Source organism: Providencia sp. PROV208, from assembly GCF_028479465.1.
Taxonomy (GTDB): domain Bacteria; phylum Pseudomonadota; class Gammaproteobacteria; order Enterobacterales; family Enterobacteriaceae; genus Providencia; species Providencia alcalifaciens.
The window spans coordinates 57,672-115,342 of the sequence record NZ_JAMPNS010000012.1; the positions used below are offsets into that span (position 1 = coordinate 57,672).

The 57,671-nt window shown below is 41.5% G+C and carries 50 protein-coding genes and 1 tRNA gene (2 of these 51 cut by a window edge); 33 read left to right on the top strand and 18 right to left on the bottom strand.

What is annotated here, in order from left to right; translation table 11 throughout:
- From PR766_RS10500 to glyQ, 10 genes are all read right to left on the bottom strand, one after another.
- Positions 1-30: the 5' portion of an insulinase family protein gene (locus tag PR766_RS10500; RefSeq protein WP_006663053.1), read on the bottom strand. 1,503 nt of this gene lie to the left of the window's left edge; the window shows 30 of its 1,533 coding nt (coding positions 1-30); it begins with the start codon at positions 28-30; its stop codon lies off the left edge, out of view.
- 354 nt (positions 31-384) lie between these two features.
- On the bottom strand, positions 385-1,083 hold the full coding sequence (locus PR766_RS10505; RefSeq protein WP_006663054.1) for a HAMP domain-containing protein: 699 nt from the start codon (positions 1,081-1,083) through the stop codon (positions 385-387).
- 195 nt (positions 1,084-1,278) lie between these two features.
- The gene (gene dppF, locus PR766_RS10510) at positions 1,279-2,289 is read right to left on the bottom strand and encodes a dipeptide ABC transporter ATP-binding subunit DppF (RefSeq protein WP_006663055.1); all 1,011 of its coding nucleotides are present in this window, start codon (positions 2,287-2,289) and stop codon (positions 1,279-1,281) included.
- Complete coding sequence (gene dppD, locus PR766_RS10515) at positions 2,286-3,266, bottom strand: dipeptide ABC transporter ATP-binding protein (RefSeq protein ID WP_006659583.1); 981 nt, start codon at positions 3,264-3,266, stop codon at positions 2,286-2,288. The genes dppF and dppD overlap by 4 nt, the downstream gene beginning before the upstream one ends.
- Positions 3,267-3,278: 12 nt before the next feature.
- Positions 3,279-4,181 (bottom strand): dipeptide ABC transporter permease DppC, encoded by a 903-nt coding sequence (gene dppC / locus PR766_RS10520; protein ID WP_006659584.1) that lies wholly within the window; start codon positions 4,179-4,181, stop codon positions 3,279-3,281.
- Positions 4,182-4,192: 11 nt separating this feature from the next.
- Positions 4,193-5,212 carry a dipeptide ABC transporter permease DppB gene (gene dppB / locus PR766_RS10525; protein ID WP_006659585.1) on the bottom strand — a complete coding sequence of 340 codons (1,020 nt, stop codon included), beginning with the start codon at positions 5,210-5,212 and terminating at the stop codon, positions 4,193-4,195.
- A gap of 177 nt (positions 5,213-5,389) precedes the next feature.
- On the bottom strand, positions 5,390-7,000 hold the full coding sequence (gene dppA, locus PR766_RS10530; protein ID WP_036959677.1) for a dipeptide ABC transporter periplasmic-binding protein DppA: 1,611 nt from the start codon (positions 6,998-7,000) through the stop codon (positions 5,390-5,392).
- 639 nt (positions 7,001-7,639) lie between these two features.
- A tRNA-Pro gene (locus tag PR766_RS10535) sits at positions 7,640-7,716 on the bottom strand.
- 230 nt (positions 7,717-7,946) lie between these two features.
- A complete protein-coding gene (gene glyS / locus PR766_RS10540) occupies positions 7,947-10,016 on the bottom strand; it encodes a glycine--tRNA ligase subunit beta (protein WP_006659588.1) in 2,070 nt (689 codons plus the stop codon).
- A gap of 9 nt (positions 10,017-10,025) precedes the next feature.
- Positions 10,026-10,934 carry a glycine--tRNA ligase subunit alpha gene (glyQ, locus tag PR766_RS10545; RefSeq protein WP_006659589.1) on the bottom strand — a complete coding sequence of 303 codons (909 nt, stop codon included), beginning with the start codon at positions 10,932-10,934 and terminating at the stop codon, positions 10,026-10,028.
- 200 nt (positions 10,935-11,134) lie between these two features.
- Here glyQ and PR766_RS10550 point away from each other — a divergent pair, with 200 nt between their 5' ends.
- Both PR766_RS10550 and PR766_RS10555 read left to right on the top strand, forming a co-directional pair.
- On the top strand, positions 11,135-11,698 hold the full coding sequence (locus PR766_RS10550) for a DNA-3-methyladenine glycosylase I (protein WP_006659590.1): 564 nt from the start codon (positions 11,135-11,137) through the stop codon (positions 11,696-11,698).
- Between the two features lie 205 nt (positions 11,699-11,903).
- The gene (locus PR766_RS10555) at positions 11,904-13,160 is read left to right on the top strand and encodes a valine--pyruvate transaminase (RefSeq protein WP_036959674.1); all 1,257 of its coding nucleotides are present in this window, start codon (positions 11,904-11,906) and stop codon (positions 13,158-13,160) included.
- Positions 13,161-13,379: 219 nt separating this feature from the next.
- Here PR766_RS10555 and PR766_RS10560 read toward each other — a convergent pair whose 3' ends face one another.
- On the bottom strand, positions 13,380-15,038 hold the full coding sequence (locus PR766_RS10560; RefSeq protein WP_006659592.1) for a putative transporter: 1,659 nt from the start codon (positions 15,036-15,038) through the stop codon (positions 13,380-13,382).
- A 326-nt stretch (positions 15,039-15,364) separates the two neighbouring features.
- On the opposite strand from PR766_RS10560, the gene PR766_RS10565 reads away from it, so the two are divergent.
- On the top strand, positions 15,365-15,709 hold the full coding sequence (locus tag PR766_RS10565; RefSeq protein WP_036959671.1) for a YceK/YidQ family lipoprotein: 345 nt from the start codon (positions 15,365-15,367) through the stop codon (positions 15,707-15,709).
- A gap of 271 nt (positions 15,710-15,980) precedes the next feature.
- On the opposite strand, the gene PR766_RS10570 is transcribed toward PR766_RS10565, so the two are convergent.
- Positions 15,981-17,309, bottom strand: coding sequence for a DUF3748 domain-containing protein (locus PR766_RS10570; RefSeq protein ID WP_006659594.1), 1,329 nt, complete (start codon positions 17,307-17,309; stop codon positions 15,981-15,983).
- A gap of 123 nt (positions 17,310-17,432) precedes the next feature.
- Between PR766_RS10570 and PR766_RS10575 the strand changes: the two genes are divergently transcribed.
- Complete coding sequence (locus PR766_RS10575; RefSeq protein WP_006659595.1) at positions 17,433-18,047, top strand: trimeric intracellular cation channel family protein; 615 nt, start codon at positions 17,433-17,435, stop codon at positions 18,045-18,047.
- A 35-nt stretch (positions 18,048-18,082) separates the two neighbouring features.
- Here PR766_RS10575 and ligB read toward each other — a convergent pair whose 3' ends face one another.
- A complete protein-coding gene (gene ligB / locus PR766_RS10580) occupies positions 18,083-19,777 on the bottom strand; it encodes an NAD-dependent DNA ligase LigB (protein WP_154630969.1) in 1,695 nt (564 codons plus the stop codon).
- A 317-nt stretch (positions 19,778-20,094) separates the two neighbouring features.
- Here ligB and gmk point away from each other — a divergent pair, with 317 nt between their 5' ends.
- Genes gmk through recG form a run of 5 tightly spaced genes read left to right on the top strand, consistent with a single transcriptional unit; the run spans position 20,095 to position 26,035 of the window.
- Positions 20,095-20,718 carry a guanylate kinase gene (gene gmk / locus PR766_RS10585; RefSeq protein ID WP_006659597.1) on the top strand — a complete coding sequence of 208 codons (624 nt, stop codon included), beginning with the start codon at positions 20,095-20,097 and terminating at the stop codon, positions 20,716-20,718.
- Between the two features lie 56 nt (positions 20,719-20,774).
- The gene (gene rpoZ, locus PR766_RS10590) at positions 20,775-21,050 is read left to right on the top strand and encodes a DNA-directed RNA polymerase subunit omega (RefSeq protein WP_006659598.1); all 276 of its coding nucleotides are present in this window, start codon (positions 20,775-20,777) and stop codon (positions 21,048-21,050) included.
- Between the two features lie 19 nt (positions 21,051-21,069).
- Positions 21,070-23,199: a bifunctional GTP diphosphokinase/guanosine-3',5'-bis pyrophosphate 3'-pyrophosphohydrolase gene (gene spoT / locus PR766_RS10595; protein WP_006663061.1), complete on the top strand. Its 2,130-nt coding sequence runs from the start codon at positions 21,070-21,072 to the stop codon at positions 23,197-23,199.
- 31 nt (positions 23,200-23,230) lie between these two features.
- Positions 23,231-23,944: a tRNA (guanosine(18)-2'-O)-methyltransferase TrmH gene (trmH, locus tag PR766_RS10600; RefSeq protein ID WP_006663062.1), complete on the top strand. Its 714-nt coding sequence runs from the start codon at positions 23,231-23,233 to the stop codon at positions 23,942-23,944.
- Positions 23,945-23,953: 9 nt separating this feature from the next.
- Entirely contained in the window at positions 23,954-26,035 is a 2,082-nt protein-coding gene (gene recG, locus PR766_RS10605) for an ATP-dependent DNA helicase RecG (protein ID WP_154635993.1), read from the top strand.
- A gap of 137 nt (positions 26,036-26,172) precedes the next feature.
- Here the strand turns inward: recG and gltS are convergent, their stop codons facing one another.
- Positions 26,173-27,387 carry a sodium/glutamate symporter gene (gltS, locus tag PR766_RS10610; protein ID WP_006659602.1) on the bottom strand — a complete coding sequence of 405 codons (1,215 nt, stop codon included), beginning with the start codon at positions 27,385-27,387 and terminating at the stop codon, positions 26,173-26,175.
- 233 nt (positions 27,388-27,620) lie between these two features.
- On the opposite strand from gltS, the gene PR766_RS10615 reads away from it, so the two are divergent.
- Both PR766_RS10615 and PR766_RS10620 read left to right on the top strand, forming a co-directional pair.
- Entirely contained in the window at positions 27,621-29,009 is a 1,389-nt protein-coding gene (locus PR766_RS10615; RefSeq protein WP_154635992.1) for a uracil-xanthine permease family protein, read from the top strand.
- A gap of 125 nt (positions 29,010-29,134) precedes the next feature.
- Entirely contained in the window at positions 29,135-30,910 is a 1,776-nt protein-coding gene (locus tag PR766_RS10620) for an AsmA family protein (RefSeq protein WP_230086759.1), read from the top strand.
- A 73-nt stretch (positions 30,911-30,983) separates the two neighbouring features.
- On the opposite strand, the gene fabY is transcribed toward PR766_RS10620, so the two are convergent.
- From fabY to typA, 4 genes are all read right to left on the bottom strand, one after another.
- Positions 30,984-31,907, bottom strand: a complete 924-nt coding sequence (gene fabY, locus PR766_RS10625; protein ID WP_006663066.1) for a fatty acid biosynthesis protein FabY — start codon at positions 31,905-31,907, stop codon at positions 30,984-30,986.
- A gap of 26 nt (positions 31,908-31,933) precedes the next feature.
- On the bottom strand, positions 31,934-32,371 hold the full coding sequence (dtd, locus tag PR766_RS10630; RefSeq protein ID WP_006659606.1) for a D-aminoacyl-tRNA deacylase: 438 nt from the start codon (positions 32,369-32,371) through the stop codon (positions 31,934-31,936).
- Between the two features lie 57 nt (positions 32,372-32,428).
- Positions 32,429-33,043 carry a glucose-1-phosphatase gene (gene yihX / locus PR766_RS10635; protein WP_006659607.1) on the bottom strand — a complete coding sequence of 205 codons (615 nt, stop codon included), beginning with the start codon at positions 33,041-33,043 and terminating at the stop codon, positions 32,429-32,431.
- 242 nt (positions 33,044-33,285) lie between these two features.
- Positions 33,286-35,109, bottom strand: a complete 1,824-nt coding sequence (typA, locus tag PR766_RS10640) for a ribosome-dependent GTPase TypA (protein ID WP_006663067.1) — start codon at positions 35,107-35,109, stop codon at positions 33,286-33,288.
- A gap of 425 nt (positions 35,110-35,534) precedes the next feature.
- Here typA and PR766_RS10645 point away from each other — a divergent pair, with 425 nt between their 5' ends.
- The 22 genes from PR766_RS10645 to PR766_RS10750 all read left to right on the top strand — a co-directional run.
- Positions 35,535-36,281, top strand: coding sequence for a PadR family transcriptional regulator (locus tag PR766_RS10645; protein WP_230086758.1), 747 nt, complete (start codon positions 35,535-35,537; stop codon positions 36,279-36,281).
- A gap of 354 nt (positions 36,282-36,635) precedes the next feature.
- Complete coding sequence (gene glnA, locus PR766_RS10650) at positions 36,636-38,045, top strand: glutamate--ammonia ligase (protein ID WP_006659612.1); 1,410 nt, start codon at positions 36,636-36,638, stop codon at positions 38,043-38,045.
- A gap of 164 nt (positions 38,046-38,209) precedes the next feature.
- Positions 38,210-39,259, top strand: coding sequence for a nitrogen regulation protein NR(II) (gene glnL, locus PR766_RS10655; RefSeq protein WP_006659613.1), 1,050 nt, complete (start codon positions 38,210-38,212; stop codon positions 39,257-39,259).
- Positions 39,260-39,268: 9 nt separating this feature from the next.
- Complete coding sequence (glnG, locus tag PR766_RS10660; RefSeq protein ID WP_006659614.1) at positions 39,269-40,717, top strand: nitrogen regulation protein NR(I); 1,449 nt, start codon at positions 39,269-39,271, stop codon at positions 40,715-40,717.
- A gap of 303 nt (positions 40,718-41,020) precedes the next feature.
- Entirely contained in the window at positions 41,021-41,545 is a 525-nt protein-coding gene (locus PR766_RS10665; protein ID WP_154633259.1) for a fimbrial protein, read from the top strand.
- 47 nt (positions 41,546-41,592) lie between these two features.
- Positions 41,593-42,261: a fimbrial biogenesis chaperone gene (locus PR766_RS10670; RefSeq protein ID WP_154635990.1), complete on the top strand. Its 669-nt coding sequence runs from the start codon at positions 41,593-41,595 to the stop codon at positions 42,259-42,261.
- A gap of 108 nt (positions 42,262-42,369) precedes the next feature.
- A complete protein-coding gene (locus PR766_RS10675) occupies positions 42,370-44,805 on the top strand; it encodes a fimbria/pilus outer membrane usher protein (RefSeq protein ID WP_230086764.1) in 2,436 nt (811 codons plus the stop codon).
- 11 nt (positions 44,806-44,816) lie between these two features.
- A complete protein-coding gene (locus PR766_RS10680) occupies positions 44,817-45,818 on the top strand; it encodes a fimbrial protein (RefSeq protein ID WP_036959653.1) in 1,002 nt (333 codons plus the stop codon).
- A gap of 5 nt (positions 45,819-45,823) precedes the next feature.
- Positions 45,824-46,333, top strand: coding sequence for a fimbrial protein (locus tag PR766_RS10685; RefSeq protein ID WP_006659620.1), 510 nt, complete (start codon positions 45,824-45,826; stop codon positions 46,331-46,333).
- 71 nt (positions 46,334-46,404) lie between these two features.
- On the top strand, positions 46,405-46,677 hold the full coding sequence (locus PR766_RS10690; protein WP_036959652.1) for a helix-turn-helix domain-containing protein: 273 nt from the start codon (positions 46,405-46,407) through the stop codon (positions 46,675-46,677).
- Positions 46,678-47,193: 516 nt separating this feature from the next.
- Complete coding sequence (locus PR766_RS10695) at positions 47,194-47,724, top strand: fimbrial protein (protein ID WP_006659623.1); 531 nt, start codon at positions 47,194-47,196, stop codon at positions 47,722-47,724.
- 57 nt (positions 47,725-47,781) lie between these two features.
- Positions 47,782-48,450, top strand: a complete 669-nt coding sequence (locus PR766_RS10700) for a fimbrial biogenesis chaperone (RefSeq protein WP_036959740.1) — start codon at positions 47,782-47,784, stop codon at positions 48,448-48,450.
- Between the two features lie 26 nt (positions 48,451-48,476).
- Positions 48,477-50,987 (top strand): fimbria/pilus outer membrane usher protein, encoded by a 2,511-nt coding sequence (locus PR766_RS10705; RefSeq protein WP_036959650.1) that lies wholly within the window; start codon positions 48,477-48,479, stop codon positions 50,985-50,987.
- A 14-nt stretch (positions 50,988-51,001) separates the two neighbouring features.
- Positions 51,002-51,970, top strand: coding sequence for a fimbrial protein (locus tag PR766_RS10710; protein WP_006663075.1), 969 nt, complete (start codon positions 51,002-51,004; stop codon positions 51,968-51,970).
- Between the two features lie 9 nt (positions 51,971-51,979).
- Positions 51,980-52,495, top strand: a complete 516-nt coding sequence (locus tag PR766_RS10715; protein ID WP_154601653.1) for a fimbrial protein — start codon at positions 51,980-51,982, stop codon at positions 52,493-52,495.
- Between the two features lie 11 nt (positions 52,496-52,506).
- On the top strand, positions 52,507-53,004 hold the full coding sequence (locus tag PR766_RS10720; protein WP_006663077.1) for a fimbrial protein: 498 nt from the start codon (positions 52,507-52,509) through the stop codon (positions 53,002-53,004).
- Positions 53,005-53,253: 249 nt separating this feature from the next.
- A complete protein-coding gene (locus tag PR766_RS10725) occupies positions 53,254-53,529 on the top strand; it encodes a helix-turn-helix domain-containing protein (protein ID WP_006659629.1) in 276 nt (91 codons plus the stop codon).
- 71 nt (positions 53,530-53,600) lie between these two features.
- Entirely contained in the window at positions 53,601-53,876 is a 276-nt protein-coding gene (locus tag PR766_RS10730) for a helix-turn-helix domain-containing protein (RefSeq protein ID WP_154635988.1), read from the top strand.
- A gap of 89 nt (positions 53,877-53,965) precedes the next feature.
- Positions 53,966-54,937 carry a fimbrial protein gene (locus PR766_RS10735; protein ID WP_154635987.1) on the top strand — a complete coding sequence of 324 codons (972 nt, stop codon included), beginning with the start codon at positions 53,966-53,968 and terminating at the stop codon, positions 54,935-54,937.
- A 548-nt stretch (positions 54,938-55,485) separates the two neighbouring features.
- On the top strand, positions 55,486-56,016 hold the full coding sequence (locus PR766_RS10740; RefSeq protein WP_006659632.1) for a fimbrial protein: 531 nt from the start codon (positions 55,486-55,488) through the stop codon (positions 56,014-56,016).
- A 59-nt stretch (positions 56,017-56,075) separates the two neighbouring features.
- Positions 56,076-56,747: a fimbrial biogenesis chaperone gene (locus PR766_RS10745; protein WP_036959641.1), complete on the top strand. Its 672-nt coding sequence runs from the start codon at positions 56,076-56,078 to the stop codon at positions 56,745-56,747.
- A 24-nt stretch (positions 56,748-56,771) separates the two neighbouring features.
- Positions 56,772-57,671: the beginning of a fimbria/pilus outer membrane usher protein gene (locus PR766_RS10750; RefSeq protein WP_154635986.1), read on the top strand. Its footprint extends 1,596 nt past the window's final position; 900 of the gene's 2,496 nt are visible here — the first part of the coding sequence; it begins with the start codon at positions 56,772-56,774; its stop codon lies beyond the right edge, outside the window.

The window sequence follows — 57,671 nt, forward strand, 5'->3', positions numbered from 1 at the left end:
GATGATATATCGCACTTTCAAACCCTGCATGTAGACCCCTATGTTCTTTATATCCTTGTATTTAACCGTAAACAGCAACAGATGAATTAACGAAAAACGCTAATTGACTCGGTTAAGCGATATAATTTGGCTTCATCAAAAATTTGATTATCACTATACCCGAAAAAAACATCGTTGCATGTTATTGAGATCATTGGACTGCACTCACTACACTAAGTCGCTACGTTGATCACTAAAATACATCTTGAATACCGCCATCTCGAATGCGGATGTTTTGTATTTTTGAACACTATAAACAGCGAGAGCCGCCTGAATCTTGTCGCTAACAATATGATAGGTATGTGTAATGATATTAGACCACAAACCTTATAACATGTTCATGGCTTAATCTGAATTTTGTCGTTTTATTTGACGATTATAACCTTTCGCCAATAACCCTATCTCATCATCTTGATGATATTGAGAAACCTCTAGGTGATCGACCTGTTGATTTGCTTGCAATTCGCCCGCAATTTTACGTAGTGGGCGTACAATCATGCGGCTCACACACCATGTCATCGCAATAGCAATAATCAGCGCTAACAGCAAATAAGTTGTTATTAATAGTGCAAATGTGTTGAGAGCAAAACGGTATACCCGATTAGAATCCACTTGTAACGTCAAATAACCTTGAGGTTTCGCTTGTGGAGCCATGGTGCCATAGGCATACAAAGGCACAGTCATTTCCACAGGAATACCGATAAGAGGCAAAGACCATTCAGGGATCGGCTTTGGCGTGGCGAAGCTGAGATTCATCACCGTCGCATTATCTACCGTCACAATCGCCTTCCCCATAATTCCTGAGGTTTTCAGGCTGACAAGAAGCCTTTTGACTTCATTTAAATCAGAACTGAGTAGCGAGTCCGTTAATGGTTTTTGGACTTGAACTACAGCATTACTTAATTGATTTAAATAGTCTTGTTTGCGCTGTTCTAACAGGTAAGTAAATTGAATGGACAAAAAAAGTGCAAGAAAAAGCAACGTAATCACAAAGAATACGATCATGCTCTTAAACGTGAGTGAACGTTGGACACGAGTGTTCATTTCCCACAACCTTCCTAATCAAGCTGCTTTTTAAAGAAAAAAATCGGACGAACAGTATACTTGATTTTCCGTATAAAAGAGCATCTTTAAAAAAGAAAGATCACATATTTAGGATAAGCTCCAAATTAACCGCTAAAGTGAGTATAAACAGGATGAGGAAACGGCAGAAAGTCTGTTTTCTGCCGTCTAAAGTCGTTAATTCACGACCACTGCTTGTTTTTCGTCTTCTTCGACAGCAAAACACGCCACTAATTGCTCTCGATAATTTTTCAACGCAGGCTGAGATTGGGTACATGGACCGAACGCTCGTCGACAACGCGCTGCAAATGCACACCCTGGAGGTGGATTAAGCGGGCTGGGTAGTTCCCCCGTTAATTTGATTCGCTCACGGCGTTGGTCTGGATTCAAACGTGGTGTCGCAGATAACAGCGCTTGAGTATAAGGATGTTGAGGATTATTAAAAATCTGCTCTTTCGTCCCTTTTTCTACACAACGCCCCAAATACATCACCATCACTTCGTCCGCAATGTGTTCTACGACTGACAGATCATGGGAGATGAAAACGTAGGAAAGCCCCAATTCTTGCTGCAAATCCATCATGAGGTTCAAAACTTGAGCACGCACAGAAACGTCCAATGCCGAAACGGGTTCATCCGCCACAACCACATCAGGATCTAACATCAAGCCACGAGCAATCGCGATACGCTGACGTTGCCCGCCCGAAAACATATGTGGATAGCGACTATAATGTTCGGTTTTTAGACCAACTTTAGCCATCATCGATAACACTTTTTCTTTACGCTGTTCTTTAGACAAGGAAGTGTTAATCAATAAGGGCTCTTCCAAAATTTGCCCCACTTTTTTACGTGGATTCAATGAGCCATAGGGGTTTTGAAAGACGATTTGAATTTTTTGACGACGTAACTTCTCCGCCGATTTATCTTTGATCAGCAAGTTTTGGTCGCGATAATACAGCTCACCCTCGGAAGGCTGCTCAATCATCGTGAGTAAGCGACCAAGTGTGGATTTACCACAGCCTGACTCCCCAACCACCGCCAATGTTTTTCCCTTTTCTAACTCAAAAGAGACGCCATCAAGTGCTTTCAGGGTTTTCTCCTTTGAGAAAACGCCCCCTTTCACTGAATAGTATTTTTTCAAATCTACCGCTTTTAATAACGGCATTCCTTTGGAATGTTGTTCACTCATAGCGTTGGTCTCCCCATATCATCCAGTGGCATATGACATTTCACCTGACGGTCGCCAATGGTCTGCAATGCAGGCTCTTCTTGGCGGCAACGATCCGTCGCGTACGGGCAACGAGGATTGAGCAGACACCCTTCAGGGCGATCATATTTACCAGGTACGACACCCGGCAATGACGCCAAGCGAGATTTATTACTGGCAAACTCAGGCAACGCACGCAATAGCGCTTGTGTGTAGGGGTGTCTTGGATGTTTAAAAATATCCTTCGCTTTTGCCGACTCCACCACTTGCCCTGCATACATCACGATAATGTGATGTGCTGCTTCTGAGACTAAAGCTAAGTCATGGGTGATCAACACTAACGCCATATTTTCTTGTTGTTGTAATTCCAATAATAGCTCGATGATCTGAGCTTGAATCGTCACGTCTAGGGCCGTGGTTGGTTCATCTGCAATCAACAACTTAGGACGACAAGCAATTGCCATCGCAATCATAATTCGTTGGCTCATCCCTCCAGATAATTGATGAGGATAAACGTCAAGACGAGAATGCGGATCGGGAATTCCCACCATATTTAAGAGGTCAACGGCGCGCTGTTTACGCGTGCTTCTACTGCCACCTTGATGGACTTTCAGCGCTTCCATAATCTGGTAGCCAACGGTAAAGCAAGGGTTCAGACTGGTCATCGGATCTTGGAAAATCATGGCCACATCTGCACCGACAATTTGACGACGTTCTTTTTCTGGTATGGACAGGAGATCACGCCCATCAAACTGCAGTGATTGCGCCATCACTTTTCCGGGGTAATCAATTAACCCCATAATCGCAAGAGAACTAACCGATTTACCGGAACCAGACTCACCCACAATTCCTACCACTTGTCCTTTCTCAACTTGATAGCTGATGCGGTCAACGGCGCGAAATGGGGTCTCTTCGTCACCAAAGTGAACAGAGAGTTGTTCTACATTTAACAATGCCATTAGATTACCTCATCACTGCTTGAGTTTTGGATCAAAGGCGTCACGCAAACCATCACCCATCAGGTTAAACGCTAATACCGTTAATAAAATTGCTAATCCAGGGAACGTAACAACCCACCATGCGCTTTGTGCAAACTGCAACACGTCAGACAACATCGTTCCCCATTCTGGTGTTGGTGGCTGAGCCCCCATTCCCAGAAAACCCAGTGCAGCCATATCTAGAATGGCATTTGAAAATCCTAACGACGCCTGCACAATCAGCGGTGCTAAACAGTTAGGTAAAATATTGACGAACATTTGACGGAATGCACCTGCTCCAGCAACTCTAGAAGCAGTCACATAGTCTCGGTTAACCTCTACTAACACCGCGGCTCGCGTCAAACGAATGTAGTGCGGTAATGCGACAAAGGTTAACGCTATCGAGGCATTGACAATGGAAGGACCAAAAATTGCGACTAGAACTAATGCTAATAATAAACTTGGCAGCGCTAACATGATGTCGACCACACGCATAATCAGCGCATCAACCACACCACCAAAATAACCCGCAATCACCCCAATCGTTACACCCATTATCAGGGATAACACAACGACTAAACAGCCGACTAACAAAGAAAGTCTTGCGCCATACATCAGTCGGGATAAGAGATCACGCCCCACATCATCCGTCCCAAGGATAAACTCCCATGAACCTCCGTCTTCCCAAACTGGCGGAGTCAACAACGCCTGACGGAACTGCTCATCTGGAGCATGAGGTGCTAATACGCCAGCAAAAATAGCGATTAATACCATCAAAATAATGTAGAACATGCCTACGACAGCGCCTTTATTGCGCTTAAAGTAATGCCAAAATTCTTGTAAGGGTGTCATCGGCTTCGGGGCGCTGACAGCTTTAGACTCAGTTGTTTGAGACATTCTTACGCTCCTTATTTTTTATGACGAATACGAGGGTTAACAATGCCATACAGCACATCAACCACTAAGTTAACGAAGATAATCAAGGTTGCGACGAGTAATACTCCCCCTTGAACGACGGGGTAATCTCGACGTTGTAATCCTTCAATTAACCAACGACCTAATCCTGGCCATGAGAATATCGTTTCGGTCAAAATAGCCCCTGCAAGCATTACCCCCACCTGCAAACCGATCACCGTCACTACCGGCAGCAGCGCATTACGCAGCGCGTGAATTAAAATCACACGTGCACGGCTGACACCTTTTGCGCGCGCAGTACGAATATAATCTTCCCCTAATACTTCCAACATGGCAGAACGTGTCATGCGCACAATCACGGCTAGCGGGATAGTTCCAAGGACAATAGAAGGTAAAATCAAATGTTCAACCGCATCTTTGAAGTCACCAGCTTCCCCCCAAATGAGGGTATCAATTAACATGAATCCAGTGAGTGGATTAGAGTCATCAAGGAAGACCGTGTCGCTAACCCTTCCGGCGACAGGCGTCAGATCCCACTGGACCGATACCAGCATGATCAACATGATCCCCCACCAGAAAATTGGCATTGAGTAGCCTGTTAATGAAACACCGATCGCTGTGTGATCGAAAATAGAACCACGCTTAACCGCAGCTAACACCCCAACAGGGATCCCCACAGAAACCGCGAAAATCATTGCACACGTCGCCAATTCGACCGTGGCTAGGAAGCGAGGTAAAAATTCCTCCCAAACGCCAATGCGGCTTTTTAAGGAGATCCCTAAATCACCGTGCAGTACACCGTTCAGATAATGGAGATATTGTTTCCAAAGTGGCTGATCGAGTCCTAATTCAGCCATTAAATAGGCGTGTCTTTCTGGAGATAATCCTCGTTCGCCCGCCATAATCATGACTGGGTCACCTGGGATCATATGAACGAAAGCAAATGTAAGTAGCGTGATACCGATAAAGGTGGGGATCACGAGCCCGAATCGTCGGAGGATAAATTGCAGCATATCCTGAGTCTCTTTAATAATGCCGTCGACGGCTCTTAGTCCGCTTGGCTGGTCAGAAAAAACAACGTTTTCATCTGCTCACAAATAACTAAATTTATCTGTTTCTTCTGAATGTCAGAGGAGAAAACGCCCTCCGCTGCAAAGAGGCAACGAAGGGCATTTACAGATTAAAAACAATTACTTATCAATGTCTACGTTTTCGAAGTGGTGTTTACCTAATGGATCAACCACGTAACCTTTCACTTCTTTACGCACAGGCTCAAATACCGTGGAGTGAGCGATGATCAGCGCTGGTGCTTGCTCGTTCATCACCACTTGAGCTTGTTTGTATAGCTCAACACGTTTGTTGTGATCGGATGTCATACGTGCAGGTTGAATCACGTCTTCAAAGCTTTGATCACACCATTTAGAGTAGTTTGAACCCTGTTTTTTCGCTGCGCAGCTGAACAATGTCGCGAAGAAGTTATCAGGGTCACCATTGTCCCCAGTCCAACCCATCATTACAGTTTGTGGCTCGCCGCTCTTAGCTCGTTTCAGGTATTCACCCCACTCGTAGCTAACAACTTTCGATTTAACGCCAATTTTCGCCCAGTCAGCTTGGATCATTTCTGCCATTCTGCGCGCATTTGGGTTATATGGACGTTGTACTGGCATCGCCCACAGATCGATTTCAAACCCTTCAGGGAAGCCCGCTTCCGCCAGCAGTTTTTTCGCTTTTTCTGGGTTGTATTCGGTATCTTTAATCGCGTCGTTATAACCCCACATTGTTGGTGGAATTAAGTTTTTCGCTTTTTGACCCGCGCCCTGATAAACCGCTTGGATGATGGCGTCTTTATTTACAGCCATCGATAGCGCTTGGCGAACTTTTTGGTTATCCAGTGGTTTTTTCTCAACGTTATAAGAAAGGTAACCTACGTTCAGACCTGGCTGCTCCATTAACGTAATTTCTTTATCTGCTTTCATGCGTTCTAAGTCTGCCGGATTTGGATACGGCATAACTTGGCACTCATTTTTTTGCAGTTTTGCATAACGCACTGATGCATCAGGAGTGATAGAGAATACTAAGCGATCAATCTTCGGTACATTGCCCCAGTAGTCTTTGTTCGCTTTGTACAGAATACGAGAATCTTTCTGGTACTGTTGCAGCTCAAAAGGACCTGTTCCGATTGGGTTTAAATCAACTTTCTCAGGCGTTTTCGCTTTCAACATTTGATCAGCATATTCCGCAGATAAAATGGAAGCGAAGTCCATTGCCATATCAGCTAAGAATGGTGCTTCAGGACGAGTTAGTGTGATGCGAACGGTGTTGTCATCGACTTTCTCAACTTTGTCGATGATCTTATCCATGTCCATCCCCATGAAGTACTCATAGCTACCGCCAGAAACTTTGTGATATGGGTGATTTGGATCTTTCTGGCGCATGAATGTGTAAATAACATCATCCGCATTCAAGTCACGGCTTGGCTTGAAATCTTTATTTGAATGCCACTTCACGCCTTTGCGCAGATGGAAGGTGTACACTTTGCCATCGTCACTCACTTCCCAACTCTCTGCTAAACCAGGCTCAATTTCAGTGGTGCCCAATTTAAATTCAACTAAGCGGTTATACAGAGGAATAGAACTCGCATCATAAGTTGTCCCAGAGGTAAACAACTGCGGGTTAAACCCTTCAGGTGAACCTTCAGAACAATAAACCAGTGTTTTAGCCTGTACTGAGGCAGACACAGCCAAAGCAGCTAATGTTAAGCCTACAGTTAATAAACCTGTCTTTTTCATCGAGAGCGTCATTGGTAATGCTCCTGTGGTGTATGTTGTTTTATCGAATACTGAAATCCGCCTTGAACAAGACAGATGTCGTATCTGTATTTTTTTGTTATTCACTGTGCAATTAATCAACTGGAATACATTTCGTCAATAGCATTATTCTCTGTAACAATTTGGCTTAAATGACACATTTCGGATTATTTTGGTGTAAATATAGCCTGATATGTTACAAAAATGTTTATTAACCAGCGGTTATAACCACAGAAACATTACTGAATAGATTTTTATAGGGACGTTAATTATTTGTATATTTGTGATTAAGTGCTGAATTACTGAGCGGAAATGGTGGGCAATACAAAAAACTGCAACATAAAACGCTAAATAGAATTTGTATAAAACTATTTGATAGCTGATTGTTTTGCATGTTTTTTATACTAAAAATAATTATTAGCGAATTTATATATCATATTCCTATTTTCACGGGATCGCGGGTGAAAATACCAATCGCATAATGAAAGTGTGCTTTGAAGTGAATTTGAATTGAAGATATGGACTGAAAAAACATCGTCTTATTTGTGTTCAAAGAACAACAGAAGAAAGAAAAGAAAAATGAAGGGAACTATAAACGAAAAAACCCACCTCTATGAGGTGGGTTTTGGAATTTGGTCGGCGAGAGAGGATTCGAACCTCCGACCCACTGGTCCCAAACCAGTTGCGCTACCAAGCTGCGCTACTCGCCGAAAACGGTGTGAATAATACTGCCAAGAATGGGGATCGTCAACCCTATTTTTAGTGAAAACCGTTCGTATGCTGATAAAACCATCAAAATGGTATGGTTTCTTAATTTTAAGCCTATTTTAGGACAAAAAATAAGCGCTAAAAATATTTAGCGCTTATTTATCCCAATCACTGGGAAGGCAATATTTATTCAATCATTTTTTTAATCAAAAATAACTGACTAAAAATCAACCTATTGCAACAGAGAGATATCTGCTACTTTTAAGAATAACTCGCGAAGCTGGCTTAACAGGGTTAAACGGTTAATACGTACCGCAGGATCTTCATCCATTACCATGACGTTCGCAAAGAATTCATCAACCACTTCACGTAAAGAGGCTAACTCAACCAATGCTTCTTGGTAGTTACGTTCAGCAAACATTGGCGCTAACTTGTCTTGCAGTACCACAACGTGAGTTGCTAACTTCACTTCTTCTGGGGTTTTCAGTACAGAAGCTAACACGCTATCGGCGAGTTTTTCTTCTGACTTGCTCAGAATATTAGAAACACGTTTATTGGCGGCTGCCAGCGTTTGTGCTTCTTCTAAAGAGCGGAAGTGAGTCACTGCTTTAACACGAGCATCAAAGTCAGCAGGCTGAGTTGGGCGACGAGCTAATACCGCTTGGATGGTATCGATGCTGTAGCCTAGTTCTTGGTACCAAGAACGGAAGCGACCCAGCATGAACTCAACCACATCTTCCACGACATTTTTGTTAGTTAGTTTATCGCCATACAGACGCACAGCTTCTTGGGTCATTTCCACAAGATCAAGCTGATAGCCTTTTTCAACGATAATACGTAACACACCTAATGCCGCACGGCGCAGAGCGAATGGGTCTTTATCCCCTTTTGGATGCTGGCCGATACCGAAAATACCTGCGAGGGTATCCATTTTTTCTGCTAATGCTAATGCCGCAGAAACATCGGTAGATGGCAGTTCATCCCCCGCAAAACGCGGTTGATATTGTTCTTTCAGTGCAAGAGCAACATCTTCTGACTCACCGTCATGGCGAGCATAGTGCATTCCCATGACACCTTGAGTGTCTGTGAATTCAAAGACCATGTTGGTCATTAAGTCACATTTTGCCAGTAAACCAGCACGAGTTGCATGATTAACATCTGCACCGATTTTACTTGCAATCCAACCCGCTAACGCTTCTAAACGGTCAGTTTTATCACGCAGGGTTCCCAGCTGTTGCTGGAACAGTACAGTTTCTAAACGTGGTAAATTATCTTCTAGACGCTGTTTACGGTCGGTTTTGAAGAAAAACTCCGCATCCGCTAAACGCGGGCGAACAACTTTTTCGTTACCGGAAATAATTTGCTGAGGATCTGATGACTCAATATTTGCCACAAAGATAAAGTTTGGCATTAACTTGCCAGCATCATCATAGACAGGGAAATATTTTTGGTCGCCCTTCATGGTGTACACCAATGCTTCAGCAGGAACTTCTAAGAATTTATCTTCGAATTTTGCTGTTAGTACCACTGGCCATTCAACCAAAGAGGTGACTTCTTCAACTAAGCTGTCTGTGAGATCTGCTTTACCGCCTAACGCTTTAGCTGCTTTTTCTGCGTTCGCAATAATTATCGCTTTACGCTCAGCGTAATCCGCAATCACTTTACCACGTGTGCGTAAAATTTCTGGGTATTGCTCCGCGTTATCAATGGTGAATTCAGCTTCACCCATAAAGCGGTGACCACGAATAATACGGTCGCTCTTAATACCAAGAATCTCACCGTTAACGATATCACTACCCAACAGTAACGTGACCGTATGAACAGGACGCACAAACTGAGTGTCTTTATCTGCCCAACGCATTAATTTAGGGATAGGTAATTTCGCCAGAGATCGGCTTACCATATCAATCAGTAATTCACTGACAGGCTGCCCTTTCATTTGAGCACGATAAAGTAACCATTCACCCTTATCGGTTGTTAAGCGTTCCGCTTGGTCGACTGTAATACCGCAACCACGTGCCCAACCTTCAGCTGCTTTTGTTGGTTTACCTTCCGCATCAAACGCTTGCGAAATCGCTGGACCACGTTTTTCAACTTCACGATCTGGCTGAGCTGCGGCTAAGCTTTCTACTTTCAACGCTAAACGGCGAGGTGCAGCGAACCAATTCACCGCACCGTGAGTAATATCTGCACTATCTAATTCAGCCGTAAAGTTGGCTGCGAATGATTCTGCAAGAGAACGAAGAGCCTTCGGCGGTAACTCTTCTGTACCGATTTCCACAAGGAAAGTCTGTTGAGTCATGACAGCCTCTTAGTTCTTATGACACATAGGGAAACCCAGCGCTTCACGAGAAGCATAATAAGCTTCTGCGACCCCTTTAGTCAGGGTGCGAATGCGTAAAATATAACGCTGGCGTTCGGTTACTGAAATTGCTTTACGGGCATCCAGTAAGTTAAAGGTGTGAGCCGCTTTCAAAATACGCTCGTAGGCCGGCAGTGGCAGTGGCGTTTCTAAAGCGAGCAGGTATTGGGCTTCTTTCTCATACTCTTCAAAGCATTTGAATAAAAACTCAACATTTGCATGCTCAAAGTTATAAGTAGACTGTTCAACTTCGTTTTGATGATAAATATCACCATAAGTGGTCTTGCCTAGAGGGCCATCACACCAAACCAAATCGTACACGCTATCAACGCCTTGAATATACATCGCAAGACGCTCAAGACCGTAAGTGATCTCACCGGTAACCGGTTTACACTCCAAGCCACCTACTTGTTGGAAATAAGTGAACTGAGTCACCTCCATTCCATTTAACCACACTTCCCAGCCCAAGCCCCAAGCACCTAATGTTGGGTTTTCCCAGTTGTCTTCAACGAAGCGGATATCATGGACTGTAGGGTCAATACCCAGCTCTTTTAATGAGCCTAGGTACAACTCTTGAATATTGTCAGGTGAAGGTTTGATAATCACCTGAAACTGGTAATAGTGTTGTAAACGGTTTGGGTTCTCACCGTAGCGACCATCGGTTGGTCGACGAGATGGCTGAACATAAGCTGCTGCGATAGGTTCTGGACCTAAAGCGCGCAAACACGTCATTGGGTGTGAAGTACCAGCGCCGACTTCCATGTCCAGTGGTTGAACAATGGTACAGCCTTGGCGCGCCCAGTAGTCCTGTAATGTCAGGATAAGACCTTGGAAGGTTTTGGTATCAAACTTTTGCATGTTAGATCCGCACGCGATACGTGAAATTTAAGAAAGTGACCAGTATACCCTTTGACCGCCAGATATACAGCAATGAATACATATGTAATCATTCTAAAAAGAAAAAAAATTAATTTCACCCCTTTAAAACTGTATTTTTATACAGTATAAAGATTCTATTCTTGCTCACAAGCTGAACATAATTAGAAAAAGGATGAAAAATGGAAACATTGCCCACTCGCTGCCATTGGGTTAACCAAGACCCTGAATATATTGCCTACCACGATAATGAATGGGGGAAACCTACCAAAGATAATCACCAACTATTTGAAATGATCTGCCTTGAAGGGCAACAAGCGGGGCTGTCTTGGTATACCATTTTGAAAAAACGCCAAGGTTATCGAGAACTATTCCATCAATTTGATCCCGAAAAAATTGCCTTAATGAATGAAACCGATGTAGAACGATTGATGCAAGACGCTCGCATTATCCGTAACCGATTAAAAATCAATGCGATTATTTCCAATGCTAAAGCTTATCTATCCATGAAAAACCACGGTGAGGATTTTTCGACGTTTATTTGGGCGTTTGTTAATCATCAACCTAAAGTCAATAACTGGACTGAATCATCCCAAGTTCCTGCGGAAACAGAACTGTCTAAAACACTCTCTAAAGCCCTAAAAAAACAAGGTTTTAAATTTGTTGGTTCAGTGACTTGCTACGCCTTTATGCAAGCCACTGGTATGGTTAATGATCATTTAGTAAGTTGTTGCCAATATAAATAAATCAGAGTTTATCCATAATAACCGAATAAATTGCAATTCAAATAAACTACATTTAACACACAAGTTAATTCAAAAAACCAATTTATTATTAATATTTGATATTTTATATGAAAAATAACTGTAACTATGCTATTGAACTCCAGATGGTAGCGCGGTATGTTTGAAATTCCATTAACAAACTCATCAATAGACGTGAAAAAACACAATGAATTTCTCTAAATTTGGTAATAAATTTGCTAAGAATTCAGGTATTTCAGAATTAATGAAAGACTTGAATGAAGGCATTCGAACCCCCGGCGCTATTATGCTGGGTGGTGGGAATCCTGCTCATATCCCCGAAATGGACAAATACTTTCAGGATCTCCTTGCAGAGATGTGTGCAAATGGTCAATTAACCGACACATTATGCAATTATGATGGTCCTCAAGGCAAAGATGCCATGTTGAAAGCGCTAGCAGCAACTCTAAAAGCGAAACTAGGCTGGGATATCAGTGCACGAAATATTGCGCTAACAAACGGTAGCCAAAGTGCGTTTTTCTATCTATTTAACTTACTTGCTGGTCGCTTTGAAGATGGTATCTCCCGTAAAGTTCTATTCCCTATCGCACCAGAGTATGTCGGGTATGCAGATTCAGGACTGGATGAAGATCTTTTTGTTGCTAACAAGCCACAAATTGAGTTCTTACCGGATGGACAATTTAAGTATCATGTTGATTTCAATACACTAGAGATCACGAAAGACATTGGGGTTATTTGTGTATCACGTCCAACCAACCCAACAGGAAACGTGATTACAGATGAAGAAGTTCTGCACCTCGATCAATTGGCGAAGCAGCACAACATTCCATTACTGATTGATAATGCCTATGGCGTTCCTTTCCCCGGTATTATTTTTAGTGAAGCCACTCCATTTTGGAATGAAAACATTATTCTGTGCATGAGCCTGTCAAAACTGGGTCTACCGGGCACACGTTGCGGCATCATCATTGGTAGTGAGGATTTAATTGATGCTATCAGCAATATGAATGGCATCATTAGCCTTGCCCCTGGAGGTATTGGTCCAAGCATCGCACTTGAAATGCTACAGCGTGATGATTTATTTAAACTATCTCAAAATATTGTTGGTCCATTTTATAAACAGCGTGTTGAAGAAGTTATTAAAATCATTCGCCGCTACATTCCTGAAGATAGATGCCTCATCCATAAGCCTGAAGGCGCTATTTTCTTATGGCTCTGGTTTAAAGATATGCCAATTAGCGGTTTGGAACTTTACCGTCGTTTAAAAAAACGTGGTGTGTTGATGGTTCCTGGGCACTATTTCTTCCCGGGGCTTGAAGAGGATTGGCAACATGCACATGAATGTATGCGAATGAATTATGTACCTGAGCCAGAAAAAATTGAGCAAGGCATTCAAATCCTCGCTCAAGAGTTAGACAAAGCCTATCAAGAATCTGAACGCTAGGTCTAATTAATAGATTAAAAAAAGCCCTTTCCATCAAGGAAAGGGCCAAAATTAGCGAGAACTCCATAATTGAAATCGAATATATTTGTTCATGACAAATGTTATTCGCGGTTATTAAACCACTTTTCTGATATCAGTTATGGCGAGAACAAGCCCCAATTACACCCTTATATAGACGGATACTTTTTCTCCACATCTCATTTTCCCATTCAACCATCGTCATAACGCCCAAAATAAAATGGCTAATAACTGCGGTGATATAATGCGTAAAAACATTGCTAATGGGTAAACCGTTGCATAGGAAAGTGCCGCAGCTCCACTCGTTGGGTGAATATTATTGGCAAAGGCTAATGCAGGAGGATCCGTCATTGAACCTGCGAGTACTCCACATAAACTTAGATAATTCATTTTACCGAAGATACGAGCAACTAGACCCGTGATGAACAACGGGATAAATGTAATTAATATCCCATAACCAATCCACCTGAGCCCATCACCTTGAATAAGAGTTTCGATAAAACTGCCACCTGAATTTAATCCTACCACCGCAAGGAACATCACGATCCCCAGTTCTCGTAATGCTAAGTTTGCACTTGGTGGCATAAACCAATACAACCGCCCAATAGTACCTATTCGACCAAGAATCAAAGCCACAACCAATGGTCCTCCTGCCAAACCTAATTTCAATGCAGCAGGAAAGCCCGGAACAAAAATTGGTAACGAGCCTAAAACAACACCTAAGCCAATCCCAATAAACACAGGTAACATTTGAACTTGTTGTAATTTTTGTTTCGCATTACCCAGTAAAGCCGTTACCGCTTCAATCGACTCTGGGCGCCCAACAATATTCAGAATATCACCGAATTGCAGCACTGAATTATTGTTCGCCATCAGGTCAATACCCGTTCGATTCAAACGCGTCACGACCACATCGTACTTTTGCTTCAGATTCAACTCTTTTAGTCGCTTACTTAGCACTGCATCATTAGTGACCACGACTCGGACTGAGTGTAATACGGAGCTAGATGTTGATAATGATGCGTCTACCTCTTCCCCTAAAATTAAACGAACTTTATTTAAGTCCTCTTTCTGCCCAACCACATGCAGTAAGTCACCAAGATGGATTTCCGTTGTTGGTTGAGGCACAACAAGCATTTCACCACGCTTGAGCCGCGAGCAAACAATTTCTTCATTACCTAGCATAGGAATATCTTGAATCATCAAACCATCAAGATTGCTATTACGTACCGCAATGTTCATGGTTTGCAATAAGTCTCTATGCTGAACATTTGTGCTATTAAACTCTGATGCTTCTTTTTCTACTGAAATGCGGAAAATAATTCGCACTAGCCACATCACTAAAAGAATACCGCAAATACCCATAGGGTAAGCCATGGCATATCCCATTCCCATCTGACCGATCAAACTAGGATCAGAACCTAAATCAGAAAGGATTTGCTGCCCCGCACCTAGGGAAGGTGTATTCGTTACAGCACCAGAAAAGATACCTAAAATAATCGGTAAAGGAATATCGGCAATTTTATAGATAATAGCGGTAACGACCGCACCTAAAATAACCACCATCAACGCAAAGCCGTTAAGTTTTAAGCCTGAAACGCGCAAAGAGGAGAAGAAGCCGGGTCCCACTTGTATCCCGATGGTATAAACAAACAGGATAAGACCAAACTCTTGAATAAAATGCAGCATATCATTATTGAGAGACAAGCCATAACTGCGTGCAAAATGCCCAACGATGATCCCACCGAAGAGAACGCCACCTATCCCTAAACCCACATTGCGGATTTTCCAATTACCTATCCATAAGCCTAATGCGGCAGCTAAGGCTAATAAACTGACTGTAAGCGCTAATTCACTCATAGACCGCTATCCTTTTGACGACAGTAACCAAAATATGGGACATACGGAGTATTACATTTATAACTGAATCGATTGTGCCAAATAAATACAAGGGAAGTTGTGTGATAGAGCACAGTTCACAGCAATTCAATCGCGCAGCTTAATTCCACAAATAAAACAATTCCATTGCTAATTATTAACATGACCGACATAAAATAATACAAAAAAGAACTATTATTCAGAGTGTATCTTAAATAATAATAGGTTCCCGAGATTGTGAATTTTTTGTTTTTAGTTATCATGATATCAAGTTAGACAAAGCCCCTCTCAATGTAGGTCAACATTATATGCCAAGCTTGATTTTTTTTAGGTCGTTAGCATTTTCCACATCATTGATTTTTACATTGAGCGGTTGCTCAAGTATTATGACTCATGCAGGCCCTACCGATAGTTATTATCCTGGCACTAAAAATAGTATTGATATGTTGCAACATGAAGATACTGGCTGGGTTGTTAAACCGCTACTTATTATTGATTTACCGTTCACAGCTGTTGTAGATACATTATTAATCCCTATTGATTATATGCATTCCAGCGATTCTCAAACCGCTGAATCACCAAAAAAGCGCGTAGAACAACTTGATAAGCAACAAGAATCAAAAAAACATAATGAAAAGCCCATTATTGAATAGTATTTATTCGACACTCCAATTAGGAATATAATATTTCTGTTTCATTAATAATGTTGTTTTAATTTGGCTTAATATTTTATTCTTTCATTGAACGATTTATCATCTCCTTTAATCTATTCTATTTAATACCGCGATGATTAGTTTTAACCAATACTTTTCATTTCATATCGCACATTTCATTTAATGAAAGTTTTTGCCTTTTATTTTGCTGAAGAATAAAAAGATGAATCATTATCTCTTTATTCTTCATGAGTGTTAATTCAGAGTAAAATTAATTCGCCAACCCAGTCTCAACAATATAAATCTGTCTAAACCCATCAACATCACGCATAAATGCTACAAATTTATCATTTGGAGAAAATACAACCGCATCTGCAACTGGTGCGGCGTCTGTTCTTTGCGTCAACCTTTCGATGCTGCCCGTCGCCACATGGCAACGCACAATGCTGTTATCATGAACAAAACAGAGATACTCACCTGTATTATTCCAACTAAACGCAGACTGAATTGGGGAGTTTTCAAAGGTCACTTGAGTCAATACTCCGGTTGCGGTTCCCACGGTCCATAATTGTACAATGCCTTGATTATCATGCATTAAGCAGGCAATTAACTCTCCATTTGGTGATGAGCGTAGCCAATGTCTTGGCTGTTTCGCTAAACCCGGAAATTTTCTCTGATGTGTATAGGTTAAGCGCTTTTGTTGGACACCTTTAGGTGGTGCAGGCATGGAATTTCTAGTGCCTTGCAGGGGCTCATGACTTGGGATTTTGAATTTCTCTGGGTCTTCAGGTAAATCAACCAGATAGATTTCTGGAACAACCTCACCATTATGATGATGCGTATCCCCAATAAATGCTAAGGCTCGCCGTTGCCATTGACCTTCTTGATTCCTATACCCACATTGACCAATCCACCCTTCCTCATAGGCCCGACCAATTTCGTCACTATTTGGAGTGGGAGTCAGAGTCGTTTTTGTTACAACACAGCAAAAGAAATCACCACCGTACTCTCTCGTGTGCCCAATAGGCTCGACAGTCACTGCACCAATTGGTATAGCCACCGCCACATTACGTTGATCTAATTTAGGATCGAGTTCATGCATAACATGGTCGTTGTAGGTAAAACTGAGCCACTTTCCGTCTGGACTAAAAACATGTACATGAGTCCCTCCCCTTAACGCTCCTGCAATATAGGGTGGAGTAATACACATCGCATCGATGGGATGTGCATTTCCAAGCTGATTATCGTAGACATAGACACCTCGGCGGTGATGAAAATCATACTGCCAAGACTCATCTGGATGTTCAGGTCCTTGAATAAACGCATAACGAGGAGGATTTTCAGCACTCACTGTCACCACTCCGACGTGGGATCCGTGCTGGCTACGATAGATTTCGACTTTTTGCTGCGTCGTGACATGAATTTTTTCTATAGTTTGCCCAGTAAATGAACTGCCGCTTGGTCGGACATCATAAGCAAGCCATTCGCTATCTGGTGTCCAAACATTAATATTTGTAAGCTGATGACTACGCGCTTCATCGGTAATACGCTTTTCTTTATAAGGCATTTTACTGTTCAATCTGTTATCCTTTGACATCATTTAATACAGGCTATCGGATTACTTTAACTAATCAATTCTTAATGAGAGCAAAAAATCTCAGTCGAGAAGCTACACAAGTAATATTACCCTTAAACAATCACTATAGTATTGAATAAAACCATCATGTTATTAAGTGTTCTTTATATTATTGGTATTACTGCCGAAGCCATGACTGGCGCTTTAGCTGCTGGACGTCGTAAAATGGACGTCTTTGGCGTGATCATTATCGCATCTGCGACCGCTATCGGTGGCGGATCTGTTCGTGATATTTTGCTCGGACATTACCCTCTCGGTTGGGTTGCTCATCCTGAGTACATTATGACCGTGGCTGGTGCCGCCGTTGTTACGATCTGGATAGCCCCAATGATGAAACACCTTCGTCGACTCTTTTTAATACTCGATGCAATTGGCTTAATTGTTTTCTCAATTTTAGGTGCCCAAATTGCTCTCGATATGAATTATAGCCCTATCATTGCCGCTATTGCTGCGGTGGTAACTGGCGTATTCGGCGGCGTTCTTCGCGATATGCTATGCAATACCATCCCCCTAGTCTTCCAAAAAGAAGTTTATGCGGGTGTTTCTTTTGCCGCTGCATGGCTATACATTGGTTTGCTGTATACCCCGCTACCTAAAGATATCGTGGTGATTATCACTTTAGTCGCTGGTTTAAGCGCTCGGTTACTTGCCATTCGCTATCGCTTGGGGTTACCAATTTTCAATTACGAAAGCCAAGATTAATGCTCTCATTTTCTATCAGCCATTAGCGTTAACAACTAATGGCTGATGCCTAAATTCTGCAAAGTTTGTAATGCCTGTTTAATTTCGGGCGCTGCCAGCCACTGTTGTAGTGCTTGCTTCCTCGTCTCAGATACCGCCATCTTTTCTATCTGTTCTGGTTCATTCAATGTCGTAATTGCCGCTATTTTTTCTAATTGTTCAGCCTTTAGCGGAATACCCAATCCTTTCAACCAATTTGCCATTAGTTGATGTTGTGCTTGCTGAAGTTGTTCAAGAGCATTAGCGGTTTGTTGAGTTTTAGGTAATCTATTTTGCCAATCAGGAGATAACCATCCGAGTAACTCCGACAGCCCATATTTTTCTACCCACACCATCCATGTTTTTTCACCGACACCACGAATATTAAGTTGCTTACCCAACCAAGTGAGCCGAGCAACAAACTGAGAGGCACAATCTGTCGAATAAGATAAACAACTCAATGCATGAAAGTTTTCCAATGGTAATGTATTAAGGTATTGTCGCGGTTCCTGTCTCCATATGACTTTTTCCATTAATGGAGCACCGTGCCCAGATAGCGTCAGCTGAATTTTATCTCCCACTAACACATCTTTTTGTTTCCACGAATTGAGTGAACCTAAGCGTATTTTACTGACTTTTTTATCATCTATCCTGACTGGTTCAATGTTTGCAATGACATTCACTACTCCCGACCTTCCTACCCGAAAAGTTAAATCAACAACATCTGAAACAACACTTTTTAGTGGGTATTTCCAGGCAATACTCCAACTGTTTTGGTTTGCTCGCCAAGCTGATGATGACGGTGTCGGAAAACTTTTTAGAACAACACCGTCCGTCGCGAATGGCATTGAGATTGAATAGTAGTGATCACGCCACTGCGCGATAGATTGGCTCTCTACTATGGGGTGGCTATACCGTTGCGCCAAATCGAATCCTAGCATTGCCAGCTCACTAAGTTGCTGACTCATAGGCGTCGAGTTATCAGGCCAAGACCAAATAAACACACCAATATCATCCGTTACTTGTGCAGGCATATCTTTACGCATCAACCAACCCGCAACTTTACTCCTCGCATTTTGTCCCCCATCTATTTTTTGTACATGTTCATTAAGCTTCCAGAATAACTCTCCTTGTAAAACAATAGATTGCTTTATTGAAATTGTTTTTGGGATCCCCTGAATAAAATCCGCTTTTTCTCGCCAATTAAGTCCTTTGCTACCGTCACCTCGACTGATCATTGACACTAAGCGCCCATTCTCATAGTGCAAAGTCACCGCCACACCATCTACTTTGGGTTGCAACCATACTTCATGACGTGACTCTAGCCAGGGTGCTATTTCCTTAAATTTCAATTTTTTCAACCCAGTATGAGGAATGGGGTGCTTCACTAATCGTTCCGTATTAGGCTGTACTGGTTGTGGCAATCTATCAGGCAAATTTAGACAGCGCTGTCCACGTCGCCACTGAGCCAGAATCTGGTCATAAACTTCATCACTAACCTCACTTACTCCCTCTATTTGATATTGCCGATCCCACTCTTGTAGCTGCTCCCCTAGCCGTAATTGTTCCGCTCCCATTAATTTATCATCTAATGTGTGACATATTTTCTGGGAATCAACGAACTCTGTACCATAAGCTATTGATACTGCGTATTGAAGTAATAGGCAAAACCAACCAAATTTCCAGAACTTCCTGACTGAAAAATAGTACATAATATCCCTATCATATTTGTGTTAAATAAATTGCACTAAACTGCATAGCGCTGCGTTGCTATCGTATTCTGAGTGATTAAATCAAGGGACACAGTAAGTCATGCCGTTAATTGCATAACGTTTCGCAAAACAAATGGTATTTTCATTAAGTTAAATTTATTTTCTGGAAGGCGTTCACAGTTTTTCAATTACCAAAATTTTTTTATTCATAATTCATGGTTAATTGATATCGCTGCATGTTGTCTTAAGTACGTGTATACTATGTAGGGTTTATCGCTATCTTTTATGTCTAACCCTCAAATATTCAAGAAATCATCATGATACAAGGCACGTTATATATTCTCTCTGCGCCTAGCGGTGCAGGTAAGTCCAGTCTTATCCAAGCATTATTGAAGACACAACCGTTGTATGACACGCAAGTTTCTGTTTCTCATACAACTCGAGCTGCACGTCCAGGTGAAGTTCATGGGGAGCATTACTTCTTTGTTTCTGAAACCGAGTTTCTCCAGATGGTTGATAATAATGACTTTTTAGAGCATGCCTGTGTTTTCGGTAACTATTATGGCACCTCAAAACCTATTATTGAGGAAGTCCTAAATAGCGGAGTGGATGTATTTCTTGATATCGACTGGCAAGGTGCTCAGCAAATTCGTACGAAAATGCCTGAAGCACGGAGTATTTTTATACTACCTCCTTCAAAAGATGAGCTCTATCGTCGTCTTCGTGGTCGTGGGCAAGATAGTGATGAAGTCATTGAAAAGCGCATGTCGCAAGCTGTTGGTGAAATCGAGCACTACAATGAATACGATTACGTTATCGTAAACGACGATTTCAACACTGCACTGAGCGATTTACAGTCAATCATGCGTGCGGAGCGTTTGAAATTAAGCCGCCAAGTCCAGCGACATGGTGCTTTAATCAGCAAATTACTAGCAGACTGAGAATAGTTTCAGTATCATATCAGGTCATTTTTTTATTTCTTTGGAGTAGCACACTTATGGCACGCGTAACTGTTCAAGACGCAGTAGAAAAAATTGGTAACCGTTTTGACCTCGTACTGGTCGCAGCACGTAGAGCTCGTCAGTTACAAACTGGTGGTAAAGATCCTTTAGTTCCAGAAGAAAACGATAAGCATACTGTTATCGCGCTACGTGAAGTAGAAGAAGGTTTAATTAACGGTCACATTTTGGATGTGCGTGAACGCCAGGAACAGCAAGAGCAAGAAGCCGCTGAAATGCAGGCAGTTTCTGCGATCGCTGAAGGTCGTCGCTAATTACTAAGGTGGGTCTGCCTTGTATCTGTTTGAAAGCCTAAATCTCATAATTCAGCAATATCTCCCTAAGGAGCAAGTTGAGTTACTGAAAAAAGCCTATGTTGTCGCACGGGATGCCCATGAAGGACAAACCCGTTCCAGTGGTGAGCCTTATATTACTCACCCTGTTGCCGTTGCTTGTATTCTGGCTGAAATGCGTTTGGATCATGAAACACTGATGGCTGCGCTACTTCATGATGTGATTGAAGACACTCCAGCGACATTTCAAGACATCGAGCAATTGTTTGGAACCACCGTTGCAGGGCTTGTTGAAGGCGTTTCCAAACTGGATAAGCTGAATTTCCGCGACAAGAAAGAAGCTCAAGCAGAAAACTTCCGCAAAATGATCATGGCAATGGTTAAAGATATCCGTGTCATTTTGATCAAACTGGCAGACCGCACTCACAATATGCGCACGCTTGGGTCACTTAGACCCGATAAGCGTCGCCGCATAGCGCGTGAAACGCTGGAAATATACAGTCCCCTCGCGCACCGTTTAGGTATCCACCATATTAAAACTGAGCTTGAAGAGCTAGGTTTTGAAGCGCTTTATCCAAACCGTTATCGAGTTATCAAGGAAGTGGTGAAATCCGCCCGAGGTAACCGCAAAGAAATGATCCAAAAAATCCTTTCGGAAATTGACGGTCGATTAACTGAAGCAGGTATACCTTGTACCGTCAGCGGTCGAGAAAAACATCTGTATTCTATTTATCGAAAAATGCATCAAAAAGAGCAGCGATTCCATTCGATTATGGATATCTATGCCTTTCGCGTCATCGTTGAAGACGTTGATACCTGTTACCGTGTTTTAGGTCAAATGCACAGTCTCTATAAACCTCGTCCGGGGCGTATTAAAGACTATATTGCCATTCCTAAAGCTAACGGTTACCAATCCCTACATACATCCTTAATCGGGCCTCACGGGGTTCCTGTTGAAGTACAAATTCGTACTGAAGACATGGATCAAATGGCAGAAATGGGTGTTGCTGCTCATTGGGCATACAAAGCACAAGGGGAGCAGGGAACCACAGCACAGGTAAAAGCACAGCGCTGGATGCAAAGCTTACTCGAACTCCAACAGAGTGCGGGGAGCTCATTTGAATTTATTGAAAGTGTAAAATCAGACCTGTTTCCTGACGAAATTTACGTTTTCACTCCTGAAGGTCGTATTGTCGAATTACCGACAGGCGCAACCCCTGTGGACTTTGCTTACGCTGTTCACACTGACATCGGTCATGCCTGCGTCGGTGCACGTGTTGATCGCCAACCTTACCCGCTTTCCCAACCACTCTCGAGTGGTCAAACAGTTGAAATTATTACTGCTCCGGGAGCTCGACCAAACGCTGCATGGTTAAACTTTGTCGTGAGCTCCAAAGCTCGTGCGAAAATCCGCCAACTGCTGAAAAATTTAAAACGCGAAGACTCTGTCAATTTAGGTCGTCGTCTACTCAATCATGCGTTAGGTGCAGGAACAAAAATCACCGATATTCCACGTGAAAGCATCGATGCTGAATTAGCACGCATGAAGCTGCACTCTGTTGATGACTTGCTCGCTGAGATTGGTTTAGGTAATGCCATGAGTGTTGTGGTTGCACGCAACTTACAAAATAACCCTCAAAGTGCTCAACCAAATGCAGTTGAAGAGCCTGTTATTACAGAAAACCGTCATAAACTGTCTATCAAAGGTGCTGATGGTGTCTTGATCACCTTCGCAAAATGCTGTCGCCCGATCCCTGGGGACCCTATTATTGCGCATATTAGCCCAGGTAAAGGTTTGGTTATTCACCATGAGTCTTGCCGTAATATTCGCGGTTACCAAAAAGAACCCGATAAATTTATGGCTGTCGAGTGGGATACCGAGACAGATACTGATTTTATCGCTGAAATTAAAGTCGATATGATAAACCATCAAGGTGCATTGGCTAACTTGACCGCAGCTATCAATGACGCGAATTCAAGTATTCAAAGCATGAATACCGAAGAAAAAGATGGTCGTGTTTACTGTGCCTTTATTCGCTTATCAATTAAAAACCGAATTCAATTGGCAAACGTCATGCGTAAAATTCGTATTATGCCTGATGTACTTCGTGTCAGTCGAAATCGTAATTAATTGATATAATTAAAAAATACCAAAACATACTATGAATGAACGCCGCTATCGCCGCATTTGCCAAATGATGGCGATGCGGCAGCCCGACCTAACTCTCTGCCTCGAAGAGATCCATAAACCCCATAATGTTTCTGCCATTGTGCGCAGTGCTGATGCCGTGGGGATCCACAATATTCATGCTGTTTGGCCAGACCAACACGTTAAACTTTCCGTGTCTTCCGCTGCGGGAAGCAATAGCTGGGTAAAGGTCATCCCCCATCAATCCACTGAAAACGCAATTTCTCAAATAAAATCCCAAGGAATGCAGATTCTAGTCACTAACCTATCGGATAGTGCCGTTGATTTTCGCGAAATTGATTATACCCAACCAACCTGTATTATGGTGGGACAGGAAAAAACGGGGATCTCCGACAAAGCATTAGCCCTTGCAGATCAGCATATTATCATTCCTATGGTTGGAATGGTTCAGTCACTCAATGTCTCCGTCGCCTCTGCACTTATTTTGTATGAAGCCCAGCGCCAGCGCCAATTGGCAGGCATGTATGATCGCGAAAATAGTCTATTATCTGAGCAGGAACAACAAGAGTGGCTGTTTGAGGGGGGATATCCCGTACTCGCCGAAGTCGCAAAACGCAAAGGTCTTCCTCGCCCATATATTAACCAACAGGGTCAAATAGAAGCCGATGATATTTGGTGGGCACACATGCAGCTTTCTGAAAAAATGAAGAGAAAACAACTCAGCTAAGGAATCGACATGAACCGTGGTCTACTTAATACCATTTCACTGACTTCACTGCATGGCATTGGTGCCAGCCAGTCAGAAAAAATGCGTAAAATAGGTTTGAACACCGTTCAGGACCTGCTTCTACATTTTCCACTTCGTTATGAAGATCATACGCGTTTATACCACATTAAAGACCTCATGCCCGGCACCACCGCCACTATCACTGGCGAAGTTCTGCAAACCAAAGTGGTATTTGGTCGCAAACGTATGATGACCTGCCTGATAAGCGACGGTACAGGCAATCTAACTCTGCGTTTTTTCAACTTTTCTGCTGCGATGAAAAATAGCTTAGCAGAAGGTCGCCAAGTTACCGCTTATGGCGAAGTACGGCGCGGTAATACTGGACCTGAAATTATTCACCCTGAATATAAAGTGTCCCAAGAAGCGGATAATGTCACCCTTCAAGAAAACTTAACACCGGTTTACCCGACAACTGAAGGCGTTCGCCAAGCCACACTGCGCAAAGTGATAGATCAAGCGATCGCCATGTTAGACAGCAGTAACATTCAGGAACTACTTCCTGAAGAATTTAGCCGTAGCTTAATTAGTTTACCTGACGCAATTCGGCTGCTGCACAACCCGCCGCCCGATGTCTCATTAGACGAGTTGGAAAAAGGTCATCATCCCGCTCAAAAGCGCTTGATCCTAGAAGAACTACTTGCTCACCATTTAAGCATGCTTGCGATTCGAGCAGGTAATGAACGACTCTATGCCGAGCCATTGATTTCCACAGGAAAATTGAAAGCACCGCTACTGGCAAATTTACCCTTTTCTCCAACCAATGCTCAAAAACGCGTTGTCGCGGAAATCGAAGCTGATTTACACAAAAATGCACCGATGATGCGTTTGATCCAAGGCGATGTCGGTTCAGGAAAAACCTTGGTCGCTGCCTTAGCCGCAATTTGCGCCATTGAAAATGGCAAACAAGTGGCATTAATGGCACCGACTGAAATCCTCGCAGAGCAGCATGCGAGCACATTTAAACAATGGTTCGAGCCTTTAGGGATTAAAGTTGGCTGGTTGGCTGGAAAACAGAAAGGTAAAGCCCGCCAGCAGCAGCAAGATGCTATTGCTAATGGCGAAGTTTCTATGGTGATTGGTACTCATGCAATCTTTCAAGAACACGTTAGCTTTCATTCATTAGGGTTAGTCATCATCGATGAGCAACATCGCTTTGGCGTTCACCAGCGGCTCGCGTTGCGTGAGAAAGGTGAACAACAAGGTTTCCATCCTCATCAATTAATTATGACCGCCACGCCAATCCCACGCACGCTAGCGATGACCGCCTATGCTGACCTAGATACATCAGTGATTGACGAACTTCCTCCGGGAAGAACACCAGTCACCACCGTCGCAATTCCTGATTCGCGACGTAGCGACATTGTCGAACGTGTTCGCCAAGCTTGTTTAGAGGAAGGACGACAAGCTTACTGGGTATGTACATTAATTGATGATTCTGAGGTACTTGAAGCCCAAGCAGCTCAAGCCACAAGTGAAGAACTCGCACTTGCATTACCTGAACTCAAAGTAGGTCTGGTACACGGTAGAATGAAGCCTACCGAAAAGCAGAGCATCATGGCGGCTTTTAAAAATAACGAAATTCAGTTGTTAGTTGCTACCACCGTAATCGAAGTCGGTGTCGATGTTCCTAATGCAAGTTTAATGATTATTGATAACCCAGAACGACTTGGGCTAGCGCAGTTGCACCAGTTACGAGGGCGGGTTGGTCGTGGTTCCGTTGCATCGCACTGTGTACTGCTTTATAAAACGCCACTCACCCATACTGCTAAGCAGCGCTTGCAGGTTTTACGTGACAGCAACGATGGCTTTGTGATTGCTCAAAAAGATTTGGAGATCCGCGGACCAGGAGAGCTATTAGGCACAAGACAGACGGGAAATGCTGACTTTAAAGTCGCTGATTTATTGCGCGATCAGTATATGTTGCCGGAAGTGCAACGTCTCGCACGCCACATACAACAAAACTACCCTGAACATGCTCAGAAGATTATTGAGCGCTGGCTTCCCGAACGCGAGCAATACAGTCACGCTTAAGCTCTTTTTATCTCACCGACTTTTTTCGCCCACCTAAAATGAAAATTGCCGTGAACACATCCATGTCCACGGCAATACCTGCTTTATTTATACATTTAGTTATATATGTTTGTATTTACTTAAATACTTATTGCGTGTTAACCGCCAATTGTTGGAAAAACGGGTAACCACAAGTAGAACTTGATGACTAACGCATTCACAATATCGATAAAGAATGCACCAACCATTGGTACGACTAAGAATGCTAAGTGAGATGGACCAAATTTATCCGTCACGGCTTGCATGTTAGCGATAGCCGTTGGTGTTGCCCCTAAACCGAAGCCACAATGACCTGCAGCCAAAATCGCAGCATCATAGTTTTTGCCCATGACTCGGAAGGTAACAAAAATCGCATAACACGCCATTACACAAGCTTGAACGCCGAGAATAACTAACATTGGGATCGCCAAAGATGCCAGTTCCCACAGTTTTAAACTCATGAGAGCCATCGCTAAGAATAAGGATAGGCTAACGTTACCCATGACAGACACTGCGCGGTCAAATACTCGATAAAAACCAAGTAAAGACAAACTGTTACTTAAAATAACCCCGACAAACAAGACACATACAAATTTCGGCAGTGCAAATGCCGTACCTGCTAGTAACCCTGCAATCCAACTTCCTGCCAATAAACAGATAGCAATCAACGCAATAGTTTCAATCAGCACCATTGAGTTAATCATACGGTTGGATTGTGGTTTTTCAAATGCGGTAGGAACATCTTTGTCCTCATCCGCAGTACCCGGTGTTGGGATATTACGAATTAAGAAACGTGCAACAGGACCACCAATGAGTCCACCAAGTACTAAACCAAAAGTTGCACAGGCCATCGCAACTTCAGTTGCACTCTTGAAGCCGTAATCTTCCGTAAAGATTTTACCCCATGCAGCACCAGTACCATGACCACCCGATAAAGTGATTGAACCAGCTAATAGTCCCATCAGAGGGTCTAGACCTAATAATTTCGCGAGTGCGATACCGACTGTATTTTGAACCAGTAATAAACCGACGACGACAAAAATGAAGATTAACAATGCCTTACCACCAGCTTTTAAGCTAGCTAAGTTGGCATTCAAACCAATGGTTGCAAAGAATGCAAGCATCATCGGTTCTTGCAGTGATAAGTCGAAAGAAAGGCTCCAGTCAAAAACTTGCTTAACCACTAACAGGCTAAAAGCAACTAATAATCCCCCAGCTACGGGTTCAGGGATGGTGTACTTTTCAAGAAATGAAACCGATTTTACCAGTTTACGTCCGAGTAATAGCACTAGCGTGGCTGCGACCAGTGTGCCGTAGACATCGAGATGATACATTTACGTACCTCGTCTGTTGTTAATATTATTTAAAACTAATTAGACGTTATTTTTTTCCTTAAAACGCCAAAAGCAGGTGCAGGGATTAGAAAAAAAAATCGCGATAAATACAAGTTAAAACATATAAAAATGTGACGCTCTTAATTTAAAACCCAACTTAATTTTTTTGCGCAAACGATTGCTTTTTGTATTATTCTCTTTAAAATGCGCTTTTTGCTAGTGGAACTGGAACAATGAACGCAACGGCATCTGAAGAACAAAATGTTGAAAAAACAGTACAAAATCAAAGTGAACTGATCTACCGCCTTGAAGATAGACCTCCGCTTCCTCAGGCTCTATTTGCTGCAGGGCAACATCTATTAGCGATGTTTGTCGCCGTTATCACCCCTGCAATGTTGATTTGCCAAGCACTTGGGCTACCCGCTCACGATACCCAGCGCATTATTAGCATGTCATTGTTTGCTTCAGGAATTGCTTCATTAATTCAAATCCGTGCTTGGGGTCCTATCGGCTCTGGGTTACTGTCAATTCAAGGCACCAGTTTCAACTTTGTTGCACCATTGATTATGGGTGGTGTTGCACTTAAGCAAGGCGGAGCCGATATTCCGTCAATGATGGCAGCATTATTCGGCACTTTAATGGTCGCAGCGCTGACTGAAGTCATCTTATCTCGCTTTTTACACTTGGCTCGCCGAGTTATCACGCCGCTAGTTTCAGGTGTTGTCGTGATGATCATTGGTTTATCGTTAATTCAAGTCGGTTTAACCTCTATCGGTGGTGGTTACGGCGCGCTGAGTAATAATACTTTCGGCTCCCCTGATAACCTGATTCTAGCCGGTATTGTTTTAGCCGTGATTATTTTGCTAACTCGTCAGAAAAATCCGTACCTACGTGTTGCTTCTTTAGTGATTGCGATGGCGGTAGGCTATCTTGCTGCATGGTGGATGGATATGCTGCCAACAGCACAAGCCAGTGATGCCAAGCAATCCCTGATAACGATTCCTGAACCTTTCTATTATGGTCTCTCTTTTGATTGGAACTTGCTGATCCCATTGATCTTGATTTTTATGGTGACTTCTTTAGAAACCATTGGTGATATCACGGCGACCTCTGATGTCTCAGAACAACCAGTGCGTGGTCCGCTGTATATGAAACGCATTAAAGGTGGAGTTTTGGCAAATGGTCTAAACTCCATGGTTTCTGCGGTATTCAATACCTTTCCTAACTCCTGCTTTGGGCAAAATAATGGTGTGATCCAATTAACTGGGGTGGCTAGCCGTTATGTTGGTTACTTAGTCGCGCTAATGTTAGTGCTGCTGGGTCTATTTCCAGCAGTGGCAGGTTTTGTGCAACAAATTCCTGAGCCTGTTCTAGGTGGGGCTACAATTGTTATGTTCGGTACCATTGCGGCATCGGGTGTACGCATTGTTTCACGTGAGCCGCTTAATCGTCGCGCCATTATGATCATTGCGTTGTCGCTTGCCGTCGGCATGGGTGTTTCCCAGCAACCTTTAATTCTACAATTCGCACCTGATTGGCTGAAAACCCTGTTCTCATCCGGTATTGCTGCCGGTGGCTTAACTGCGATTGTACTGAACCTGATTTTCCCTCACGAAAAATAATCTCCCATACCGCCGCAAATGTTGAACACGTCGGCGGTTCTTCTGTATGCTATCCTTCAGTTGCCGATATATTAAACATATCGGCGATTTCTATTTCTATCTGATTGATAAGGGAGCAGACAAACGTGAAAGGGTTATTGAAGTTTATCGGTTATATTTTTCTGCTTCTTTTCATTGTGTTGCTCGCTGGCTATATTGCCTTACAAACCCGCTGGGGTGCAGGTTACGCAAGCCAGTTTCTGAGTAAATTTACACCTTATGATATTAAGGTCGGCATCATGGGGCACCAGTTCTCTGAGCCGGGTAAATTTATTTTCCAAGACATTACCATTGCATCTAACAATAAAGACCTTGGTCTTGATGCTCGGCAGATTGTTGTAGATATCAATTGGCGTCATCTTTTTAGTGGTGAAGCCATCCAACGTTTAACGATGACTCAAGGCAACTTATCTGTAAATTTTACCGATAAAACAACGCCACTACCGCTTTCAGCGAAAGTTCTGCAATTTGAAAATAGCCAAATCCAATTAACCCAAGGGACCAATACATTACAAGTCGCGGGTTTTACAGGTGGAATCACGCCATGGAAACCAACCGTTGAAAACCCATTTGGTTATGGTGATTTTCGTTTTACTACCAACCAAATGATGGTTAATTCACTCCCCTTTAGAAATGTGGCAATAACTGGGAAATTACAGGAAAAAGTGACAGACTTTAGCCAAGTCAGTGGCTATCTCAATAATGGCTCGATAGCGGGCAAAGGCAAATGGTTTTCCGACGGTTCAATCACGATAGATAACCTTTCGATGAATAAAGTTGGCTGGCAAAATGACCTCACATTTGATGCCTTATTTGATGCCATAAACAGTCATCGAACAGTACAAATTAACCAGCTACAGCTCACCAATGTGGATATTCAGGGACGTGACTGGGCGCTTTCTGGATTGAGCAGCGAAATTGATCAAATTAGCCTTGTCAGAGGCAGTTGGAGCAGCCCCAAAAGCCATATTAATTTCAATGTCGAGCAATTGGTTATTCAGGACCAACAGGTTGATACGCTCATCGGTGAGCTGAGCATTGACGGTGATAACCTCAATATTGATAAGCTCTCAGGCTACTACAATAAAGGCATTTTTAATCTAAGTGCGATTTGGCAACGTAATGATAAATCACTGACCATCACTGAGGGAACACTCGCTGGGGTTCTGTATACTTTGCCAGATAATTGGCTCTCGTTCTTTGCTCAACCCGCGCCAGCGTGGTTATCCACATTCGCCATTGATAACTTCACCATCACGCAATCTTTGCTAATGAATATTCAACCCGAGTTTCCTTTTGAATTTACGGCGCTCAGTGGCAATATTCGTTATGTTGACCTCATCAAGCAAAAACAGTGGGGAATTTGGCGGGGGCAAGCGACATTCAATGCTGATGCAGGTACCATCAATCAAGTGATGATCCGCCGTCCTCTTTTAGAAATAGCAGGAAGTAATGGGCGTACCGCCGCCAGCCTCAGTGGAAGCGTTGACCGTGGTATCGCAAAAATCGGTTTACTGGCACAGCAAGAGCCGAATAAAGTACCTTTTGAATTACGTGCATCAGGCACCAACATTGATTTAGGTAATTTGAATCAATGGGGCTGGTCAGGCTTTTCACCGCAGATGTGGGGGGATTTTGAGGCCTCATTACAAGGGGATTTACTCGCATCGCCCCTTGCATCGAGCTTAAATGGAAAATTAACCGCGGTCCCCCTTCAGGGAAGCCGTATTGTCCGTACTGTCGTTGATGGGTATGTCACCTCTAGCATGGCTTCCCAAGAGCCATCCACAGAGTCTCAAGCTACCCCAGCGGCTAACACCTATCCTGTTGATGGACACGTGCCGACTATTGTGACTCAGTAATCTCAATGAATAGATAATAAAAAAGCAGGTATATCCTATCAGATATCCTGCTTTTTATTTTTACATGGTTAAGTTAGGCGTTTTTATCTGTCTTCGATTCAGGTAATACCATGTATACACCACTAAACACTGCACCCACTTGGTTTTCTGCATTAGTAACATGCACTTCCAATTTGACTCGTGCTTTGCTACCTCGAGCTAAACGGTCAAGGTCGCCACTGAGATGAGAAAGATCCGCGACTGCCGTTGGGCGTCCGCTAACCGGTTTTGCATAGCGAATATTGGCATCCACCAGCACGATTTCTCCGCCTAGCTTATTTTCTTGTAATAATAACCAAATCATTCCCCAACCAGTTAATGTGGCAAGAGAAAACTGGCTACCTGCAAAAATGGTGTTATGAGGGTTTTGATTTCCGGCTTCCGGCATGGTCGTTACAAATCGCTTACCCGTATATTGCTCAATGCGCACGCCCATCTTTTCACTCAAGGGAATGTATTTGTGCCAAGCTTGCTGAAGTTCACCACACCAATCAGGGCGATGAAGAATTTGATCTAAGGTCTCAATTGGCTTAATCATTAAATAATGGCGAACTGGCGTTTTGAGCTCACCCATCGCTTCTCCGCGACTTTCAAAACCCATTTTTGCAAAGAACGGTACCGCCTCTTCTCGCACACTGGAAACAATGCGTTTGACGCCTTCACGCCTTGCAATGGTTTCAAGTGCCATGATAATGAGCTTGCCAAGACCTTTACCTTGCATAACGGGATTCACAGCAAGAAATCGGATAGCACCTTCGTTATCTGCATTAATATACAAGCGACCAATCGCTAAGATACGATTCTTTTCATCGACCACCATTTGGTGGTGAGCGGTTAGGTCATAACCGTCTTTTTCCGAGCCAAGGGGTTGTTTGAACGGCTCTCGCAGCATTGACCAACGAAATTGATAATATGCAGCGAATTCAAGTTCATCTTTCGGTGTCCGTAAATGGTACATCTCTCCCCCTCCCTTAAACGATTTTTCTACACTTGTAACCAGAAGGTGACTGGACCATCATTGGTCAAGTTCACTTGCATATCCGCAGCAAATTCACCGGTTTCAGTCGTGATACCTTGCGTACGACTTTGCTCAACAAAGTATTGATATAATTGGTCAGCTTTTGTGGGTTCCGCTCCACCAGAGAAACTCGGGCGCATTCCTTTCTTCGTATCTGCTGCTAATGTAAATTGTGAAACTACGAGTAGACTTCCACCAGCTTGCTGAACATTGAGATTCATTTTGCCTTGTTCGTCGCTAAAAATACGATATCCAAGAACTTTCTCGCAAAGGCGTTTTGCTTTCTGCTCGTCATCGTCTTTTTCAACACCCAGCAGAACTAAAAGACCGGGGCCAATTTGTCCCACTGTTTTTTCATCAACAACTACACTCGCGTGAGTGACTCTTTGAATTAATGCAATCATGGGTACTCGATAAAAAAGAAGGAGTAACGTTATCGCTACTCCTTATTAAGAACGGGATTATTCGACTTCTGCACTAAAATCGTAAGTACGGAAATATTCAGGCACCGTATCTTTATTCAGAACATGGACACCTTTGATACCAAGCGCTTCTGCGGCTTTGACGTTTTCTTCAACATCATCAAAGAAAACGGCATCGGCGGCGTCAAATTCCTCAGATTCCAGAACATATTTGAAAATTTCTGGATCTGGTTTACGCATCCCTAAATCTTGGGATAAATACAGGAAGTCAGAGGAAGCTGCAATTTCTGGGTAGTGTTCTGGCCAATAATCCAAGTGTAGGCGGTTGGTGTTAGATAACACAACAACACGGTGACCTTGCTCACGCAGACGTTCCATAATATCAATGACTTCTGGTCTTAGTGAGATGAAAATTGAGTGCCAGCCTTCTGCAAAATCTTCAAAGCTTAGAGTGATACCCATCTCTTCACAAAGCAGTTCAGCAAATTCGATATCTGAAATTTTGCCACACTCATGGAGCTGGAAGATATTGCCAAAAGTGAATCGCTTTTTGATTTCTGAACTTGGGGTTCCACTCAGTTCAGACCATTTATCAAATACACGATTGAAGTCGATATCAATAATCACATTACCCATATCGAAGATATACAGCATACATTGCCCTCTTAGTTATTCATTAAATTTACTTTAATCATTATTGGGGCAACTGAACAGCCCTAAATGGTGATTATTAGGGTTATTTTTCAATTTATCGATTAAGCAAATTGGATTACGTTGCTGCTTGTCAACGAATTTTATTCCGCAATATTACTGAGGCGCTCTTCTGCACGATTTTTATGCATAAAAAAAGCGCTGTATTTCTACAGCGCCTTTCTATTTAACTCAAAGACTAACGATTAGTCTTCTTTAGAACGGCTTGCACGGCGGCGATCGTTCTCAGTCAAGTGACGCTTACGCAGACGAATTGACAGTGGAGTTACTTCAACTAATTCATCATCATCGATAAACTCAAGAGCTTGTTCCAGAGTCATTTTGATCGGTGGTGACAGTGTTGTTGCTTCATCGGTACCTGACGCACGCATGTTAGTCAGTTTTTTACCGGTTAAGCAGTTAACAGTCAGGTCATTAGAACGTGAGTGAATACCAATGATTTGGCCTTCATACACTTCAGCACCGTGACCTAAGAATAACTTACCACGATCTTGCAAGCTGTACAGTGCGTATGCAACTGCTTTACCTTGACCGTTAGAGATCAGAACACCGTTTTGACGACCACCGATTTCGCCTGGGCGAACATCGTCATAATGGCTGAATGTAGAGTACAGTAAGCCAGTACCTGAAGTCATTGTCATAAATTCAGTACGGAAGCCAATCAGGCCACGGCTAGGAATGATGTAGTCTAAACGTACACGACCTTTACCGTCTGGCATCATGTCACGCAGGTCACCTTTACGCTCACCTAACGCTTTCATCACGTCGCCTTGGTTTTGTTCTTCAACATCCAAGGTCACTTGTTCGAATGGCTCTTGTTTACGACCATCAATTTCACGAATGATAACTTTTGGACGAGAAACGGCTAATTCGAAGCCTTCACGACGCATGTTTTCAATCAGAACAGATAAGTGCAGCTCACCACGACCAGAAACGCGGAATGCGTCTGGATCTTGAGTTTCTTCAACACGCAGTGCAACGTTATGAACCAGTTCTTTATTCAGACGGTCAAGAATTTGTCGTGAAGTCACGAACTTACCTTCTTTACCACAGAATGGAGAGGTGTTAACACAATAGAACATGCTAACAGTCGGCTCATCAACCGCCAACGCAGGCAGTGCTTCAACGTTGCCCACTTGGCAGATAGTATCAGAGATGTTCAGTTCACCTAAACCAGTCAGAGCAACAATGTCACCCGCTTCTGCTTGTTGTGAATCAATACGCTCTAAACCTAAGTGAGTCAGAACTTTACCAATTTTACCGTTGCGAGTTTTACCTTCGCTATCGATAACAGTCACTTGTTGGTTAGGTTTAACAATACCGCGTTTGATGCGACCGATACCGATAACACCTAAGTAGCTGTTGTAATCTAACTGAGAAACTTGCATCTGGAATGGACCTTCCAGATCAACTTTTGGTGGCTCAACGTGTTCCACGATAGCTTCGTACAGTGGAGTCATGTCTTCTGCCATATCTGTATGGTCAAGACCTGCGATACCGTTTAATGCAGATGCATAAACGATAGGGAAATCTAATTGCTCATCCGTTGCACCTAAGTTCACGAATAAGTCGAATACTTGGTCAACAACCCAATCAGGACGTGCGCCTGGGCGGTCAACTTTGTTGATAACAACAATTGGACGTAAACCGTGGTCGAACGCTTTTTGCGTTACGAAGCGAGTTTGCGGCATCGGACCGTCCATCGCATCAACAACCAGCAGAACGCAGTCAACCATAGACATAACACGTTCAACTTCACCACCAAAATCGGCGTGACCTGGGGTGTCTACGATATTGATGTGATAACCATTCCATTGGATAGCGGTGTTTTTAGCAAGGATTGTAATACCACGCTCTTTCTCCAAGTCATTGGAGTCCATAACACGCTCATCAACAGTTTCACGTTCACCGAAAGTACCGGACTGTTGCAGTAATTTACCAACCAGTGTTGTCTTGCCATGGTCAACGTGAGCGATGATGGCGATGTTTCTTAAGTTTTGAATTGACAAGGATTTTTACCGTTTCATTGACAGGAAAGGAATATGCTTATTGAGTCGTTATATAGCTCAAAGCATACTTTCTACTTTAATTTGCTGTTATTTTACACGTTTTTCCACACAAGTGGAATAAATGTGAAAGCCATCACTATTAAAAAAGTTTTTAGCTAAAAAACATTCAGTTGCGTCGTCGTGCAAAAATGCTTAAAAAAATAGCAATTATCAGCACTAGGAAATCACAAAGTGGCAGGATAATACGCTAAAAAGGAAATATTAGCAGCCGAAAAAAAGAATAAAAAATAAACTTTCTTCGCCTATCACTATTTTAAATGCATTTTTTATTATTTAGATATATCTAATTTGACAGTTTAGATATATCGGAATAAAGTGAACCTATCAAATAATTTAGATATATCGAAATAATAACAGAGGTTCCTATGAGAATACATCAATGCCGTCATGTTTATTCCTCACATCATGATGAACATCAACGAGGACACGGTGGCTGCTGCCACAATGAAGAGCGCCAAGAACATCATCATGGTCATGACCATAGTGAATGTTGCCATGGTGAAGGTCGTCATGGTCGTGGACGCGGTGAAGGCTGTCATGGTGAAGGTCGTCACAGTCATGGACGCGGTGAAGGCTGCCACGGCGAAGGTCGTCACGGTCGTGGACGCGGTAAAGGCTTACGTCGCCTGTTTGACCACGGGGATCTGCATATTATGGTGCTCTCTTTAGTGGCAAAAAAACCTAGCTATGGCTATGAAATCATTAAAGACATCCAAGAAGCATCCAATGGCTTATATGTACCAAGCCCGGGCGTCATTTATCCAACATTAACGCTATTAGAAGAACAAGGCTTTTTGGAATCACAGATTGTGGAACGTAATCGCAAAAGTTTCTCTATTACACCTGAAGGGGCTGAACATCTCGCTCAGAATAAGGAAACTGAAACGGTTATCGCCCGTAAATTAGCCAAAGCACGTGAACTACAGCAAGGCAGTAATTTATCGGAAGATATCGAAATGGCAGTTAGCCGCTTTAAAGCCTTATTGCGCCACAAAATGGTACTCAAGCAACTAAATGAAGAACAAACTCACCAAATTGCCACTATCATTAATGATGCCGTCAAACAGATTGAAGAAGTTAATGCGATCTTAACTGACAGTAATGACGAGTAGCTCTGAACTTTATATTGTTACCACAATCCGCCGCGTTGTGCCTATTAATGGCGCTGCGCGGTGCGTGTTTTAACACCCACTGCCAAAATGCACCTAATTGGTGCAAAAAATCTTTTACTTGCACCAATGCAGCGCAATGATAGACTATTTTTTAGCCTCAACGTTGCCATCCTTTCGTCATAATCCACTTTTACTATGATTTCAAAAGTTGGCACGCTTTTCGCTTATACCATCCATAGAGAGCTTGCGATGTTGTTAATGAAATAATCATTCATCTTGCGAAGCCAGATAAACCAACCCATGCACATCTTAAACGCTGCGTGGGTTGATTAGACCCGACCAGGAGAGCCGAGAATGTCCGCTAAACATGTTTTATCGTTAATCGAAGAGCACAATGTTAGATTTATTGATCTGCGTTTTACCGATACCAAAGGTAAAGAGCAACACGTCACTATCCCTGCTCATCAAGTTGACGAAGACTTCTTTGAAGAAGGTCAAATGTTTGATGGTTCATCCATCGGTGGCTGGAAAGGCATCAACGAATCTGACATGGTATTAATGCCAGACGCATCTACCGCAGTGTTAGACCCATTCTACGCAGATAACACCTTAATCATCCGTTGCGATATTTTAGAGCCGGGCACTATGCAAGGCTACGATCGCGACCCTCGCTCAATCTCTAAACGCGCTGAAGACTTCCTACGTTCTAGCGGGATTGCAGATGTAGTGTTATTTGGACCAGAACCTGAATTTTTCGTGTTCGATGACATTCGTTTCGGCAATAGCATGCACAGCAGCTACTATCATATCGATGATATCGAAGCGGCATGGAATACAGGTACTAAATACGAAGGCGGTAACAAAGGTCACCGTCCTGGCGTAAAAGGCGGCTACTTCCCAGTACCACCGGTTGATTCATCACAAGATTTACGTTCTGCTATGTGTACAACAATGGAAGATATGGGCTTAGTCGTTGAAGCTCACCACCATGAAGTAGCAACCGCAGGTCAAAACGAAGTTGCAACTCGCTTTAATACGATGACGAAAAAAGCGGATGAGACTCAAATTTACAAATACGTTGTACACAACGTTGCCCATGCATACGGCAAAACCGCTACCTTTATGCCAAAACCATTAGTCGGTGATAACGGCTCTGGTATGCACTGCCACATGTCTTTATCTAAAGATGGTGTGAACCTGTTTGCAGGCGACAAATACGGCGGATTATCTGAGATGGCGCTGTACTACATCGGCGGTATCATCAAACACGCTCGCGCACTGAACGCCTTTACCAACCCGACGACTAACTCCTACAAACGTTTAGTCCCAGGCTTTGAAGCGCCAGTTATGTTAGCTTACTCAGCACGTAACCGCTCCGCATCTATTCGTATTCCAGTCGTTGCTAGCACGAAAGCGCGTCGTATTGAAGTGCGTTTCCCAGACCCGGCGGCTAACCCATACTTAGCGTTTGCTGCACAGTTAATGGCTGGTCTTGATGGCATCATCAACAAGATCCACCCTGGCGATGCAATGGACAAAAACCTGTACGATTTACCGCCAGAAGAAGCGAAAGAAATCCCAACGGTTGCGGGCTCTTTAGAAGAAGCGCTGGCTGAACTGGATAAAAACCGTGAGTTCTTAACTCGTGGTGGTGTATTTACTGACGATGCTATCGACGCTTACATCGAATTACTGCGTGCCGATATCCAACGTGTTCGTATGGCACCACACCCACTCGAATTTGAAATGTACTACAGTGCGTAACACGCCGTTCCACTGATAGTCTTTGTTGCCGTGAAGCACTTGCCCCATCTTTTGATGGGGCCTTTTCTCTGCACTGAGTGATAAACTGCAAATATTGGCTTCGACGTATCGGTTAATCAGTAAATAACGTATAATGCACCAAAATAGTGCAGGAGCAATATTACATGAAAGCCGAGCATTTACCTGTCCCCGAACATCTCCTCGATTCCTTAATCAACAGCGTATTGGTGCTGGATTATGATTTAGTCATTCATTATGCCAATCACGCCGCTTTACAGATTTTGGCGCAAAGCCCACGTAAGTTGTATGGCACCCCACTCCCTTTACTCTTTAATTATTGTTCATTAAATGATGAGCAGATGCTTAGCAGCTTAAAAACCGGTCACAGCTTTACAGAAAACGAAGTCACGTTAGTACTAAATAACCATTCTCATATGATGTCTCTGAGTGCCCAGCCGCTATCAGAACAATTTATCCTCGTTGAGCTTTCCCAATTAGATAGCCAGCGACGCCTTAGCCAAGAGTTAGCGCAAAATGCCCAACAACTTGCCGCTCGTGAGTTGATTCGAGGACTTGCCCATGAGATCAAAAACCCACTAGGGGGATTACGTGGTGCAGCACAATTATTGTCTAAGGCGCTGCCCGACCCGCAGCTAAACGAATATACCCAAGTGATCATTGAACAAGCTGACCGCTTACGCGCGTTGGTAGATAGGCTGCTAGGTCCACAATATCCCGGGCCTAAAACTGAGCAGAGTATCCATCATAGTGTCGAAAATGTGGTGCGCCTAGTTGCGTTAGAAAAACCCAATAATGTCACCTTAATCCGTGATTATGATCCCAGCCTGCCTGATCTTGAATATTACCCTGACCAAATAGAACAAGTGCTACTCAATATCACCCGCAATGCTTTACAAGCCCTTGGTGAAACAGGCGGCAATATTACCCTGCGCACGCGTACGGCATTTCAGGTCATGCTACAAGGCGAGCGCTATAGACTCGCGGCTCGGATTGATATTGAAGATAATGGACAGGGCATTCCGCTTGCCATCCAAGATACCCTATTTTATCCAATGGTTAGCGGTCGCCCAGATGGCACCGGATTGGGGTTATCTATCGCCCGCAGTTTAGTGGACCAACATGCGGGGAAAATTGAGTTCACCAGTTGGCCGGGTCACACCGAGTTTTCTATTTATCTACCCATCAAAAAATAGGAGATAGCCATGCAAAAGGGAAAAATCTGGGTTGTTGATGATGACAGTTCAATCCGCTGGGTGCTTGAGCGAGCACTGAATAGCGCTGAGCTGGATTGCACCTGTTTTGATAGCGCAAATGCCGTGCTTGATGCCCTCAATAATGATCGCCCTGACGTGTTGCTCTCCGATATTCGTATGCCTGATATGGATGGGCTTGCCTTACTCACTCAGTTGAAGCAGTCACACCCTTTACTGCCCATTATCATTATGACGGCACATTCGGATTTAGATGCCGCGGTTAATGCTTACCAGTCTGGAGCATTCGACTATCTGCCTAAACCCTTTGATATCGATGAAACTGTCGCACTCGTCGAACGCGCACTTAACCATAGCCGTGAACAAAACAATACCGCTGGAGACAAACCACAAGCGGCTATCGTTTCGTCAACAATGATCGGCGAAGCTCCCGCTATGCAGGAAGTCTATCGAATTATTGGTCGTCTTTCGCGCTCGTCCATTAGCGTACTAATTAATGGTGAATCTGGTACAGGTAAAGAACTGGTTGCCCATGCACTTCATCAACATAGCCCACGTGCCAATGAGCCATTTATCGCGTTAAATATGGCTGCGATTCCAAAAGATTTAATCGAATCTGAGCTATTTGGACATGAAAAAGGGGCCTTTACTGGGGCATCCCAAGTTCGCCAAGGACGCTTTGAGCAAGCAAATCGAGGTTCATTATTTCTTGATGAAATCGGTGATATGCCACTTGATGTACAAACGCGCTTATTGCGGGTACTGGCTGAAGGGCAATTTTACCGAATTGGTGGCTATACCCCCGTCAAAGTCGATGTCCGTATTATTGCAGCCACTCACCAGAATTTGGAAAAACGCGTGGAAGAAGGATTATTCCGAGAAGACTTATTCCATCGATTGAATGTCATCCGAGTGCAATTACCGCCATTGCGCGAACGTGTTGAAGATATTCCTCGTCTCGCCCATTATTTTTTACAAAATACCGCCAAAGAATTGGGCGTTGAAAGCAAAGTTCTCCACCCTGACAGCATTAAGCTTTTACAGCGCTATCCTTGGTCCGGTAACGTGCGTCAATTGGAGAATGTCTGTCGGTGGTTAACCGTCATGGCAGCGAGCCAAGAAGTGCTGCCACAAGATTTACCAAGCGATCTGTTTGGTAAACAAGAATCCACCAAAGTGGCTAAAGATCCACATTCATTATCCACTAACGCAGTCGATCCTAATATCACATGGTGTGATCTCTTAGAGAAATGGACCGATCTCGCGTTACACGCTGGTCAGCAAGATCTGTTTAATGATGCCATGCCATTACTAGAAAAAACGATGCTCAATTGCGCCCTTAAATATACCGATGGACATAAACAAGAAGCAGCGCGTTTATTAGGCTGGGGGAGAAATACCTTAACGAGAAAATTAAAAGAATTAGGTATAGAGAAATAACTTTACTTAATGAAAAAAATAGCAATGATCTAATAATGAACATCGGGTAATAAACAAATTACCCGATATCATAAATAAACTTCAGCATTAGATTGTCTAAATATAATTATCAATAACTCCAAAAGAAAAGAAAAACCAATTAATAAAGAATAATAAAAACAAAAGCAATCATATAAAGAAAAGAAATAGAGATAAATACACATTTATCTTTAAGAACAAAACAATAATAAAGGAAATATCTTAAAAATAATCTAAAATTATAATAGAGCATGAAAAGCTCATCGATTATTTTGGAGATCCCCTATGAATAGAAACACATTCAAATCACTATTTTCCATAATATTATTGTTTTCAAGCCAGTCCGCTGTATCTGTAGATGGTAATATTGAATTCATTGGTGAAATTATAGATCAAGCATGTGAAGTAAAAACCGACTCAAAGAATATACAAGTTCCTTTAGGAAGTATTCCAAAGGCAAATTTACCCAATGTGGGTAGCAAATCAACACCCGTATTGTTTACCATTACACTCATTAATTGTCCTGTTACGGTAACACGAGCATCCGTACTCTTTGATGCAATACCCTATCCTGGTGATAATACAGTTTTAGCACTAAAAGCAGATACTGGCGTTGCAACTGGAGTAGGCATTCAATTAACAGACAAGTCCAATGCTATTATTACATTATTAACGCCTTCGAACAGCTATACATTATTGCCAAATGTTGATAATCCATTGAATTTCACAGCAAATTATATTGCAAAAGCAAGCCCTGTCACCCCCGGCCCAGCAAATGGCGCGGCGACCTTCTTAATTGTTTATAACTAATTTACCTAATCAAAAAATAGCGATTATTATTACGAAAGGATAATAAAATGAGAACAATACTTTCCTGCTTTATATTGTTATTTTTAATCATCGATATAAGTCATGCGGGAGTCATTATCGGAGGTACTCGCGTTATTTACAATGAAGGAATAAAAGATGCCACCATTAACTTGAATAACCCTGATGACATTCCTTATTTAGTACAGTCTTGGGTAGATACTAGTGAAAGTAAGCCACAAGAAATTTTCTCAATAACACCACCTTTATTTAAACTTAATGGCGAGAGCAATAATACATTAAGAATATTTTTAACCGATAATACATTATCGAATAATAAAGAGTCTTTATTCTGGTTAAATATAAAAACAATTCCTGCTGTAAAGCATAAAGAAAACTCTTTACAACTTGCCTTCAGAACGAAAATGAAACTCATCTATCGTCCTACTAAGTTAAAAGAAGCTAATTTTAACGAGTTACAAAAAAAAATTATCTGGTCAAAATCAGGTAGCCAATTGACCGTTAAAAATCCAACTCCTTATTATATTAATTTTCAACAGGTCATATTTAATGACGAACAAGTGAATGATGTCAGCTATGTAGCACCTTTTTCATCCAACTCATTTACCGTCAATTCATCTCCAAACCACGGGATTGTTCAATGGGAATTAATTAATAACTTTGGAGCAACGACAGAACGTACTCAGAAAAAGATATAGCCTTTTATAATGCTGGAGATGCTTATGAAAAGTTATTGGTTTCCAGTGGTATGTCTATTCAATTTGACAAACGCCTATGCCAAAGGAAATGACCAAAGTGAAAAGCCAATGTACCCTTCTGATGAAATGTACTTCGAAACCAGCTTTTTAAATTTGCCCGAGGGTCAATCGATTGACCTTTCACAATTTGACAGCAATGAACAATTAGCAGGGGCTTATTTTGTTTATATTTATCTAAATCAACAATTTATAACCGCAAAAAAAGTACAATTTATCCCTAATGCTCAAAATAAGCTAATCCCTTGCCTAACAACGCATGAACTGACAGAGTTCGGCGTTAACACTGCACAATTTCCAGATTTACAACAGAGTAAAGAAACATGTTCCTATTTATCGGCGATACCCGATGCCCATAGTGAATTTGATTTTAATCATCAGCGCTTATATTTCAGTATTCCTCAAATTGCCTTGGTCGATCATCCTCGAGGCTCAATTGACCTTACAGACATCGATAACGGAATCAATTCTGCACTGCTTAATTACAGCTATAGCAGTTCAAAAAATAACAGCAGAACACACCGCAGTGGGAATACATCAACAAGCTATGCCAATTTACGTCCTGGTATCAATTTAGGTGCGTGGCGGCTACGCAATTATTCAACCTGGATAAATAATGATGATACTCATCAATGGGATACGGTCTACACCTATGCATCTCGAAATATTAACAGTCTCAAAAGTCAACTTATTCTTGGAGACGGTGTTTCTCCTTCCATGGTTTTTGACAGTGTGCCATTCCGTGGTATTCAGCTTTCCACCGATGATGATATGTATCCAGAAAGCTTACGAGGCTATGCGCCGACAGTTCGAGGTATAGCTCGTAGTCATGCGCAGATAACCATTCGCCAAAATGGCTATATTATTTATCAAACCAATGTGGCCGCAGGTCCATTTGAAATCAATGATCTCTACCCAACAGGCAGTAGCGGTGACCTTTATATTACGATTAAAGAATCTGATGGAAGTGAGCAGCATCAAATCGTTCCCTTCGCTTCACTCCCTATTTTACAACGAGAAGGCTACCTATTTTACAGTGTAACTGGCGGGCAATACCGTGCCTATGACTCTCATATTGATAAAACGAAATTTAACCAAATTTCAGCTAGTTATGGGCTGCCTTATGACATGACGCTCTATGGTGGCTTACAACATAGCGCTGACTATCAATCTCAAGCCCTTGGATTGGGTAAAAATTTAGGTGATTTGGGGGCAATTTCTGCAGATATTACGATAGCCAATTCAACACTCAGTGATCATTCTCATCATCAAGGTCAATCTTATCGATTTCGTTATAACAAAAACTTGAATATGACAGGCACCAATATTGCACTGGCAGGATATCGGTACTCAACCAGTCACTATTTCAGTTTATCTGAAGTTTTCGACAACTATCGTAATACCGATTTTATCCCTCAAATTGAACGTCGGCGTAACCGTGCAGAAACAACCATTAGCCAAAACTTATGGCAACACTATGGATCAATTTCAGTTGGTTACGTAAATGAAGATTATTGGAACAGCCAGCGTCGAACACAATCAGCCAATATAAGCTATAACAATAATTGGAATGCGATCAATTACAGCATGAATTACACATTCGATAAAAATACGTTTAAATATCATTCATCTAATGATAGCCAATCAGGTCAAACTAATCATTTATTTGCCTTGTCAGTCAGTATTCCATTTACGTTTTTCGACGATACGGCTTATATCAATATGAACACCACTTCAAATAATCACAATACAAGTTCAAGCACGATTGGTATCTCAGCTTCACAGCTTAATAATCGTTTAAGCTGGAGTGCCCAACAAGAGTTCATCAAACATGGGCGCCAAAATGCTGGAAACATCAATGCAACCTATAAAGGTCAATCCGGTGTCATCACAGGAGGGAGCGGATACAGTCGAGATAATTACACGGTTTATTATGGCATAAATGGCAGTGTCGTCGGGCATGCTGATGGGCTAGTCTTTGGACAACCATTAGGAGAAACGGCAGTGTTAGTCGAGATCCCTCAGGCTTCTAACATCGATATATTAAATAATTCAGGTATTAGCACTAACGCTCAAGGATATGCATTAGTGCCTTATGTTTCCCCCTATCGTAAAAATACGGTAGCCGTTGATGTATCTACGCTACCTGAAAATACAGAGGTCGATCTCACGAGCAAAACAGTCACGCCAAGCCGAGGAGCCTTAGTTAAAGCTGAGTTTCGTGCCAATCTAGGGTATCGCGCTTTCATAACGTTGACTCGACCCAATGGTGAACCCGTACCTTATGGCGCTCAAGTTATTTTTCAAAATGAAAAAATGGTGAACAGCATTGTTGATAACAATGGAAAGGTGTATGTCTCCGGGTTGAGTGAACAAGGCAGTTTTGATATTCAATGGAACAATCAACCACTCTGCCATGTGACCTACAATTTAGCTGGGTTACCAAACTATCTTGGTCTATATAAAACGACCGCTATATGCCAGTAGAGAGGAGCCATATGATCACTTGTACATTACAACAAAGTTTAAGCCGTATTTTACTCTTGTTCTGCTTCATTCCGACAATGCAAGCTGCCTGTCTACAAAATCCACGTTTCGTGAATTTAATATCCTATGTGCCATCGCGGACTTATAACGTGTCATATGATGATCTATCTACACGAGATCTTGAAACTATCACAATACCCTATGGCGGTGGAGGCGCATATTTAGATACGCCTGCCACAGGAGCAAATGATTGTGGAGCGACTTATATGTATGGCCGCTTTTTGAGCCCTTGGGCGCCAAATTCAAATCGCATAGCACCATCTAACCTACCGGGGATCAGCATCTCGGTCCGCACTGCGGCGCCAGTATCAGGCTCAGGTTGGTTTAATGAGACATACTTGCCGCCAGCGGGTGGCATTCCAGGATTTAGAATTTCTCATACCAATTGGGATATTATTATAAAGAAAACAGGTCAAGTGACACAATCCGGTTCGCTCACTGCCGGTAATGTCGCATACCTCTACCAAACGAACACCCGCCCTACCAATTCAACGTGGTATCTAACCACATTAAATATGCCTAGTAACTCCATAAAAATCAATGTACTAAGTTGTTCCTTAAAAAGCTCATCGTATAATATTGATATGGGCGATTGGGACACAACTCAGTTCGGTGGTGTAGGCAGCACTAGCCCTTCGGTGAGCATTCCTATCGTATTGACCTGTAAACCTGGCACTAATATAAAAGCAACAATAACGAGCAATGCAGGTTATCAGGATGAATCAACAGGAAAATTGAAACTGGAAGGCACTGGGCAAGCAACTGGCATTGCGATTCAACTATTAGATAAAAATAATAGCCCTATTCGACTCAATTTCCGCAATAGCCTGCAAAATAATGTCCCTGCTGGAGATTATATTTTTAATTGGAAAGCTCGCTATATTCAAACCGCGACCACCATCACTCCGGGTACAGCTAACTCCAGCGCGATGGTCAATATTCAGTATGAATAGGCAATATGATGAATAGTCTTCAAAAATTATTGATTGGTAGTGCATATGTAGTATGCCACTACGCATATAGCGCCAATAATATTGCGCTCTATTTTAATGGCTCAATTAAAGCGTCACCCTGCCAGATTGAACAAACTGACTATATTATCGATCTAAAAACCATCAATATTGCCAATATAAGAGATAACTTACGATCGCCATGGGTTAACTTTAATGTCAGTTTGAAAAATTGCCCAACCAGCTCCCGTCAATCAATCATGACGCTAACCGGTACGCCAGACCCGACAAATCCAACCTATTTTATTAACCGTGGTACAGCCACTCATGTGGCACTAGATCTCACCACTGGAAATAGCCACACTCAAGTGAAAAATGGAACCCAAATCACTACGCCAATCAACCAACAAACTCACAGCGTACAGATTCCTTTTTCAGCCCGTGTTGCTGGTTTAAACAATGGTATGACAGCCGGTACTTTTCGTAGTCATGTGGAGTTTACCTTCACTTATAACTAGTCCATTTTTTTACATACAGTGTATCCCATAAAAAACGATCACTGTCATTTACATTAATTGAGAGGTGCAAAATGCATGATAAATACCCAATATCCGAAATCATTGGAAATAAAATAAAGTTTCTTAGAGAGCGAAAAATATTATCTTTGCAGGAAGTTGCAAATGCAATTGGTATTGATGAAATACAACAAGCTCATTATGAAAAGGGGCAATCTCGAATCCCGATTGATAAATTAAAGCAGTATGCCAACTATTTCGAGATTAACATGGTAACCTTTTTCATTTTTACTGAGAAAGAAAAGAAAACAATCAGGGCGTATGTACAAAAAAAATCAGGCTCATAATCTGATTATTTTTTAAAACAATAAATTCAGAGTTGCCCCGCATTAATAAAACATCTTATTCAGATTATTGAAATGAGACAAACAAACACATCAAGATTTTATTTAAATCATATCGAATAACAATCAAGTATAATTTAGATTATTATTTTACGACACTCCCAACCACCATTAGAAAAACAAATGAAACATTAATTCATCCATCCCCCTCATAAGGTGTATCTCCTTAATTAACCATTAGCAATATGTAAATAATGAAATTAAATATTTATTTTAAATATTCATTTTAAGTATCATTTAAAAACACCCACATTTATAAATACAAACTATTATAAAATCCAACTCCTACCGTGATTTAAAAGATAAAAATAGAACAAAACAAATTAAACAATCAATTAAATCTAAAAAACCAAAAACTTGTTTAATGTTAAAATAAAAGTCAAAATACCCGTCAATTGGGTAATTCATTATTTTAATGAACCTCAATTCTTCAAATAAAATATCTCTCGGAGAAAATAAATGAAAAAGAATTTACTGGCATCGTTAATTGCTGCGTCTTCTATTTTTGCTGTAAATAGTGCATTAGCCGCAGATGGAACAATTGATTTCACGGGTGAAATCACTGATCAAGCTTGTGAATTAGCCGCTGGCTCTGACGCATTAAAAGTGAACTTAGGTAAAGTATCTAAGAAAGCATTACCAAGTGCTGGAAGCACAGCTGCTGCAACAAAATTTACTATTAAATTAATTAATTGCCCAACAACTGTGACATCAGCATCCGTAAAATTTGATGCAACCTCTTACCCAGGAGATGACTCTGTTATTGAACTTAAAGATGCGGGTCAATCTGGTGTTGCTAAAGGTGTTGGTATTCAAATTACCGATGATGTAAATACCGTTATTCCTCTATTTACTGCATCTAAAGCTTATCCTTTAAAAGATGGTGTTGAAAACAATTTAGATTTTAGAGCTCGTTATATTGCTCAAACCGACAGCGTTGATGTGGGTTTAGCGAATGCAAATGCAACATTTACAATTAACTATAATTAATTAGTGATTAAGGTTTAAATGGAATTAAGCCTTAATATTCTATTCAATGGTGGTAATATGAAATTTATTGTTTACGCTCTTATTTCTTTATTCACGCTTATTAATACCGCTTATGCTGGTGTAATTATTGGTGGGACTCGCGTTATCTATTCCGAAGGGAATAAAGATGTGAGTATTTCGGTTGAAAACCCAGATAAAATCCCCTATTTAATCCAATCTTGGATAGATGGTATTGATGAAAAAAAACAGTCTGATTTCACTATCACACCACCATTATTTAGATTGAATCCAGAAAAGACTAATGCATTACGCATTTTTTTAACTGAAAACAAACTCCCTCAGGATAAAGAATCTTTATTCTGGCTAAATATAAAAACTATTCCGGCAACTGAACGTACAGAAAACTCATTACAAATTGCGTTTAAAACTCAGATGAAGCTAATTTATCGACCTTCAATTTTTAAAAACGTTAACTTTGAAGAAGAGCAAAAAAAATTAACATGGTCTAAATCAGGAAAAATGCTTTCTGTTAATAATCCAACGCCTTATTACATGAATTTCCAGAGCATTACTTTTAATGGGAAAAAAGTTAATGATGTTTCCTATGCCGCACCGCTGACAACAACAACCTTTGAAATTAATGATATGGCAACTAGTGGAACAATTAAGTGGGAAGTTATTAATGACTATGGTGCTGCCGAAAAACCCGCTGAAATAAAAATATAGAAAATATAATAGTAGGTCACAACCCAATGAAAATAAATAAAATATGCTTTGGCCTATTTTTATATCTAGGCTATACGGTTTCACTGTATGCGGAAAATAATACAGATAATAATGTGTATTTCGATCCTGATTTTTTAGAGCTACCCAATAAAGATGCCGTTGATTTAAGTCAGTTTGAAAATAATGAACAATTAGCCGGAAGTTACTATGTCGATATTTACGTTAACACTAACTTAATCGGTGCAAAAAAACTTAATTTTGATAAAAACAGGGATAACCAATTAATACCCTGTTTATCTCTCGCTGATTTAACAGATTTCGGTGTCAAAACGGCTGAATACCCTGAATTACAAAGTACAGGCACTGACTGTGTGAATTTAGCCGCAATACCTGACGCGAAAAGCCACTTTGAGTTTGACTCACAACGGCTATATTTGAGTATTCCGCAGATTGCCTTAGACAAAAATCCTCGTGGCTATGTCAATTTAGAGAATATTGATAATGGGATTAATGCGTTAATACTGAATTACAGTTATAGCGGCTCCAAAAATTATGACCGTAAAAAAGGTGGCTCTGATACGACTTCAAACTATGTGAATTTAAGACCTGGCTTAAATATCGGGGCTTGGCGTCTGCGTAACTATACCACATGGTCAAGTAGTGATGGTCAATCCAATAAATGGGACACCGTTTACACTTATGCTTCTCGCGGTATTAATCGCATTAAAAGCCAGCTAACACTTGGAGACAGCGTATCGCCATCAATGGTGTTTGATAGCGTACCATTTCGTGGTGCGCAGCTAGCCACCGATGATGATATGTACCCTGAGAGTTTACGCGGCTATGCACCCGTTGTTCGAGGAATCGCGCGTAGTAACGCCCAAATTACTATCCGCCAGAATGGCTACACCATTTACCAAACTGAAGTGGCTGCCGGCCCCTTTGAAATCAATGATCTGTACCCTACTGGTGGCAGTGGCGACCTCCACGTCACTATCAAAGAATCGAATGGTAGCGAGCAATATCAAATTGTGCCATTTGCATCCTTACCTGTATTACAGCGTGAGGGCTATTTCTCTTATAGTGCAACTGGTGGACAATATCGCTCCTATGATAGCCATGTGGATAAAACCCATTTTGGTCAATTTACTGCTATTTATGGTCTCCCTTATGGGATTACCGCCTATGGTGGGAGTCAATTCAGTGAAAAATATCAATCTTATTCCATTGGTGCGGGGCAAAACCTAGGGCAATTAGGCGCAGTGTCTATCGATGTCACCCATGCAAATGCCAAGTTTAGTGATGATAGCAAAGAGCAAGGGCAATCTTACCGCTTCCGTTATAATAAGAATATCAATGATATAGGAACAAACATTGCCTTGGCAGGCTATCGATATTCCACAAAAGGTTACTATAGCTTATCGGAAGTATTTGATACTTTTAGAGACACTCACTATACGCCAGAAATTGAACGACGCCGTAACCGCGGCGAAATTACTCTCAGCCAAAACCTAGGGGAAAATTACGGATCATTATCGATTGGTTACGTAAATGAAGATTATTGGAATAGTGATAAGAAAACCCAATCAGCCACACTAGGATACAGCAATAGCTGGCAAGGCATCAGTTACGGCATTAATTACACCTATAACCGGGATACCAGCACATATGCTTATCAAGGGAAGAGCCAAGGTCAAAGTGAAAACGATCACCAGCTCGCCTTAAACGTCAGTATTCCCATTAATCTATTTGATAGTACTTTTTACTACAACCTCAATACAAACAGCAGTAGCGGCGGTCCAAACTCAGGAAATATGGGACTCTCGGCTAGCCAATTGGATAACCGCCTCAACTGGAGTATTCAACAAGGTTATACCACCCAAGGGCAAGGCGCATCTGGGAATATGAATGCTTCATACAAGGGTCAATACGGTGAAGTCTCTGGGGGAAGTAGTTACAGCAAGGATAATTACAACCTCTATTACGGTGCGAATGGTAGCTTCGTCGCACACTCTACAGGCTTCGTACTTGGGCAACAACTCGGTGAAACCGCAGCGATAGTGGATATCCCAGAAGCTGGCGATGTACCAATCCTGAACCAAGCAGGCGTCGTCACGAATAACCAAGGCTATGCATTAGTGCCGTATATCACGGCATACCGTAAAAACGTGATTGATATTGATACCTCGGCATTACCGGATAATACCGAAATGGAATTAACCAGCCAAACGGTCGCACCAAGTCGCGGAGCACTCGTTAAAGCCAGTTTTGCCGCCAATGTGGGTTATCGAGCCATGATAGAACTTAAATTTACAGATGGAAAGCCCGTACCATTTGGCGCCCAAGCCATCTTTAAAGATAACAATCAATTAAATGGCATGGTGGGTAATGATGGTGAAATTTATTTATCCGGCTTAGCCGAAAGCGGCAGTTTTATTATCCAATATAACGAGAAACAACAATGCCAAGTTAATTATAATTTGGCCGATGCCTCGAATTATTTGGGTTTATATAAAGCAACTGCAATTTGCCAATAATAAGGAAATAGATCATGAGAAGATTAATATATAGACCTATATTAATAATTACATTTCTATATTCAGGATATGTTACAGCAGCATGCACTTTAAACCCTAATTTAAATAATAAAATCGCGAATATTCCTAATAAAGTATATAACATTCAGTATGATGATACCGGAACCCTAAATTTGGAAAGCTTTAATGTGAGCTTCTCTTCCTCTTCCCAGTGGGTTACTAGTGATTCAAGCTCCTGTGCCACATCGTATTTAACGGGTAGTTTTATAAATAGCTGGACCCCAAATTCGAATAAAATTGCCTTATCCAATATCTCTGGTATTGGAATTACAGTTTCAACCGCAGGTATTGGTAATTTTAATGCTGTATGGGATCAGAATAACCAGAACTACAATATATTAACAACACACTGGACGGTCACAATAAAAAAACTAGGTCAAGTGACACAATCAGGAGTATTACGAGCAGGTAATGTCGCTAGGCTAACAGCAACTTACCGTTCTCCAACGAATGTAACTTGGAATTTAACAACATTAAATATGCCAGCAAATGCTATCCGTATAAATGTACTCAGTTGCTCGTTAAAAAACAATCAGTCTGTTTATAATATTGAACTTGGTGATTGGTATGATACCCAATTTTCAAATATGGGTGACACCAGTACCGCCGTAGATATTCCAATTACTTTAACCTGCATGTCTGGTGCCAATATTAAAGCAACGATTACGAGTTCCGCTGGCTATGTGGATGTCAATACTGGGAAATTAGCCTTATCTGGTGCGGATAAAGCCACTGGAGTAGCGATTCAATTACTCGATAAAAATAGTGTCCCCATAAAGCTCAATACTAAAAATAGTTTACAAAATAGCGTACCTGCCGGTGATTATATGTTTAATTGGAAAGCTCGTTATATTAAAACAGCAGATAAAATAACACCCGGAAGTGCGAATTCAACAGCCACTGTGAATATCCGTTATGAATAGGAAAAAATAATGAAAAAGTTAATACTCCCTTTATTCTTAGCGAATAGCCTATTCATCAGCGTAGGTGCTTTTTCTTCAAGTACAGTGACGCTTAATTTTAAAGGCAATATTAAAGCGGCAACTTGCAATATTTCTGGTGGAAATAACATCGATATTGACTTGAAACGAATGCCCGTCGATTTATTTAATCAGCCACAAAGTGGGTCTGATTGGAAAATGTTTAACATCGATATGAATAACTGCTCTTCTTATGTGAATCAAATAGTCCTCACATTTAGTGGAACCGCAGATACAAATAATATCAATGACCTATATAAAAATACGGGTACAGCAAAAAATATTGCAGTACAACTTGAAAGCGGGGATGGCACAACCCCGCTAGGCAATCAAAAAGTGTTACGGGTACCGCTAGGTGGAAAAAATAGCCTCAGCATCCCGTTAAGAACCCGCGCATTTAGTGCGCTTGGTAATGCGAGTGCAGGTTCTGTTTCTGCCAATATTACAGCCACTATCACTTATCTATGAGGAAGAGAACAATGAAAAAAATCATACTTTCATTATTACTCCTAACATCTCCCTTAACGGTCATGGCGCAGGCTGCCAATATTCATGTCCATGGCTATGTCACCGCATTACCATGTGAGTTAGAAAAAGCTAACTATCTTATTGACCTAAAAAAGGTCAATGTTTGGAATATTCGTGATACTCAAACCTCTCCTTGGGTAGATTTTACGATTAAATTAAAAAATTGCCCTGTAGATACCCAAGAAGCGATGATGGTAATTAACGGAACACCCGATAATGTCGTAACCAATTACTTTATTAATAGTGGCAGTGCCAAAAATGTCGCATTAAATTTAGCTTATGGCGAAAATAAAATAACGGTAAAAAATGGCGAAAAAATTACGGCACCAGTCAATACCCAAACTCGTACCGTTGAAATACCACTATCCGCAAGAATGGCAGGATATGGTACAGGAATGACGGGGGGCTCTTTTAAAAGTCATCTTGACTTCACACTAATTTATAATTAATAAATCTTTAAACGATACTCTTATTTTAATAAGCCAATTAAGATGATGAGTATTCACTAGATAAAAACAATGTTCACTAATTGAAATTCTAATTATGAATCTCCATATAAAATAAATAACTTTAATTGAGGTGATGTAAGTCAAGATATCAATATAAATACCTGATAGATATATATTTAAGGTAATGGTATTCATTTGCCTTCTGTTAATTCATTTAACATATCGCAAATAATAAAAAGAGGTTAAATAATGAAAAATAGCTACCCGGTCTCTGCTGTTATTGGATATAAAATAAGAGAACTACGTAAGGAAAAAGGGTTATCCCTACTTGCTGTAGCTAAAACTATTGGAATTAGTGAGCAACAGCAATTACGTTATGAACGTGGACATAATCGGATATCGATAGATCGGCTCAAACAATATGCTATTTACTTTAATATTAATATTAATGACTTCTTTTTATTTAATGAGCACGAAAAGGAAAAAATAAAAAGGGAACTGAGAAGAAAGCTAGAAATACAGTAATTATACTTAATCCTACTGGTCATTATGATGAAAAAAATACATCCAAAATTGTCGGTGCCCGAATTAGGACACTGAGGAAAGATCGCAATATGAGTATCCAGCAGCTTAGTTCGCTATTGGGAATCAGTCAGCAACATCAATCTCGCCATGAACTAGGCGAAATGAGAATTCATGTTGATACACTTTATTCTATTTCAGAAATACTGGAGCTGGATATCCGAGAGTTAATGAGTGATTTTATCGATTCATATAGCTGTACATACACCTCTGATAAAAAGGAAAAAGACAATTTATTAGTCGCCGAATTGCTCTTATCGCCAGAACAAAATTTCTCTTTATATAAATAACCAAATCAATATTGGCAGGAAATGACCTACCAATACCACTGTCTACATATTCTATTTGCTGTATTTGATACTCTTAATCAGGAGCGAACATGCACTTTAATTTTAAAAAAATATCTTTTTCTTTTTGTCTCTTTGTCTATTCTGGGTTTTCCTTTGCTGCATGTATTCAAAATCCTAGATTAAACAACATTACTGTTAATGTCCCGACCAGGACATATACCATTCAATATGATGATGCTTCATCTAAAGAACTTGGTCGATTTATTGTCACGTTTGCCAATGGCGATATTAATACCTATTCAGGTAAAAATGGACAATGCGGACAAGCTCGGCTCTATGCCAGCTATGTTAATGGCTGGGTGCCTAACGCGAATAAAGTTGCGGCGACCAATGTTGCCGGTATTAGTGTCGAAATTGTAGCCACTGCAATAGGCAGCATTAATGTCTACAGTCGCTATCCTGTTCAAGGACGACTACCTTGGACCATTGTTGCACCTCAATGGACCATGATCATTCGTAAAACCGGCGCGGTACCTCAATCTGGTAGCTTAAAGGCGGGCAGTGTGGCTCGGTTAATCCAAGATAATCCCAATCACGTTAACTGGAATTTATCTACTCTCAATATTCCCGCCAATGCCATTAAAATTAATGTCGCTAAATGTTCTACGAAGTCGAGCAACTACACCATTAACCTTGGCGATCGATACGATACTCAATTTAAAAATATTGGGGATGTCAGCACAAACGTCAATATCCCTATCACCCTTAGCTGTGCGGCAGGCACGAATATTAAAACAATCGTCACGAGCAGCGCAGGCTACGTGGATGCGGCAACTGGAAAGATTAAACTCTCTGGAACAGGCTCTGCCACTGGCATTGGTATACAATTGCTTGATAGAAATAACTCACCAATACAGCTTAATACTAAAAATAGCTTACAAAATAATGTTGCTAACGGAGATTATATTTTCAACTGGAAAGCCCGCTATGTAAAAACAGCCGCAAAAGTGACACCCGGTACGGCAAACTCCACTGCCACCGTGAATATTCGCTATGAATAATCAAATTAATTCTATCTGCTATTAATTTTACTTTAACAGTAGATAGAATTAACACATCAATACGCGACCACTTATAAAAATAGAAAAAGCTTAATAAAAAAACGTTCTCATACTTATTTAGACTATTCATTTAAGAGCATTAAACCCCTTTCATTCTTTTTTAGATAATACATATTTGTACATTAGAAAAATCAAACCATCCTCTTCCAAACTTTAAATTTAAATAATCACCATATGAGAGATGCGTTATAGTTTAAAATTACAAAATAATTATTTTTAGTTTTATATCGTTATTTCACTTTATCCCCCAAACTGATAAACCAGTAAAAAAACAACAATTAAAAACGTTTAATCTTAAAAATAACGCATGTTGAGTTTATTTATTAATTAATTACTTAATATTTATAAACTGATTATATTTACCTAAAAACCCACCATCTTGTTTATTTATAAAAATAGTCACAAAATACTCGTGCTTTGTGTAAATAAGCAAATAAATATATTTCCTCAATAAAATTGAATATCGAATTAAGTTTCGGAGAGTTAAAATGAAAAAACACGTTATTGCATCTTTAATTGCAACAAGTACCTTATTAATTTCTGCCAACGGTTTCGCAAAAGATGGCGATATTAATTTCACTGGTGAAATTATCGATAATGCCTGCCAACTCGCAACTGGTTCTGATGCTATCCAAGTGAATTTAGGTAAAGTATCTAAAACAGCATTACCAAGCACAGGCAGTACAGCAGCTGCAACCAAATTTACTATCCAATTGGAAAAGTGCCCTGCTGCAGTCACTAGCGCAACCGTAAAATTCGATGGTGTTGCTTATGATGGTAACAACAACGTTCTACAAGTCACCAATCCAAATACATCAGGTGTTGCAACGGGTGTTGGGATCCAAATTCAAGACGTAAAAGGCGTAACTGTTCCACTGTATAGCATTTCTAATCCATACACATTGCAAGAAACCGTTGTGAATAACTTAGATTTTACTGCGCGTTATATCGCGATGTCTGACACGGTCACTGCGGGTCAAGCGAACTCAACTGCAACCTTCACGATTAACTATAACTAATTATTAATTAAGGTTTATACGGATATAAGCCTTAATTATTCTTACTCAGTGGTGGCAATATGAAAACAATAATTTCTGTCTGTATCATGCTAATTGCGCTCAGCCAGTCGGTCTATGCCGGTGTGATTATCGGGGGAACTCGCGTCATTTATCCAGAAGGAAATAAAGACGTCAGTATTAGCGTCGAAAATCCGGATAAAGTGCCTTATTTAATTCAATCATGGATTGAAAATGCCAATGAAGGCAAGCAAACGGATTTTACTATTACGCCGCCACTTTTTCGTTTAAACCAAGAAAAAACTAATGCACTGCGCATATTTTTAACCCAAAACACCCTGCCTAATGATAAGGAATCTTTATTTTGGCTGAATATTAAAACTATTCCTGCGACTGAAAAGAAAACGGAAAATTCATTAAAAATTGCGTTTAAAACTCAAATGAAGCTCATTTATCGACCGAGTGCAATAAGCAATGTGGATTTTGCGGAAGAACAAAAAAAATTAACGTGGTCGAAAGTGGGTACATCCATCACCGTTAAAAATCCGACGCCTTATTACATGAATTTTCAAAGTATCAGCTTTAATGGCAAAAAAGCGGAAAACATTTCGTACGTCGCCCCATTTTCAACCAAGTCCTTCACTATTCATAGTCCTGAACTGCACGGCACAATTAAATGGGAAGTAATTAATGATTATGGGTCCGCCAATCATCCAGCAGAAATAAAAATATAGCCTTAATGGCAATTAGGTTTATCTATGAAAATAAATAAAATATGCCTTAGCCTATTTATCGCCTTAGGCTATATTGCGACATCTTCAGCAGAACCAGAAACTTATTTTGACCCTGAGTTTCTTGAGCTGCCCAATAAAGAATCGGTAGATTTAGGTCAATTTGAGCGTAATGAGCAGTTGCCTGGTCAATATTATGTCGACATTTACATTAATAAGAGCCTCATTGGTTCAAAAAGTGTCACGTTTTCGACTAATGCTAAAAAAGAGCTAGAACCGTGCCTGACGCTCAGTGACTTAAAAGATGTCGGCGTTAAAGTTGCAGATTATCCGAATTTACACACAGAGGGAAATACCTGTGTCAATCTTACTGCAATTCCAGATGCTAACAGTGAATTTGAATTTGGTTCTCAGCGGCTGTATTTAAGTATTCCGCAAATTGCGTTGAATATGAACCCACGAGGCTACGTCGATCTTGCCGCGATTGATGATGGGGTCAATGCGTTATTACTCAATTATAGTTATAACGGCTCACGTAATACGGATCGTAAAAATAATAAAAATAGCTCTAACTCTAACTATGTAAACCTACGTCCGGGACTCAATGTCGGCCCGTGGCGTCTGCGTAATTACACCACATGGCAAAGTAGTGACGGACAACGGAATAAATGGGACACGGTATACACCTATTTGAGCCGTAATATCAATGCGATAAAAAGCCAGTTAATTCTCGGGGATAGTACATCGCCTTCGGCTATTTTTGATAGTGTGCCCTTTCGTGGAGCCCAGCTTGCCACCGACGATGATATGAATCCAGAAAGCTTGCGAGGCTATGCGCCAGTAGTACGTGGTATTGCGCGCAGTAATGCGCAGATTACCATTCGTCAAAACGGCTACACCATTTACCAAACAGACGTTGCGGCAGGC

Coding starts and splice junctions, on each gene's coding strand:
- PR766_RS10505 (WP_006663054.1), bottom strand. CDS start 1,083: ATGAACACTCGTGTCCAACGTTCACTCACGTTTAAGAGCATGATCGTA.
- dppF (WP_006663055.1), bottom strand. CDS start 2,289: ATGAGTGAACAACATTCCAAAGGAATGCCGTTATTAAAAGCGGTAGAT.
- dppD (WP_006659583.1), bottom strand. CDS start 3,266: ATGGCATTGTTAAATGTAGAACAACTCTCTGTTCACTTTGGTGACGAA.
- dppC (WP_006659584.1), bottom strand. CDS start 4,181: ATGTCTCAAACAACTGAGTCTAAAGCTGTCAGCGCCCCGAAGCCGATG.
- dppB (WP_006659585.1), bottom strand. CDS start 5,212: ATGCTGCAATTTATCCTCCGACGATTCGGGCTCGTGATCCCCACCTTT.
- dppA (WP_036959677.1), bottom strand. CDS start 7,000: ATGACGCTCTCGATGAAAAAGACAGGTTTATTAACTGTAGGCTTAACA.
- glyS (WP_006659588.1), bottom strand. CDS start 10,016: ATGACTCAACAGACTTTCCTTGTGGAAATCGGTACAGAAGAGTTACCG.
- glyQ (WP_006659589.1), bottom strand. CDS start 10,934: ATGCAAAAGTTTGATACCAAAACCTTCCAAGGTCTTATCCTGACATTA.
- PR766_RS10550 (WP_006659590.1), top strand. CDS start 11,135: ATGGAAACATTGCCCACTCGCTGCCATTGGGTTAACCAAGACCCTGAA.
- PR766_RS10555 (WP_036959674.1), top strand. CDS start 11,904: ATGAATTTCTCTAAATTTGGTAATAAATTTGCTAAGAATTCAGGTATT.
- PR766_RS10560 (WP_006659592.1), bottom strand. CDS start 15,038: ATGAGTGAATTAGCGCTTACAGTCAGTTTATTAGCCTTAGCTGCCGCA.
- PR766_RS10565 (WP_036959671.1), top strand. CDS start 15,365: ATGCCAAGCTTGATTTTTTTTAGGTCGTTAGCATTTTCCACATCATTG.
- PR766_RS10570 (WP_006659594.1), bottom strand. CDS start 17,309: ATGATGTCAAAGGATAACAGATTGAACAGTAAAATGCCTTATAAAGAA.
- PR766_RS10575 (WP_006659595.1), top strand. CDS start 17,433: ATGTTATTAAGTGTTCTTTATATTATTGGTATTACTGCCGAAGCCATG.
- ligB (WP_154630969.1), bottom strand. CDS start 19,777: ATGTACTATTTTTCAGTCAGGAAGTTCTGGAAATTTGGTTGGTTTTGC.
- gmk (WP_006659597.1), top strand. CDS start 20,095: ATGATACAAGGCACGTTATATATTCTCTCTGCGCCTAGCGGTGCAGGT.
- rpoZ (WP_006659598.1), top strand. CDS start 20,775: ATGGCACGCGTAACTGTTCAAGACGCAGTAGAAAAAATTGGTAACCGT.
- trmH (WP_006663062.1), top strand. CDS start 23,231: ATGAATGAACGCCGCTATCGCCGCATTTGCCAAATGATGGCGATGCGG.
- recG (WP_154635993.1), top strand. CDS start 23,954: ATGAACCGTGGTCTACTTAATACCATTTCACTGACTTCACTGCATGGC.
- gltS (WP_006659602.1), bottom strand. CDS start 27,387: ATGTATCATCTCGATGTCTACGGCACACTGGTCGCAGCCACGCTAGTG.
- PR766_RS10615 (WP_154635992.1), top strand. CDS start 27,621: ATGAACGCAACGGCATCTGAAGAACAAAATGTTGAAAAAACAGTACAA.
- fabY (WP_006663066.1), bottom strand. CDS start 31,907: ATGTACCATTTACGGACACCGAAAGATGAACTTGAATTCGCTGCATAT.
- dtd (WP_006659606.1), bottom strand. CDS start 32,371: ATGATTGCATTAATTCAAAGAGTCACTCACGCGAGTGTAGTTGTTGAT.
- yihX (WP_006659607.1), bottom strand. CDS start 33,043: ATGCTGTATATCTTCGATATGGGTAATGTGATTATTGATATCGACTTC.
- PR766_RS10645 (WP_230086758.1), top strand. CDS start 35,535: ATGAGAATACATCAATGCCGTCATGTTTATTCCTCACATCATGATGAA.
- glnA (WP_006659612.1), top strand. CDS start 36,636: ATGTCCGCTAAACATGTTTTATCGTTAATCGAAGAGCACAATGTTAGA.
- glnL (WP_006659613.1), top strand. CDS start 38,210: ATGAAAGCCGAGCATTTACCTGTCCCCGAACATCTCCTCGATTCCTTA.
- glnG (WP_006659614.1), top strand. CDS start 39,269: ATGCAAAAGGGAAAAATCTGGGTTGTTGATGATGACAGTTCAATCCGC.
- PR766_RS10665 (WP_154633259.1), top strand. CDS start 41,021: ATGAATAGAAACACATTCAAATCACTATTTTCCATAATATTATTGTTT.
- PR766_RS10670 (WP_154635990.1), top strand. CDS start 41,593: ATGAGAACAATACTTTCCTGCTTTATATTGTTATTTTTAATCATCGAT.
- PR766_RS10675 (WP_230086764.1), top strand. CDS start 42,370: ATGTACCCTTCTGATGAAATGTACTTCGAAACCAGCTTTTTAAATTTG.
- PR766_RS10680 (WP_036959653.1), top strand. CDS start 44,817: ATGATCACTTGTACATTACAACAAAGTTTAAGCCGTATTTTACTCTTG.
- PR766_RS10685 (WP_006659620.1), top strand. CDS start 45,824: ATGATGAATAGTCTTCAAAAATTATTGATTGGTAGTGCATATGTAGTA.
- PR766_RS10690 (WP_036959652.1), top strand. CDS start 46,405: ATGCATGATAAATACCCAATATCCGAAATCATTGGAAATAAAATAAAG.
- PR766_RS10695 (WP_006659623.1), top strand. CDS start 47,194: ATGAAAAAGAATTTACTGGCATCGTTAATTGCTGCGTCTTCTATTTTT.
- PR766_RS10700 (WP_036959740.1), top strand. CDS start 47,782: ATGAAATTTATTGTTTACGCTCTTATTTCTTTATTCACGCTTATTAAT.
- PR766_RS10705 (WP_036959650.1), top strand. CDS start 48,477: ATGAAAATAAATAAAATATGCTTTGGCCTATTTTTATATCTAGGCTAT.
- PR766_RS10710 (WP_006663075.1), top strand. CDS start 51,002: ATGAGAAGATTAATATATAGACCTATATTAATAATTACATTTCTATAT.
- PR766_RS10715 (WP_154601653.1), top strand. CDS start 51,980: ATGAAAAAGTTAATACTCCCTTTATTCTTAGCGAATAGCCTATTCATC.
- PR766_RS10720 (WP_006663077.1), top strand. CDS start 52,507: ATGAAAAAAATCATACTTTCATTATTACTCCTAACATCTCCCTTAACG.
- PR766_RS10725 (WP_006659629.1), top strand. CDS start 53,254: ATGAAAAATAGCTACCCGGTCTCTGCTGTTATTGGATATAAAATAAGA.
- PR766_RS10735 (WP_154635987.1), top strand. CDS start 53,966: ATGCACTTTAATTTTAAAAAAATATCTTTTTCTTTTTGTCTCTTTGTC.
- PR766_RS10740 (WP_006659632.1), top strand. CDS start 55,486: ATGAAAAAACACGTTATTGCATCTTTAATTGCAACAAGTACCTTATTA.
- PR766_RS10745 (WP_036959641.1), top strand. CDS start 56,076: ATGAAAACAATAATTTCTGTCTGTATCATGCTAATTGCGCTCAGCCAG.